This window comes from Arhodomonas sp. AD133 (assembly GCF_051195215.1).
Lineage (GTDB): Bacteria > Pseudomonadota > Gammaproteobacteria > Nitrococcales > Nitrococcaceae > Arhodomonas.
This window is the reverse complement of the sequence record NZ_JBNAZM010000039.1, coordinates 1-42,101: the sequence shown is the minus strand read 5'-3', so window position 1 is coordinate 42,101 and position 42,101 is coordinate 1. Positions and strand designations below refer to the sequence as shown.

Genomic DNA, 42,101 nt, shown 5'->3' with positions numbered 1-42,101 from the left:
GGCGGGGCGACATCGCCCGGGTCCGGCGGCAGGTCGCCGCCACCGTTGTCATCGTCGTCGTCATCATCCCCGCTGCCGGTGACGTCGGTGCCGTCACTGGCGTTGCCCGCCGGGTCGCTGACGACGACGTGGTAGGTGTCGGTGGCGCTGCCGCCGAGGGTGGCGGTGAACGCACCCTGGGCGTCGGCATCGACGGTGACGCGCTCGCCGGTGCGGGTGTTGGTCACGGTCACCCGCGCGCCGGCCTCGACGGCGCCGGCGGCGCCCGTGACGACGGCTTGGCCGCTGCCGTCACCGGTGACGCTCACCCGATCGCCGGCGACGGGCGCCGGGGCGACGGTGTCCAGGGTGACGTCGAGGGTCCGGGTCGCCTCGTTGCCCGCCTCGTCGGTGGCGACGAGCTCGATGGCGTTGCCGCCCTCGGTGAGGGTGAGCGCGTGCTCGAAGCCGTTGTTCGCATCGGGTTCGACGGTGGCGCCGTCGATGCGGAGCTCGGCCGGCTCGCTCAGGCTGCCCTGCACCGTGAGCGCGGCCTCGTTGGTGATGTGGCCGTCGCCCGGGTGGTCGACGAGGATGTCCGGGGCGATGGTGTCGAGGGTCACGCCGACCTGGGCCTCGGCGAGGTGGCCGGCCGGGTCGATGGCTTCGACCAGCAGCGTGTTCTCGCCCTCGTCGAGGGTCAGCGTGTGCTCGAAACGGTGATCCAGGTCCAGGAAGACGGCGGTGCCGTCGATCTCGACGTCGGCGGCCTCGTTCACCTGACCGCGCACGGTGGTCTCGGGCTCGTTGGTCAGGGTGCCGTCGCTGGGGGCGTCGACGGTGAGCGCCGGCGGGACGGTGTCCACTGTCAGCGCGAGCTTGGCCGGATCGGATTCGTTGCCCGCGGCATCGGCGATGGTCGCCGAGAGGTTCACCGGGCCTTCCGGCAGGTCGGCGGTGGGCACGCAGTCGGCGGTCTCGTTGCCGGGGGTGCAGTCCACCGGCAGCTCGCCACCGTCGGCGCGCAGCGCGAGGGTCTCCGCACGGGCGCCGGCATCGAACTCGAAGCCGAGCTCGGGGCGACGGGTGTCGACATGGTCGCCGTCGGCGGGCCGGGTGAACGCGAGCGCCGGGGGAATGACATCCGCGCCGGTGGTGATGGCGCGGATGAGCGCGAGGCGGCGCTCGGCGCGGTAGTCGAGCTCGGCGAGGGCTTCGCCGTCGGCGCTGAAGTGGGCGACGCCGCGCAGGCCGCTCACCCAGACGCTGGCGTCGGCGGGATCGGCGGCGAGGTGGAAGAGCACGCCGCGCAGGGCGCTGGCCCAGCGCGGGCGGAAGCTCACCGCCGCCGAGCCACTGGCGTCGATGCGGGTGAGCCGGCGCAGGCCGGCGGCCCAGACACCGCCCTGGCCGTCGGCGTCGAGGTGCAAGGCGCCGTCCACGGAGGCGGTGAGCCGCCGTTCGCCGGAGACGGCATGACGGACGACGGCGCGGGGCAGCGCGATCCAGACTGCGTCGTGTTGTGGCGCGTAAGCGAGCGCGAGGGCGCGTTCCAGGAAGCCCAGGTCGAGCGGCTCGCGCACATCGCCCGACGCCGAGACGGCGAGGACCCGGCCCCGCCAGTCGGTCAGCCACAGCGAGCCCTCGCTCGCCACGAAAGCGGCATCCCGGGCACGGGAACCCAGCGTCGCCTCGGCAAGGCGTTCGCCGTCGGCGCCATAGCGGTAGACCGATCGGCCGTCGACGAGCCAGACCTCGCCGGTGGTCTCGTCGACGGCGAGGTGCGTGCCGGCGGCGGTGCCGAAGGCCTGCCGTTGGGTGGTCGTGAGGCCGTCGACCGCCTCGTCGAGCACCGCGGGGACGTCGGCACGCGATTCGTCGCGCGCCTCGCGTTCCGTCGCCACCGAGCTGCGCCCGAGCAACGTGGCCTCGACGGGGAGGTTCCGCACGCGCCCGCCGGCGAGGTCGTAGGCCACGAGCCGCCCCGGGCGGTACGCCCAGACCAGGCCGCGGGCGGCATCGGCGGCGAGCGCCTTCACCCGGCGGGCGTCGGGGATCTCCAGCTCGATGGCGGCATCCGTGGCGGCGACCTTGAGCACGCCGCCGGTGTCCGCCACCCACAGGACGTCGCTATCGGGGCTCGGGGCCGCGTTGGCGGTGGCGAGGCAGGCGAGGCAGACGACGAGGAATGCAGCGACCCAACGGACCGCAACGTCCCTGACACGGTCGAGGCTGACCATGGAAATGCTCCCTTTCCGGTGGTTGCCGCCCGCTGGTGGGACGGAAACCGGCGCTCACTTGGCTTCCGTGTAAACGCGCTGATACACAGATTGTCTCGCGAAGAGCGCTAGAGCGTAAGACACCCTCATAGGGGGTTGTCAAATACACTTGTTCGCCCGCCCGCTTGGGTCTAGTGCCACGCAAACATGGGGCGCGGGCAGGAAAACCGCAGTCTTTCGAGCCTTCCATAGAGCCAGAACCGGACTGAGCTCGTCATCGATTGATCGTCCCGCGTGGACGACGCGGTAGCTGGCCGTGACCGCAAAGCAGCAACACCGCCCGCTCCGGGGACCATGTCACCCCGGACGGGTGAATTGCGTCCTCGGATAGGCAACCGTCCAGCCCGGGAGTCGAGCCCGGCCCATTTCGAAATTGGGCTACGCGGCCCTGAGGAGATGATGATGCGAACCTGGATGTCGGGTTCCTGAAACCGCCAGCGCCGTGACATAGGAAGGTTTCGTCAAAGGCCCCTCAGGCGAAAGAGCGCAGTGGCAAACGCCGAATTCCGACAGAGGATCATCGCATCGGTACTCGGAGTGTCCCAACGCTCAAGGCTTCGTCAACGGGCAGGGAACCTCCGGCCTGTTCCAGTAGATCCGTCCGGAACTGCACGCGTAGGCATTTCCGGCTCGGCATTGGGGGTTTCCGATGCACCCGCTGGCAGTCGAGTGCGATGGTTGGGTACACCACGGGCGCTTTCTTCACCGATTTCAGACGCGACCGGGGACGACATATGCCGCTGTTGCTCGAAGCTAGGCGGGTGTAGCGCTTCTACACTGCCAAGATTCTAAACAGCCGGGAGGCCGCAATCTAGGTGCGCTCCCAGCTTGTCGGGGCATTCGAGCTTGCCCGCTGGTGTTCTTAGTGCCCTGGGTGGTTAGTTGTCGTCCTCCACGATCCGATCAGCAGGCCTGGAGATTGGCGTAGGCGGCCACGAGCCACTTGGTGCCGGCGTCGTCGAAGTTGACCTGCACGCGCGCACCAGCGCCGCTGCCCTCGTACCCGAGCACGGTGCCTTCGCCGAACTTCTGATGGCTGACGCGCTGCCCCAGGGGAAACGCGCCGTCGCCCGCCGGCTCGGCCACACGTGTGCCGGCACCGACCGCCAGACTCGGACGGCTCACGGAGAACCGCGCGCGTACCTCGTCCACCAACTCGCCGGGGAGCTCGCTGACGAAACGCGACGCGATGCCGTATTCATCGCGCCCGTGGAGCCGGCGTCGCTCCGCGTGGGTCACGAACAGGCGCTCGCGGGCACGGGTGACCCCCACGTAGGCGAGCCGCCGCTCCTCTTCGAGGCGTCCGGGCTCGTCCACGGACATGCGATGGGGGAAAAGCCCTTCCTCGAGGCCGGCGAGGAAGACCACCGGAAACTCCAGACCCTTCGCCGAGTGCAGTGTCATGAGCTGGACGCAGTCATCCCAGGCGTCCCCCTGGCCTTCGCCGGCCTCGAGCGCGGCGTGGGCGAGAAAGGCGGTGAGCAAGTCCATGTCCTCGTCCTCGGGGCGCTCGCCTTCCTGCTCGTAGGTGCGCGCCGCGCTGACCAGCTCGTCCAGGTTCTCCAGTCGATCACGGGCGCGGTCCGAACCCTCCTGTTCCAGCGCGCCCCGCAGCCCGCTCGTGGCGAGCACGGTGTCCACCTGATCCGGCAGGGCCTGATCGTGGGTCTGGTCCGCGAGCGTTTCGATGAGCTCGAGAAACCCGCTCACGGCACGCGCCGCACGGCCGCTCAGCCCGCGGCCGTCGACCATTGCCCGGGCGGCATCCCACAGGCTGCGGCCCTGATCGCGGGCGGCGAGCCGGATGTTCTCAACGGTCTTGGCGCCGATTCCCCGCGCCGGGGTGTTGATCACGCGTTCGAGGGATGCGTCGTCATGGCGGTTGGTGAGCAGGCGCAGGTAAGCGAGGGCGTCCTTGATCTCGGCGCGCTCGAAGAACCGCAGCCCGCCGTAAACGCGGTAGGGCGTACCCCGGCCGATCAGCGCCTCCTCGAAGGTCCGTGACTGGGCATTGGAGCGGTAGAGAATGGCGAAATCGCGCCGGGCGTAGCCCTCGGACTCGCACATCTGCTTGATGCGCTCGACCACGAAACGCGCCTCGTCCTGCTCGTTGAACGCGGCGTACAGCGCAATGGGCTCGCCCTTGGCGCCGTCGGTCCACAGCTCCTTGCCGAGGCGGTCGGCGTTGTTGGCGATGAGCGCGTTGGCCGCCCCCAGGATCGTCTGTGTCGAGCGGTAGTTCCGCTCGAGCCGATAGACCACGGCGTCGGGGTAGTCGCGCTGGTAGTGTTTGAGGTTCTCCACCCTGGCGCCACGCCAGCCATAGATGGACTGGTCATCGTCGCCCACGACGAAGGTATCGGTCTCGTCGGTGGCGAGCAGGCGCAACCACTGGTACTGGATGCCGTTGGTGTCCTGGAACTCGTCGATGAGCACGTGCCGGAACCGGCGCCGGTAGTGGCCGAGCAGATCCGGATGCGCGCTCAGCATCTCGCAGCAGCGCAGCAGGAGCTCGGCGAAGTCCACCACGCCGGCGGCGCGGCTGGCCGCCTCGTAGGCCTCGTAGACCTCGACCATACGTCCGGCGTAAGGATCGCTGCGGTCCAAGGCATCCGGGCGCAGGCCTTCGTCCTTGCGGCCATTGATGAATCCCTGGAGCTGGCGCACCGGATACCGCTTGTCGTCGATCTGCAGATCGCGCATGACCCGCTTGACCAGGCGGCGCTGATCCTCGCTGTCGAGGATCTGGAAGCCGCGGGGCAACCCGGCCTCGTCGTGATGCAGCCGAAGCAGGCGATGGGCGATGCCGTGGAAAGTGCCCACCCACATGCCGCCACCGGCCACGCCGAGCAGCTCGCCGATGCGCCCGCGCATCTCCGCAGCGGCCTTGTTGGTGAAAGTCACCGCCAGGATGGACCAGGGCGAAGCATCGTGGACCCGCACCAGCCAGGCGGCCCGGTGAGTGAGCACGCGTGTCTTGCCGCTGCCCGCACCGGCGAGTACCAGGGCATGCCCCAGGGGCGCGCCCACGGCCTCGCGCTGGGCCTCGTTGAGGGGGTCGATGAGATCGGAGACATCCATGGCGCGGGATTGTAGCAAAGCGCGTGCGCCTGCTGGCGGGCGCGCTTTGCTACAAGTGAAAAGTGGAAAGTGGAAAGTGAAAAGTAAAAAGACAGCCCGCTGGCCACAGTAATGACATATGAGTCGAGAGTCTCAAGGCACAAGCAACGCATAGCGGTGCTCACTTTCAACTTTGAACTTTCAACTTGTCACTGGCGCGCCAGCCGCCTCCCCGGCAAGCGCTTTCACGGCATCGAGCTCGCGAATGACCTCCGCGACCGCGCGGATGGTCGGCTCGCGTGCTGAGCCCTTGCGCCAGTAAAGCGCCATCTCGCGAGTGGGTGTCGCGTCGCTGAAGCATCGCAGCTCCACCGAGTTGCTGTTGGGCAACCCGGCAGCCGCCTCTGCCGCGAGCGCGGGCAGCAGCGTGATACCGGCACCGGAGGCGACCATCTGGCGCAGCGTCTCCATGCTCGTGGCACGGAACTCGGCATCCTCGCGGGCGCCCACCATGCTGCAGACATCCAGCGCCTGATCCCGCAGACAGTGCCCCTCCTCCAGGAGCAGGATCTGCTCGCTGGTGAGGTCGCCGATCTCCACCGGCTGCTTGCGGGTGAGCGGGTGGCCCGACGGCAGGGCCAGGTAGAAGGGTTCGTGGAACAGACTCGCGTGCATCAACCCCTCGCCGGGCACCGGCACCGCCATTACCGCGGCGTCCAGCTCGCCACGACGCAGCCGCTCCAGCAGCCGCGCGGTCTGCTCCTCGTAGAGCAACGGTCGCAGACGCGGATAGGTCGCGCGCAACTCCGGAATCAGGTGCGGCAGCAGATACGGGCCGATGGTGGGGATCAGCCCCAGGCGCAGGTCCCCCATCATGGGGTCGCCGGCGGCGCGAGCGGTATCGACGATGTCCGCGACCTCGTTGAGCACGTGCCGCGCCCGCTCGGCGATCATCTTGCCGATAGGCGTCAACATCACCTGCTTGTTGGTGCGCTCGACGAGCTGCACGCCCAGGTACTGCTCCAGCTTCTTGATCTGGGTGCTGAGCGTGGGCTGGCTGACGTAGCACGCTGCTGCCGCCCGGCCGAAGTGGCGGTGGTCGGCGACGGCTACCAGATAGCGAAGGTCGCGGAAATTAATCTGGATCATCCCGTGTGTATCAATTGAAAACCACGATCCCATTGATGCGGATAATTATAGCCCCCATGCGATGACCGTGCCTAGGAGCCTGTCGGGATCGTACAGCGATGGCCGACGTCGCCGGCCACACGGAAGGCGCGCGAGAGACGAAGCCAGACGGCCTCCGCGCCGGTCGACTAGCGGTCGGAGGCCTGCGGCTCCTCGCGACTCGCCGACGCGAGGCGGTCATGATAATCCGGGTGTGCAAGCACGCGACGCACGAGCTGGGAGACGTTGTCCACACCCATCTTCTGCAGCACCCGGGCGCGATGGATTTCCACCGTCCGCGTGGAACAGTCCAGCTCGCGGGCCACGATCTTGTTGACCTTGCCTTCGATGAGCTTGTCCATGACTTCGTGCTCACGGGGGGTGAGCGTGGCGACACGGGCACAGACCTCGGCCTCGGCCTCGCGCTCGCTGCGCCGCTCGCGGTCAAGGGAGAGCGCCCGGTCGACGCAGTCGAGCACCGCCTGATCGCCGAACGGCTTTTCCAGGAAATCCAGCGCGCCCGCACGTACCGCACGCACCGCCATGGGGATATCACCGTGGCCGGAGATGAAGATCACCGGCAGGTCGATGCCGCGGCGGGCGAGCTCACTCTGCGCGGTCAGCCCGTTCATGCCCGGCAGCCGCACATCGAGGATCAGACAACCAGGGCGCCCGGGGTCATAGTCATCGAGGAAGCCATCCGCGCTCGCCCAGGCCTCGACCCGCCGCCCCATCGATTCGAGCAGCATGACGAGGGCGTCGCGGACGTCCGGGTCGTCATCGACGATGAATACGGTGGGGTCGTCGAGGTTACGTTCCATGATGCTCCCTCGGCATAGTAACCGGTAAAACGAAGCGGAAGATCGTGCCACCACCCGCACGCGGCGCCACGGTGAGCGTGCCGCCGTGGTGCTCGATGATGGAACGGCTTATCGACAGCCCGAGGCCAAGGCCTTCGTCGCGGGCGCTTACGAATGGCTCGAACAGGCTCTCGCGCAAGCCTTCGGGTACGCCGGGGCCGCTATCGGCAACAGAAACCGCCACGTTCTCATCGCCGTCGCGGGCAGTGGCGATCTCGAGGAAACGCTGCGTCGACGGGCGTTCCTGCAATGCCTCCACAGCATTGCGCACGAGGTTCACCAGCACCTGATGAATCTGCACCGGCGCGGCCGGCACCGTCGGCAGATCGGCGGCAAGCCGCGTCTGTACCGTGACCTCACCGTGACGCAGCGAGGGGGCGGTCAGCTCCAGGCTGTCACGTACCAGCTCGTTCACGTCCACCGGTTCGGTCTCCGGCGAACCGCGGCGCAGGAAACCGCGCATCTGCCGGATGATCGCACCGGCTCGCTGAGCGCTGTCGTCGAGGCGCGTCAGCGCACGGCTGAGCGCCGGCGCGCTGTCGTCGTTGACCATCCGCCGCGCCGCCTGGGCGTAGGTGGCGATGGCGCACAACGGCTGGTTGAGCTCGTGAGCGAGGCCCGCGGCCATCTCACCCATGGCGCTCAATCGCCCGGCGTGGGAGAGCTCATGCAGGTAGAGCCGTGCTTCGTCCTCCACCGCTCGGCGCCCGGCAATTGCCGCAGCTAGGAGTAACCCGGTGAGGCTGACCATGGCGAGATGGGCATGCAGCGAGAGCATCCCGTGGCGCAGGTCACCGATGGCGAACGGGCCGTGCCCGCCCGCTGTCAGCGCAACGGCGAGCGCAGCGTGACCCACCAGAACCCAGGCGGTCACCGAGGGCCCCGTGCGCATGGCCGCCCAGATAATGAGGGGAAAGATGGCATACGACAGCGGTCGCGCGAGCATGGCATCCGGCGGCAGCAAATCCCCGTAAATGACCGCCGAGCTCGCCGCCACTGTCAGCATCAGCGCTGCGATCTCGCCCACCTGGGTGCGGGTGAGACAACGCGGCAACGCCACCAGAATGGCCGGAGCGAGGAGCAGGATGCCCATCAGGTCCGCCACCCAGCACACCCACCACAGCGATCCGAAGCCGGACCAGCGGGCTATGCCCGCCAGCCACAATACCCCGGAGCCGACGAGCGAACTCACCACACTCGCCGGGATCGCGCCGATGAGCAGAAAGCGCAGCACGTCCACCGGGCGATCGAGGGCGAGACGTACGCCCACACGAGCGAGCAAGTGGGCACCGAACCACGCGGCCACCGCGGTACCGATCCCGACCGACGTGGCGACCGCCACACCGTGGTTCATCCCGAAATGCGTGACGAACGCACCCAACCCGGCGCCGATCGCCGCCGCCGGCCCCAGACGGCAGGCAAGCGCGAGCGCCACGCCGGCAGCGGGCCACAGCAGACTCACATTCGCCCGCTCGAACATGAACACCATACCGGCCTGACCCGCGAGCCAGTAAGCCACGGCAGCAAGCACCACGACGCCCCCGAAGCGCAGCAACAGGCTCGAATTCAAAGAGACGTCGATGGGTATGAGAGCGGTGCGCGTGTTCATTACCGTCGAGTGTAGCCGTAACGCCACCGCCCGCCGAATACGTAATCCCCGCAGGCAGTTACTAGTCAGCGAGGCTGTCGGGCGTTCTCGCAAGGCGCGAGGCGCGTGGTGTAGCAAGCGCTACATGAGCAACGAGCAACGCCGCGAGAGCGCCCGACAGCCTCGCCCGAAGGGAGCGTTTGTGCGATGCGGCTGCGGCGTTGCGCTCGCTTGACGTGAGCCCCGCCACGCCGGCGCGTACGCGCCTTGCCCCCGAACCGCTGTGGCGCTCTGACACATGACAATACCGCCGAGAAGATTAGTACGTGCTCCCCCCGATTCCTCTCCCATACCCGTATCGGTAGCTTTGGCGGGCAGGGTGAAACGAGACCGCGGCGTCGGCAATCGCGCCGGCGGCATAGCGTGATGTGGGGAGGGATGGCAATGACACGCGCCCAGGGCGTGCTTTACGCCGCGTTCGCAGGGGCCGTCGCGCTGGCGGCGACGGATGGCGGCACCGGTGCCGCCGAGGGCATCATGGAGAAGTGCTTCGGCGTAGCCGAGGCCGGCAGGAACGACTGTGCGACCGCCCGTAACGCCTGCGCCGGCACGGCGGAGCACGACGGCCTCGGTCACACCTTCGTCGTCGTCCCCAAAGGCACTTGCGAAAAACTGGTCGGTGGCAGCCTCCGCCCCCAGACCGACGAATCCTCTGAAGCCGGTCAGAACCCGTAGACGACGCCGGCGGAGAGGCGGGTATCCACAGCGGCGACGTCATCCGGCGGATCCGCCTCGTGGCGCACCCGGTAGGCGAAACGCAACGACAACCGGGACCACAGCTCGGTAGTGACGCTGGTGGTCGAGCGGCTCAGCGTGCTCTCGGTTCCCAGACTGGTCTCCAGCGTTTGCTGGAACTCGGTGTAAGGGTTGAGCTGCCAGAACAGCCGCATCACCCCGCGCATCGTTGCCTCGCCGCCGCTGTCGGCGTCGACGACGCCCGGGCGGGCACGCCGATATCGGAAACCGGGCCCCGTCTCCAGGGCGAGCCGGAAGGTATCGGTGTCGTAGAACCTGTAGCCGACACCGCCGGAACCGGCGAGGCTGTATTCGTATCCCGAGAAGCGGTCGTCCTCCCCGCTGGACTGTGCGTAGACGTAGGCACGGTCGTTGACGGAGTGATCGACCTGGCCCTCGACGAAGTAGCGCTCGGCGGTGGCCTCTCCCGCCTGGGATTCGTTGTAAGCCTCCAGGGCCAGATGCTCGCGCCAGCGAGTCTGCACCCAGTCGAACGAGGCGTTCAGGCCGAAGGTACGCGACTCCGTATTGCCCGTGGTGCGCGTGAAGTTGAACTCCGTCTCGCCACTGAACGGTTCGCCGTCGAACGAATCGGCTGCCGCCGGTACCGCGGCCACGGCGAGCAACACCGACAACGCGACGCAGAGGACGCGCATGGGCGTATTCCCTTGCATGGCTGGGTTGGCGGAATGCTATCCGCTGCACGCGCCACTGGCGAGCGCCTCCGGCAACACCCCGCCGGCTCGCCGGCGAGGCGCGGCGCGAATGGCCGGATTTCGACGGCCACCCACCGCGGCGACACCCGACCGAGGGGCTGTCGCCGACGGACAACGCCGGGGGCACCGCTCTGCGATTCGACGCGTCAGTCGCCGTTGCCGCGGAAAAGGTCGGCCACCGCCTGTGGCGCCGTTGGGAAATACGCGTGGAAGTAACTCGCCGTCAGCCCCCGGCTACGGTAGACGGCCTCGGCCGGGCTGCCTCCACGACGCCGCGTGTGTGTCGCCGGCTCCAGGGGCGTATCCAGCGCCGAGTGGTGGAACGTATGCCCCCGCAGCTCGCCGCCCGGCAGATCCAGCGCCTGAACGCCGAGCCCCTTGAGACGCCCGGCCATGGCCGCGGTGCCGGGCACCAGCGCACACATCTCATGCGCTTTGCCATCCGCATCCACCAGTTGCTCGGCGCAGTACATCAGACCACCGCATTCGGCGAGAATCGGCCGCCCCGCGGCGTGATGGGCCTGCACGGCCTCACGCATGGCCGTATTCGCCGCCAGCCGCGCGGCATGGAGCTCGGGATAGCCACCGGGCAGCCAAAGCGCATCGCACTCGGGCAGCGTGGTGTCGGTGAGTGGCGAGAACTCCCGCACCTCTGCGCCCATGGCCGCGAGCAGCTCCAGATTGGCGCGGTAGACGAAGGCGAAAGCGTCATCCCGCGCCAGGGCGATGCGCACGCCTTCGAGCCGTTGCGGCGGGGGCGCCGGCCTTTCCCCCTCGAGGGTGACCGTCGCCGGGAGCGTATCCAGCCCCGCTTCGCCGAGAACGCCGGCGATAGTATCCAGGCGTTCGTCGAGATCGACGATCTCCCCCGCCTGCACCAATCCGAGGTGACGGTCGGGAATGCTCAGCGCCTCGTGCCGCGGCACCGCGCCGATGAGGGGCATGCCCTCCGGCAGGCTCGCCGCGAGCATGCGGCCGTGCCCCGGGCTGCCGGTGCGGTTGGCGATGACGCCGGACAGGCGTACGTCCCCGCGATAGCGGTCCATCCCCAGCGCCAGCGCCCCGAAGGTCTGTGCCATGCCCGAGGCGTCGATCACCGGGACCGCCGGCAGATCCGTCATCGCCGCCAGCTCTGCGGTCGCCGGATCACCGTCGAACAGGCCCATCGCCCCCTCGACCAGGACCAGATCCGCCTCGGCGGCGGCCTCGGCGAGGCGCCAGCGGCACTCTGCCTCACCGGTCATCCAGGGGTGGAGCTGATAGACGGGGGCACCGGAGGCCTGCTCCAGCACCATGGGATCCAGATAGTCCGGACCGAACTTGAACACCCGCACCCGGCGGCCGGCGTTGCGGTGCAGTCGCGCCAGTCCCGCGGTGATCATGGATTTGCCCTGGCCCGAGCCCGGCGCGCTGATCAGCGCCGCCGGCGCCGAGCCGCGTACACTCATGCTCGACATCGTGTCGTCCTGCCGTTGAGCCCGCCGCCTGCAGTGGCGGGGATTGCCTTCGATGGGCGCGACATCCTACCCGTGCACCGGCGTCGATACGAGCGTCGTCGGTTTGACTTCGCCACCCCGGCGGGGGTAGCGTCCCTGCTCCAATCCGCTCTCGGGTGCCCTGTGGCGAATCCGCCGCGAGGGTGAAACGGGAACCCGGTGGGGCGCCGCCGCCGCGTGACGCGCCGAATCCGGGACTGCCCCCGCAACGGTGAGCGTGTGCCGGTGGACCATCCCGGCCACTGTGGCGTAACGCCATGGGAAGGCGGTCCACCCCGGGCGACGAGGCCCGCACGCGAGTCCGGAGACCGGCCCGGAGAGCCTGAATCGACCGGCTGCGCGGAGGGGCGCGCCGTCGAGGAATGCCATTGACCGGGCGCGCCAGTCGTCGTCGGGCCGGCGCGGACGCGGCGGCCATGCGCCGGTGCCCACCTGCATCCTCGCTGCCCCCAACGCGGCTTCGACGAATACCGCATCACCGGGTGAGGAGCACGCATGATGAACACCGAACCGCCCGCCGTCCTCGTGGTCGGCCACGGCTCCCGTGACGTCGAGGGCGTGGAGGAATTCCACACCCTCGCGAGCCATCTCCGCCACCAGTTCCCCGAACGCGACTGCGAGACCGGCTTCCTGGAATTCGCCACGCCGCTGATCAGCGATGGCGTCGACCGCCTGGTGCAACGCGGCGCCCGACGCATCACCGCGGTACCCGGCATGCTCATGGCCGCCGGCCACGCCAAGAACGACATCCCCAGCGAGCTCAACGCCCTGCAACAGCACCACCCGGAGGTGGAAATCCGCTACGGCACCGAGCTCGGCGTCCACGCCCGGATGATCAAGGCGGCCGGCGCCCGCATCGAAGAGGCGGAAGCCGACGCCGGAGCCGATTACGACCGGGCGGATACGGTCTTGCTGGTGGTCGGCCGCGGCGCCTCCGACTCGGACGCCAACAGCAACATCTCGAAAATCGCGCGCATGCTCTGGGAAGGCATGGGCTTCGGCTGGGCGGAAGTCTGCTACAGCGGCGTCACCCGCCCGAGCATTGCCGAAGGGCTCAAGCGCGCCAGCATGCTCGGCTTCCGCCGCGTGCTCGTCTTCCCCTACTTCCTGTTCACCGGGCGGCTGGTCAAGCGCATCTACGATACGGCGGACGAGTTCGCCAGCGAGAACCCCGGTATCGACGTGGTCAAAGCCCCCTACCTCCGTGACCACCCCGAGGTCATCGCCGCGTTCATCGACCGGCTCCATACCACCGAGCGCGGCGAGGGCCGGATGAACTGCCAGCTCTGCCAGTACCGCGAGCAGATTATCGGCTTCGAGGACCGCGTCGGCCAGCCCCAGGAGGGTCATCACCACCATGTGCGCGGTGCCGGCACCGACGCCGACCACAGCCATGGCCATCACCATCATCACCACCACACCCACCATCACGGGGGGTGACCGGTGACGCCGCTCGTGCCACCGTTCGACTACGTCACCGATCCCGGCGAGATCGAGCGCCGCTCATTTGCCGAGATCCGTGCATGCACGGATCTCGGCGGATTCGGCCCCCGCACCGCGGAGGTGGCCATGCGCCTGGTGCACGCGAGCGGCGACCCGCGGATCGTCGACGCTCTGGTAGCGGGCGAGGCGGCGGCCGCCGCCGGCGTCGCGGCGCTGACTGCCGGCGCACCGGTGCTCTGTGATGTGGAAATGGTCCGCCACGGCCTGACGCGGCGGTTCCTGCGCGGCGAGCCCGAGTGCTTCCTCCACGACCCCGATACCGTCGCCCGCGCCAAGGCGAACGGCATCACCCGGACCATGGCCGGCGTGGATGCCTGGCGCCCGCAGCTCGCCGGCGCGGTAGCCGTAATCGGCAACGCCCCCACGGCGCTCTTTCGCCTGCTGGAGATGCTCCACGCCGGTGCTCCGTGGCCCGCTCTGGTAGTGGGTATGCCCTGCGGCTTCGTGGGCGCAGCGGAATCCAAAGCCGCGCTGGCCCACCTCGTCGAGACCGAGGGGTTGCCGGCAATCCTCGTGCACGGACGTGCCGGGGGCAGCGCACTCGCGGCCGCCTGCATCAACGCCCTGGCCCGCATGGCGTGTTCCGAGGCGGAAAGCGGTGTCTGACGCGATGATGGCGACGCACGGCCCGGTCATCGATGTCGTCGGCCTCGGCATCGCCGACACCGCACCGGCACACCCGGCAGCGCAGGCGGCGCTGGCCGAGGCCGAGGTCATCTTCGGCAGCCCCCGCCAACTCCGCGCCGTCCCTGACAACGGCGCTACACGCGAGCCTTATCCCAGCCCCTTCTCGGCGCTAATCCGGCGCCTCGCCGCCCACGAGGGCAAGCGTATCTGCCTGCTCGCCTCCGGCGACCCGCTCTTCCACGGCGTGGGCGCCTGGGCGGCCAGACGGCTGCCAGCCGAACGCCTGCGCTTTCACAGCGCGCCCTCCAGCGTGCAGACGGCTTGCGCCCGAGTGGGCCTGCCCACCGCTGAGTGCGAGACGGTGAGCCTCCACGGCCGCCCCCTGACACGGCTACGTGCCCGCCTCCACGGCAACCGGCTCTACGCCCTGCTCGGTGACGCCGAGGCCACGCCGCCCGCCATCGCCCGGGAGCTCGTCGCCGCCGGCTTCCCCGACTCGCTCATGTGGATCGCCGAACGCCTCGGCGCGGCCCAGGAGCGGATCACCACCACCGATGCCCGCACACTCGCCCACGACGGCGGCGAGTTCGACCCGCTGCAGGTCACCCTGGTGCGCACCCGCGGCCCGGGGGGCGTGCTGCCCGAGTTCCCCGGCCTGCCGGATACCGCCTTCGATACCGGCGCGGCGCCGGGACGAGGGCTCATCACCAAGCGCGAAGTGCGCCTCGCCGTGCTCTCGGCCCTCGCACCCCGCGCCGGCGACGTGGGCTGGGACATCGGCGCCGGCTGCGGCGGCGTAGCGGTGGAGTGGGCGCGCTGGAACCCGCGCGTGCACGTCTACGCCATCGAGCGCGAGGCCGGCCGCCTGGCGCACCTGTACACAAACCGCGACCGCTACGGCGTCGACGCCAACCTCACCGGCGTGCACGGCGAGGCCCCGGCAGCCCTCGCCGACCTCCCGGACCCGGACGCGGTGTTCATCGGCGGCCACGGCGGGGTATTACCCGAGCTGCTGCGCCTCGCCCGCGAGCGCCTGCGTCCCGATGGACGACTGGTAGCCACCGCCGTCACCGAGCCCGCCCGCCGGGCGCTCATCGACTTCGCGGACGCCACCGGCAGCGAGAGCAAGCTCACCGAGCTCTCAGTCGCCCGCGGCGATCGACTTAACGGCGAGCTCCTTCTGCGCCCCCAGCTGCCGGTGCTCATCCTCGCCTGGTCGAAGAGGGACGATACCGATGGCGTCTGACACCCACCGCGCTCTAACGGCACCCTTCGTCAACCCCGCCGACGCCGCGGACACGCCCCGTCACCTACCCGGGGCGGCAGCGCATACGGGGGCGGGAGCGTCTGCCGCCAGGGATGGCGGCAGTCGAGCCTACAGGGACGTATTCACGGCGTCTCCCGCCCCCGTATGCGCCGTCGCCCCACCCCGCACGGTCAACGCGCGTGCCAGGACCGCGGACGCCACACCACGAACAGTGCTGGACCCAGTTCCGCGCCAGCAAGGAGGCCAACCATGACCGGCACCGTCTGGGGCATCGGCGTCGGCCCCGGCGCCCCCGATCTGCTCACCCTGCGCGCGGCCAACCGCCTGGCCGCCGCCACCACGGTGTGCTACATCGCCGCGCCCAACCGGCCGTCACGGGCGCGCGCCATCGCCGCGCCCCACCTCCGCGAGGGTGTCGACGAGCTGCCGGTGACCATCCCCATGAGCAAGGATCGCAGCGCCGCACAGTCTGCTTACACGGAGGCCGCCGGGACACTCGCTGCCCGCACCGCCGCCGGTGAAGACGTCGCCGTGCTCTGCGAGGGCGACCCACTGCTCTACGCCAGCTTCGGCTACCTGCGCGAACACCTGAACGACGACGTTCCCGTGGAAGTCGTGCCGGGCATCTCCTCAGTGGGCGCCGCCTCGGCGCGGATCGGTCGCGCCCTCACCCGCCAGGACGAAGATCTGGTCGTGCTCACCACCCGCAGCAGCGACGGGGCGATCCGCGCCGCCCTGCGGGACCATGCCGCAATCGCCATCCTCAAGGCGGGCCCGCAACGCCAGCGCCTCGCCGGACTCATCCGCGAGAGCGGCCGCGCCGCCGATGCCGTGTACCTGGAGCAGGTGGGCGGCCCGGAGGAAACACTCCACGCCGGCCTAGAGGACCTGCCCTCAGGTCGTGGGCCCTATTTCGCCATCTTCCTGGTCTTCCCCGAGGCGTCGGCGTGAGCACACCGGTCATCGTCAGCCTCACCGAAGCGGGAAAGGCGTTCGGCGAACGCCTCGTCCCGCTCTGCGCGGGGGCCGAGCACCATCACCGCCCCTCGCCTTTCGGCGAGCGCGTGCGCGCCTGGTTCATCGAAGGCCGGCCGTTGGTACTGATCACCGCCACCGGCATCGCGGTACGCACGCTCGCGGCAGTGATCGGCGACAAACGCCAGGACCCGCCGGTGCTGGTGCTCGACCAGCACGGCCGGTTCGTGGTGCCCCTGCTCGGCGGCCACGACGCCGGCGCCAACGACTGGGCCCGGCGCCTCGCCGAGCACCTCGGCGCTCAGGCGGTGCTCACCACCGCCTCGGCTTACACGCACCCCATCTGGGTCGCCGGCCTCGGCTGTGACCGCGGCTGCCCCCGCGAAGACATCCAGGCCGTGCTCACGGATGTGCTCACCGCCGCCGGGCTCGACGCCAACGCGCTGGCGGGCCTGGCGAGCGTCGACCTCAAGGCGGACGAAGCCGGCATGCTCGCGCTCGCCGGGGACCTGGACCGCCCCTTCACCACCTATCCTGCGCAGGCGCTACGCGCTCATGAGGACGCGCTGTCCGAGCGCTCCGAGCACGTCTTCGCCGCCGTCGGCTGCTACGGCGTCGCCGAGGCCGCCGCGCTCGCCCGGGCCACCGAGCTCGGTAACGGCCACGCGGAGCTGGTCGTCACCAAGCGCAAGAACCGGCGCGCCACCGCAGCACTTGCGCGCAGCTACCCGGAGATCACCCATGGCTGATACCGCACCCGAGACCGATGCCCCCTGCCTGTGGGTCGTGGGCACCGGCCCCGGCGACACCGCCCACCTGACGCCGGCCGCGGCCAACGCCGTGCGTGCCAGCACCGACGTGGTGGGCTATGGTCTCTACCTGGACCTGCTCGGCGACCTCATGGACGGTCGCGAGCGCCACGAAGCCCCGCTGGGCGAAGAGACAACGCGCGCCGAGATGGCGCTGGACCTCGCCGCCGACGGGCGGACCACAACCCTCGTCTCCAGCGGGGACGCCGGCGTCTACGCCATGGCCAGCCTGCTGTTCGAGCGGCTGGCACAACGGTCCGCCAGCGAGCGTGAACGCGTTCGCATCGAAGTGCTACCCGGCATCTCCGCGATGCAGACCGCCGCGGCAAGGGTGGGTGCCCCGCTGGGCCACGACTTCTGCGCCATCTCCCTGTCGGACCTGCTGACGCCGTGGCCCGTGATCGAGCGCCGCGTACGCGCCGCCGCGGACGGCGACTTCGTGGTCGCCTTCTACAACCCGGCCTCCCGGCGTCGCGACTGGCAGCTTCCCGCCGCGCTGGAGATCCTGCGCGCCGCCCGGCCGGCCGACACGCCGGTGGTGGTGGCGCGTAACCTCACCCGCGAGACGGAAGCGATCACCCGCACCACCCTGTCGGCGCTGGACCCGGCGCAAGTGGACATGCTCTGCGTGGTGCTGGTAGGCAATGCCCAGACCCGGGTGATCGATGACTGGGTGTATACGCCCCGCGGCTATGCAGCCAAAGCCTGACAATGACGAGGCCTGGAGAAGTGGTCGGGGCCGAGGCGCGGACACCGCCGTCGGGGATCGGCCGGCTGCCGGTCGTGACCCGGCGTGCCATCCCCCGGCCCCAAACGTTCGCTGACAGCAGCAGGCCCTGAAGGAGGACAACCCGTGAAAGTCTATTTCATCGGCGCCGGCCCCGGCGACCCGGAGCTCATCACGGTGAAGGCGCAGCGGCGCATTCGCGAGTGCGGCCTGGTGCTCTACGCCGGCTCCCTGGTGCCGCCGCCCGTGCTCGAGGACGTCGCCCCCGACGCGGAGGTGATCAACACCGCCACGCTCTCCCAGGAACCCATTATCGAGCACATGCGCCGCGCTCACGAGCAAGGCATCGACGTGGCGCGGGTGCACTCCGGCGACCCCTCCATCTACGGCGCCGTCGGCGAACAGATCCGGCGTCTGCGCGAGCTCGGCATCGACTACGAAATCATTCCCGGCGTTACCGCCGCGAGCGCCGCCGCCGCGGAGATCGGCTGCGAGCTCACGCTGCCGGACGTCGCGCAGACGGTGATCATGACCCGCTACGCCGGCAAGACCTCCATGCCCGACGGCGAGGCGTTGAGCGACCTCGCCCGCCACGGCGCGACGCTGGTCATCCACCTGGGCGTCACGCGGCTGCACCACATCGTCGAGGATCTGCGCCCGCACTACGGTGGCGACTGCCCGGTGGCCGTGCTCTGCCGTGTGGGCTGGGAGGACGGCGACCGCGTCGAGGGCACGCTGGACACCATTGTCGAGCGGGTACGGGCGAAGGGCTTCACCCGCACCACCATCATCCTGGTGGGGCGCGTGCTCGCCATGGACGGATTCTCCGACTCGTTCCTCTACCGCGCCGACAAAGCCCACTACTACCGCCCCCGCGGGCGCACCGGCGCCGCCCGCGGCGCGGCGCGACTGCCGGGCAACGAATGACCATGGGCACCCTGGCACTGTTCGTCGAGCTCGAAGGTCGCGACTGCCTGGTGGTGGGCGGCGGCGAGACCGCCCGCCGGCGGGTGGCCGCCCTGCGCGGCGCCGGCGCACGAGTGACCGTGGTCGCCCCGCGGGTCGCGCCCGGTCTGGCCGAATCGGCCGCGGATGGTGACGTCATTCATCACCCGCGCCGTTTCGAGCCAGCGGACCTCGGTGGTATCTGGCTCGCCGTGGCCACCACCGGCCACGCCGAGGTGGACGGCGCCGTCGCCAGGGCGGCAGCCGAGCGGGGCATACCCTGCGAAGCGGCGGCCTCACCGACCGGTTCCTGCCGTTTGCCCGCCACCATCGATCGCGGCCCCGTGCACATCGCGGCCGCCCCCATCGCGGAGACAAAGACACCGGCCGGGCAGGTGGACCTGGTGGGTGCCGGCCCCGGGGACCCGGGCCTTTTGACGCTGGACGCCCTCGCCGCCCTACAGTGCGCCGACGTCGTACTCCATGACCGGCTGGTGGCGGACGAAGTGCTCGCACTCGCCCCGCCCGAGGCCGAGCGGCACTACGTGGGCAAGGCTCGGGCTCGGCATAGCTACGAGCAAGGCAGCCTCAACGAGCTCATGGTCGAGCTCGCGCAAGACGGCCGCCACGTCGTACGGCTCAAGGGCGGCGATCCGTTCGTCTTCGGCCGCGGCGGCGAAGAAGCCGCCTCGATCGCGGCGGCAGGCATTCCCGTACGGGTCATCCCGGGCATCACCGCGGCCGGCGGCTGCGCCGCCTATGCGGGTATTCCCCTGACCCACCGCGACTATGCCCATAGCTGCCAGTTCATCACCGCCCGGCGGCGCCACGGCGCCATCGAGCTGGACCGCGACGGCCTCGCCCGGCCGCGGCAGACGCTGGCGATCTACATGGGCCTCTCCGCCCTGGGCGAGGTGTGCGACGAGCTCACGGATGCAGGCCTCGCGCCGGCGACCCCCGCGGCGCTGGTCGAGCGCGGCACCCTCCCCGATCAGCGGGTGCTCACCGGCACCCTCGCGAATCTACCGGATCGCGCCCGGCCGCTGGCGCTGCGCTCGCCCACGCTGCTCATCGTCGGCGACGTGGTGCGCCTGCACGCGGCGCTTCACGGTGAGCGTGACGCCAGCCCGCCCGTTCCGGCCCTGGAGTGATCGCGGTTCCCGCCATGAGCGCCGAGCGCACCGCCAACGGCCCGTCCATGCGCCCGGAAACGCCCGAGCGCCGCGGCCCGCTACGCACCGGCTTCACCACCGGCGTGTGCGCCACCGCCGCCGCCGTTGCCGCCGCACGCCTCACGCTCACCGGCTTCCGTCTGGGATCTGTCCACGTCACGCTGCCGAGAGGCCGCAGCGCCGACATGGCCATCCACGACCTAAGCGCCACCAACGACGGCGCCGAGGCCGGCGTGATCAAGGATGGCGGCGATGACCCCGACGCCACCCACGGTGCCCGTGTCTGGGCCCGGGTGATTCCCGAGCCCGAAGAAGACGTGCGCTTCCGCGCCGGCGCCGGCGTGGGCACCGTCACCCGCAGCGGGCTGACCGTGCCGGTGGGGGAGCCGGCCATCAACCCGGTGCCACGGCGAATGATCCGTGAGCACCTGCTGGCGCTCGCCGACGAACACGGTCATGCCGGTGGCTTCAGCGTCACCGTGGGCGTCGATGACGGCGAGCGCATCGCCCAGCGCACCATGAACGCCCGGCTCGGCATCCTGGGCGGTCTATCGATTCTGGGAACCACGGGCATCGTCCGCCCGTTCTCCTGCGCCGCCTACATCGCCTCCATCCATCAGTCCGTCGACGTGGCCCGCGCCAACGGCCTGGAGCGCATCGCCGGCTGCACCGGTTCCACCAGTGAGGCCTTCGTCCGCACCCGCTACGGCCTCGGCGACATGGCGCTGGTTGAGATGGGGGATCTGGTGGGCGCGCTCTTGAAACACGTCCGTCGCCATCCCGTGCCAGCCGTGATCCTCGCCGGCGGGTTCGGCAAACTCAGCAAGTTCGCCGCCGGGCACCTGGATACTCACAGCCGCAAGGCGCCGGTGGACTTCGACTTCCTCGCCGCCCAGGCCGGCGAAGCAGGCGCGGAAACGGCGCTGCGAGCCGAGATAGCGTCGAGCAATACCAGCATGGCCGCCCTCACCGCCTGCCAGGCCGCCGGTATCCCCCTCGGCCAGCGCATCTGTGCACTGGCGGCGGCACAGGCTCGTGGTTATCTCCCGGCTGGCACCGCGCTCACGGTCTGCGCCGTGGACCGCCAGGGCGAACCGGTGGGCATCGCGGAGGCCCCGTGAGACTGCTGCTGCTCGGCGGCACCGGCGACGGCCGCTCGCTCGCCGCCCGCCTACACGCCGACGGCCACGAGACCATCTACTCGGTCGCGGACCCACAGGCCCGGCCCCACGTCCCCTGCCCGGTGCACCGCGGCGGCTTCGGCGGCGTCGACGGGCTCGTCGACTACCTGCAAACACACCGCATCGAGCGCCTGCTGGACGCCACCCACCCCTATGCCGCAACCATCAGCGCCAACGCCCGCGCCGCCGCCAGTCGCGCGGGGATCGCACTGTGGGCGCTCCACCGCCCGCCGTGGCGCCCCGGCCCCGACGACCGCTGGCACTACCTCGCCGACATCCATGCGCTACCGGCCGCGCTCGAACGTTACCGGCGACCGCTTTTCACCATCGGCCCCGGTGCGCTGGATCTCGCCCCCGTGCCGCCGCACCAGCACTGGAACGTGCGCTGTCTGCCGGACCACGGACGCACGGTACCGACGCGCTGCACCACGATCGAGGCGCGGGGCCCTTTCGCGCTGGACGACGAGCGCGAGCTGATGGACCGCCTGGAGACGGATGTTGTGGTCACCAAGAACAGCGGAGGCAACGCCGTCGCCGCCAAGCTGGTAGCCGCCCGCGAACGCGGCATTCCGGTGCTGCTACTGCGTCGACCACGCCTGCCACCGCCGGACCGCAGCTTCGCGAGCGCCGCGGTACTTCGCACGGCTTTGCGAGCGGAAGAGGCAGGCAGCGAGTAAATAGTTGAAAGTCTCAAGTCGAAAGCGACAACGGCGCCGCGGTCGATGGCGGATTGCGCTACGCTCCATCCACCCTACGAGAGGCGCCGCTCACGCCATCAACGGAGTCGTCGCGTAGGGTGGACGGAGCGCAGCGCAGTCCACCACCACAAATGAGCGAAAGCGGCGTAGGCCGGCTCCAGGCGAGCGTCAGCGAGCTCGAAGCCGGCATGAGTGATCACGGCCGAAGGCCGTTCCTCAGTTACAGGTTCAACGCTGCAAGTTCCAGGTCGCGAGCGGCACCGGCACCGCGGCTGCCAACTCGCCACTTTCAACTTGAATCTTGGAACTTTCCACTTACTAATCTTCTCAGAAGTATTGTCATGCGTCAGCCGGTCTGTGCGCCGATGGGGCAAGGCGCGAGGCGCGCCGTGTAGCCGGGCTACATAAGCGGTGAGCAACGCAGATCCCATCGGCGCACAGACCGGCCCAAAGGGAGCGCCACAGCGACCCGGTGGCGGCGTTGCGCTCGCTTGACGTGACCCAGCCACGCCGGCGCGAACGCGCCTTGCCCCCGGGCCGCTGTGGCGCTCTGACGTATGACAATACTTCTGAGAAGATTAGTAAGGTCCGGCTTCGCCGCCTTCACGCCCATGCCGGCATCCGATGCGCTACCACGCACGGGTGCCGGCCTACGTCTGCTTGAAACTTGCAACTCCCGACACACCGCCGGTTTGACCCGCACGCGCCCCGCCGCCTACCATTCGTCGCTCAAGGTGCTCCCTGTCGGGAGAGAATCGGGAAAGTGGTGCGCGCATCGTGGTTGCGCAATTCCACTGCTGCCCCCGCAACGGTGATCGAGAGAGATGCCTGCACGAGCCACTGTCGTCGGACGGGAAGGCGCGGGCGTCGCGGAAACGCCCCTCTCGTAAGCCCGGAGACCGGCCTTGACGCCATCAACCCATGGACAGCGCACGGGTGAGTGCGTGAGGAATGGATATGCAACAACACACCTCCGCTATCGCGGTCGACGCATCCCCCGGAACCCTGGTTCAGCTGGCCGCTGCCGCGGCGCTCGGTATCGTGGTGCTGTTCGCCGTGGGCTTCGCCCCGATGAGCGAATTGCACAACGCCGCTCACGACACGCGGCACTCGGTCGTCTTCCCCTGCCACTGACGGGCACCGCGCACCAGCGCGCCGCCATTCGGCGGCGGGCGCGCCGCAACCACTCCGGCTAGCCCCACGCTAGCCCGCTCCCCCCGTCCCCGACGGGGAGGCTGTGTCAATCGATTTCGTTATCCAGGGGGATGAATGCTCTTTCGACGCATCCTGACCGCCGCGCTCGCGGTAAGCATCGTCACGGGGCTCGCGTTCGCGCTGGGCCAGCACTTCCAGGTCAGCCAGCTCATCTACGCTGCCGAGGCCTTCGAGGGCGGTGGCGCCGCGGAAGCCACCCACCACCAAGACGGCGCAGGCCATGATGCCGAACACGGCCATCACCACGGCGAGACCGCCGCGGACCACGGCCACGCTCATGGCCACAGCGGCGAAGTCTGGACGCCCGCCGATGGCGGCGAACGCATTTTCTATACCGCGCTCTCGGATATCTTCGTCGCGCTGGCCTTCAGCGTTCTCATGCTGGTGGCCATGTCGGCGACCCATCTCTATCGCGGCACCACGGTCGGCCCCGCCCGGGGGCTTGCCTGGGGCGTCGCCGGCTTCGCCGTGTTCTTCGCCGCGCCCTCGCTCGGCCTGCCCCCGGAGCTCCCGGGCATGCAGGCGGCGGGCCTGCAGGCACGCCAGCTCTGGTGGATCGCCACGGTGGCCTGCACGGCAGCGGCCCTCGGGCTGTTCGTCTTCGCCCGTGGATGGAAGAAGGCCCCCGGCGTCGTGCTCCTCGCGATTCCCCATCTGGTGGGCGCGCCCCATCCCCACGGTGGCGCCTTTGCCGGCATGGAGCCGGACACCGTGGCGGCCATGAGCGAGCTGCACCAGCAGTTCATTGCCGCCACCGCGGTGACCAATGCCGCCTTCTGGCTGCTGCTCGGCCTCGCCTGTGGCTGGGCCATCCAGAACTGGGTACTCCGCGATGACCGCAACGCCGCATAGCCCCGTCTTTCCGTTCACCGCGATCGTCGGCCAGGAGCAGCTCAAGACGGCGCTGATCCTGGCGACCATCGCCCCGCGTCTCGGGGGCGTACTCATCAGCGGCCCCCGCGGCTGTGCGAAGTCCACGCTCGCCCGGGGCCTCGCCGACCTGGACCCGGAAACGGCCGAGCGGTTCGTCACCCTGCCGCTGGGCGCAACGGAAGAGCAGCTCATCGGCAGTCTGGACCTGCAGCAGGCCCTCGACGACCAGCGCGTCGCCTTCAACCCGGGCCTGCTCGCCAGGGCCCACGGCGGTGTGCTCTACATCGACGAGGTCAACCTGCTGCCCGACCCGCTGGTGGACTCCCTCCTCGACGTCGCCGCCTCCGGCGTCAACCACGTCGAGCGTGACGGCATCAGCCACCGCCACGCCGCGGAATTCCTGCTCGTGGGGACCATGAACCCCGACGAGGGGGAGCTGCGCCCACAGCTCACCGACCGCTTCGGCCTGGCGGTGGCGTTGGACAACTCGAGCGACGTCGCCGAGCGCACCGCCATTGTCCGCCGCCGCCTCGCCTTCGAGCGTGACCCGGAAGGCTTCCTCGCCGAGCATGCCACCGCTCAGCAGGCGCTGCGCGACAGCATTCGCGCCGCCCGGGAACGGCTCGACGGCGTCGCCTGCCCCGAAGCGCTGGAGGAGACCATCGCCGAGCGCTGCATCCGCGCGGGCGTGGAAGGCGTCCGTGCCGACCTCACCTGGCGACAGGCGGCCGCCGCCCACGCCGCGTGGGAGCGTCGCGACTCCGTAACCGAGGCGGACGTGGACGCGGTCGCCGAGCTGGTGCTCCACCACCGCCGGCGCCACGACGACGATGCTCCCGGCACGCCGCCGGCGAGCGGTGGTGACAACGGCAACGGCGGGCAGGGCAACTCCGGGGCCAATGATAGCGACGGTGGCGACGCCGGCCACGGCGACTGGGGCGGCATGCCGCCGCAGGCGGTGAGCCCCCAGGGCCGACGCCATCTGCCGCGGGAGACGGCGCCGGCCGAGCCACCTCCGCGAACCGCTGCAAAGCCGCCGGCGGCACCGAGCGCCGAGCAGGGCGCCGGCCCCGCACAGGGTCGTCGGCACACGAACACCGCGGCCCCCGACGCAAACCGGGTCGACTGGTTCCGCACCCTGGCCGCACCGGAAAACCACCGTGGCGAGGGTCTGCGAACCCTGCGCTACCGCCCGCCCCGGCAGGCGCCGACGACCCTCAACTGCGTGCTTCTGGACACCTCGGCCTCCACACTGAGCCATCGCGCCCTCGCCCAGGCCCAGGCGGTGGTGCTCGGCATCGCCGAGCGCGCCTATCGCGCCCGCGAGCAGCTCGCCATCCTCGCCTTCGGCAACGAACGCGCGGACTGGGTGCTGCCGCCGCGGCGTGCACCCAAGGACTGCGCGATCCACCTGGAGCACCTCCCAGCCGGTGGCGGCACACCCCTGCGCGAGGCCCTGCTCACGGCGCGACAACGCATCGACCGACTGATGCGCCGCCATCCCGGGCTCGCGTGCCGCACCTACCTGCTCACCGACGGCCGCAGCCGCGACGCGGTGGACGACATCGCACTGCCGCCGCGGGTGTGGGTGATCGACACCGAGCAGGCCCGCGTACCGCTGGGCCGCTGCCGGGTGCTGGCGCGCCAGCTACAGGCCGAATACCTGCCGCTAGCGGCAACCGTTCCCGTTCAATAGGAGCGAGACGAACATGCAACTCGACAAGATCCACGCCACCGTCGTCACCGGCTTTCTCGGCAGCGGCAAGACGACGCTCCTTTCCAACCTGCTCAAGCAAGCCAACGGCAAGCGCATCGCCGTGATCGTCAACGAGTTCGGCGAAATGGATATGGACGCCGAGCTCCTGCGCGGCTGCCCGCTGGACTGCGACGACGAGGCGGAAACCGACCGCGGCGACGGCATCTTCGAGCTCGCCAATGGCTGCATCTGCTGCACCGTGGAGGAGGAGTTCGTGCCGGTGATGCGCAAGCTCATCGAAGAGCGCCACCGCATCGATCACATCCTCATCGAGACCTCCGGGCTCGCCCTGCCCAAGCCGCTGGTCCAGGCATTCAACTGGCCGGAAGTGCGCGAGCACTGCACCGTGGATTCGGTGATCGCCGTGGTGGACGGCCCCGCCGTGGCCGCCGGCCGCTACGCCAGCGACCCGGAGCGGGTGGAGCGCCAGCGCCTCGCCGACGACAGCCTCGACCACGACCCCACCCTGCGCGAGCTGCTGGAAGACCAGCTCGGCGCGGCAGACCTGGTGATCGCGAGCAAGGCCGACCAACTCACCGACACCGATCGCGAAACGATCACCGCCCGCATCCGCGAGCACGTGCCGGAGGCCGTGAAGGTGCTCTTCGTGGAAAACGGCGAGGTGGACAACGAGCTGCTCATGGGCCTGGACGCCGCCACCGAGGAGCGCATCGAGTCCGTGGAGACCCATCACGACCGCCACCACGCCGAGGGCGAGGAACACGGCCACGCCCACGACCACTTCGACAACTGCGTCATCCGCCTGGGCACCGTGGACCCGGACCGCCTGCTCGAAGGCATCCGCAGCCTCATCGCCGAACACGCCATCTACCGGGTGAAAGGCTTCGCCGCGAGCGACAAACCCATGCGCCAGGTGATCCAGGCGGTGGGCGAGCGCATCGCCCACTACTTCGACCGCCCGTGGGAGGTCGACGAGCCGCGGGAGACCCGGCTGGTGTTCATCGGCCGCGACCTCGACCGCGACCGGTTGCAGCAGGCGTTGCAGGCGGCGGAGTCGTGAGATAGCGGCAAGCGGCAAGTTGAAAGTGGAAAGGGCGGTTCGGCTCTCGCCGTGCCAACCACAAAAGGCGCTAAGGGACTCGAAGGATCACACGGCAGACGTTGAGTCGTCATCGGAGGTCGGCCAGCGCGAAGCGCTGGCCGACGTGCCGACGCGGAGATGTCGGCTGCCGAGTGCAGCCGACCTACATGCCTGCGCTTCCCCGGAGCCCGACCTACGAGTCCGAATCCGGCGCCTCGGTTGCCGATGCGGAACCAGCGTCGCGGATGAACCCCGGACCCAGCCAGGGTCGTTGGGGCGGGCCGGGGCGGGAGCGTCTGCCGCCAGGGATGGCGGCAGTCGAGCCTACAGGGACGTATTCATGGCGTCTCCCGCCCCGGCCCGCCCCAACGACCCGTTCCCCCCAACCCTCACCGGCCAGTCAAACATCGCGGAACCGGCCCCACGCGACGAGCAACCAGGCCTCCCACGCGATCGGACGATGGGTAAAGAGGACGCACGACGATGCACATGCTCTCGGCACAACCCGGCGGCTTCAATGACGACGAGGGGATCATCGATCTCGAGCAAAGCCCCGGCGAGCTCGTCATCCTCGCCGCCGCCGACGGCACCCTGGGGCTGCTCGCCGACGCCGCCGAGGGCCTGCCCCCCGACTACCCGAGCCTGCGGCTCGCCAACTGGCTGCACCTCACCAAGCCCGCCGCCCTCGACCTCTACCGCGACCGCGTGATCGACCACGCCAGGGTCGTGGTGGTCTCGCTCCTCGGTGGCAACGCCTACTGGCCCTACGGCCTGGAGCAACTTCAGGAGTGGGCGGCGACGGACGACAGCCGCACCCTCATCGTCGTCCCCGGCGACGACGGCGAGGACGACGAGCTCCTGCGCGCCGGCACCGTCCCTCGCGCGACCGCCCACCAGGTGTGGCGGTATCTCCGCGAGGGCGGGCGCAGCAATGCCGACCAGCTCTACCGCTACCTGGGCGCCGAATGCCTCGGCCGCGACGACGACTGGCTGCCGCCGGAAGCCCTGCCCCGGGCACTGCTGTACCACCCGAACCACGCCCGAGCAACCCCGGACGACTGGCGCGCCGACTGGCAGCCCGGCCGACCGGTTGCGCTGCTGCTGTTCTACCGCAGCCACCTCCAGGCGGCGAACATGGCGATGTTCGACGACCTCATCCGGGTGCTCGCCGAGGAGGGGCTGAATCCGCTGCCGCTCGCCGTGGCCTCGCTCAAGGAAGCGGAATGCCTGGCCGCCGTGGACCGGCTCTGCGACGAGGCCGGCGCGGCGGTGGTGCTCAACACCACCGGCTTTGCCCTGCAGGCCGCCGACAACGCCGCGCTGTCCTCCCAGCCCGGGGCGAAGCCCTCGCCGCTGGGCCGCGACGTGCCCATCCTCCAGCTCATTCTCTCCAGCGCCACCGAAGCGGACTGGGCGGAACACACCCAGGGCCTGCGCGCCCGGGACATCGCCATGCACATCGCGCTGCCGGAGCTCGACGGGCGCATCATCACCCGCGCGGTGAGCTTCAAGAGCGCGAGCCGCTACAGTGAGCGCTGCCAGCTCGACGTGGTGCGCTACGAGCTCGCCGAAGAGCGCGCCCGCTTCGTCGCCACCCTCGCCCGGCGCTGGGCACGGCTGCAGATCCGATCCAATTCGACCAAGCGCATCGCCCTGGTGCTCGCCAACTACCCCACGCGCGACGGGCGCATCGGCAACGGCGTGGGCCTGGACACACCCCGCTCCACGCTCAACCTGTTACGGGCCATGGAAGCAGCGGGCTACCCGGTCCAGGACGTCCCCGACGACCCCACCGCGCTCATCGAGGCATTGCAGACCGGGATCACCAACAACCCGGACACCCTCGCGGCACAGCCCTGCTACCAGAGCCTGGACCTCGCCACCTACCGCGAGTGGTTCGCGACCCTCCCCGAGGAGTGCCAGGCGGCGGTGCGCAACCGCTGGGGCGAGCCCGAGACCGACCCCAAGCACCGCGCCGGGCGCCTGATGATCGCCGGCATCCGCCTGGGCGAGACCTTCGTGGGCATCCAGCCCGCGCGCGGCTTCAACATCGACCTCACCGCCAACTACCACGACCCGGACCTGGTGCCGCCCCACAGCTACCTCGCCTTCTACTGCTGGCTGCGCGAGGTCTACGCCGTGGACGCCGTGATCCACGTGGGCAAGCACGGCAACCTGGAGTGGCTGCCGGGCAAGGGCACGGCACTCTCCCAACGCTGCTGGCCGGACATCGCCCTGGGCGCCATGCCCCAGCTCTACCCGTTCATCGTCAACGATCCGGGCGAGGGCGCCCAGGCCAAGCGCCGCACCCAGGCGGTGATCATCGACCACATGACCCCGCCGCTCTCGCGGGCGGAGACCTACGGCGATCTCGCCGAGCTGGAGCGCCTGGTGGACGAGTACTACCAGGCCATGGGGCTCGACCAGCGCCGGGAGGACCACCTGCGCCAGGCGATCCTCAAGCAGGCCCGCGAGAGCCACCTCGTCGAGGAGCTGCCGCCGGCGGACGCCGGGGCCATCGACGACCCGGACACCGCCCTGCTCCAACAGCTCGACGCCTACCTCTGCGACCTCAAGGAGGCACAGATCCGCGACGGCCTGCACTGCCTGGGCGAGCTGCCGCCCACCGAGCAGCTCCGGGATACGCTCGTCGCGCTCATGCGCCTGCCCCGGGGGGAGGCGGACGAGGACGCCGGCCTGCTCCACGCCCTCGCCGCCGACCTGGGCCTCGGCGACGACTTCGACCCGCTCCAGGCGAAAGCCACCGAATGGTCCGGGCCGCGCCCCCCCATGCTCGCGGACGTGAGCGAGGCCGCCTGGCGCAGCGAGTACGACACCCGCGAGCGCCTGGAACTCCTGGCTCGGGAGCTGGTGGCGCGTTTCGTGGTGGACGCCGCGCCGCTCGCCGAGCTGCCCGACGGCATGCCACGCACTGCGACACTCATCGAGGCCCTGCGCGAGCGGGTACTGCCCGCCCTGGACCAGGGCGTCAGCGACGAGCTCCACAACAGCCTCGCCGGGCTCGACGGCCGCTTCGTCCCGCCCGGCCCCAGCGGCGCGCCCACCCGCGGGCGCCTCGACACCCTGCCCACGGGGCGAAATTTCTACGCCGTGGACAGCCGCGCCATCCCCACACCCACCGCCTGGGAGCTGGGTCAGGCCTCGGCGGAGGCGCTGGTACGCCGCCACCTCCAGGAGCACGGCGATTTCCCGCGCCAGATCGGCCTCTCGGTCTGGGGCACCGCCACCATGCGCACCGGCGGCGACGACGTCGCCCAGGCCTTCGCCCTGATGGGCGTGCGACCCATCTGGGCGGCGGGCTCCCACCGGGTGGTGGATTTCGAGATCATGCCCGGCTTTCAGCTCGACCGCCCGCGCATCGACGTCACCCTGCGGGTGTCCGGCTTCTTCCGCGACGCCTTCCCCAACGTGATACGGCTGTTCGACGCGGCGGTGCAGAAGCTCGCGGACATGCAGGAGCCCGGCGACAGCAACACCGTACGCGCCCACGTGGAGGCCCGGTGCGAGGCACTGGAAGCCGACGGCCTGTCCCCCGAGGACGCACGCCGGCAGGCGGGTTTCCGGGTGTTCGGCTCCAAGCCCGGCGCCTACGGCGCGGGCCTGCAGGGGCTCATCGACGAGCGCTGCTGGGACAACGGCGCCGACCTCGCCCGCGCCTACATCGAGTGGGGCGGCTACGCCTACGGCCAGCACGAGCACGGCGAGGCGGCCTTCGACACCTTCGCCCACCGCCTCGGCGAGCTGGACACGGTGATCCACAACCAGGACAACCGCGAGCACGACATCCTGGACTCTGACGACTACTACCAGTTCCAGGGCGGGATGACCAACGCGGTGCGCGAGATGCGCGGCGACGCGCCGGCGGTCTATCACAACGACCACAGCAACCCGGCCGCGCCCACCGTGCGCACCTTGAACGAGGAGTTGAACCGCGTGGTGCGCAGTCGCGTCACCAACCCCAAGTGGATCGCCGCCATGCAGCGTCACGGCTACAAGGGTGCCTTCGAGATGGCGGCGAGCGTGGACTACCTCTTCGCCTACGACGCCACCACCGGCGTGGTGGACGACTACCAGTACGCCAACGTGAGCGAGGCGCTGGTGTTCGACGCCGACAACCAGGATTTCCTGCGCAAGCACAACCCGGAAGCCCTGCGGGAAATGGCCGAGCGCCTGGTGGAAGCCATGCAGCGCGGCCTGTGGAGCGAGCCGGGCGACTACCGTGAGCGCATGGAATCGCTACTGCTGGAGCTCGACGAGGCGCGGGAGCGCGGCGGGAGCTGACAGACACCGCTAGGCGCCGGGCATCCCTGGCGCTGGCCGCGTCGCCGGCCGCCGACGGCGCAGAGAGAGAACCCGAGGCGAAACCCCGCGTCCGGTGCTCCCGGGTAACCGCCTCTGACCCGAACGCCTTCCCTCCCACCGGTCAAGACGGCCGGGTATGTGCGCTCAGCCACTACCTGCGTTCGTACCCTAGCAGGTTTGTGACAGTGGAATTCCACCGGCCGGTATCCGGCCCTCCCGTTCTCGGTGCCGGAGAAGGGATTGGCTTGTGGCTGCTCACACACTGCTAGCGCTTCAGCACCGACCGATGCCCCGGGGAGCGCTCACAAGTGGCACTGTGCAACGGCTAGAAAAGCGGCCTCGTGGGAACCCTGTCGTCCCCGGCACAGCACCGGAGTGACCGCACCGAACTTGAGTTGAGTTCGGAAGAGCCGCCCCCTCAGCAATCAGCGCTCACGATCCTCATCGTACCCGTCCGATCGCCCGTGCTCTCGGGTCCGCAGGTCCGGCAGTGAGCGACCGTGCTCGAGCTCATCAACCGCGTGCTTTATAGTGCGTGCAACGAATGCGGATTGGCTCTGTTCGTCCAAGCCTTGGTCCGCCGCTGCCTTGCGACCGGTCTCCACGATCACTGAAGCCTTGTTCATTTCGTCGGCCAACGCCGGGTAGTCCTTCGCGGCTTGAACCGGATCCTTCCTCCAGGCCTCAGCCGCGGCCGCATGGGGACCATGCTCAGCCGTGCGATCGATGGTTACCGTTGCCCGTTCTTCGCCCTCCGCGCTGTAAGCGATTGTGGCGCGCTCACCAACCTTGGGCGTGTGCGATAGGTGCGATTCGAAGTGCGCGACGGTGAAACGTTCCCCAACCTGTTGGACCACGTGCTCCTCCGTTTGACCGAGGACCCCGCCTGAGTAGGTCCCCCCAGGTCGCGCAATGTAGGTTTGCGCGGTCTCCCCGAGGCTCCTTTGGGTCAACGCGTGCGCCGCTTCGAAGCTGGCGACGGCACGATTGGCGCGCTGGGGTGCATATTGGGCCAACTCCTCGGCATAGAGCTCCCGAGTCCACTTCGGCACGGACTCGTCCACCCAGACCGCCCGCCCCTCGCGCAGCTCGATGGCGCGGTGAGGTAGCTCATTGCGCCGGGAGTTATCGAAGACATGGGTGTGATCAGCAATTCCGGACGCCTGGTGTATCAGCGCCTGGTTGCGCTGGTAACGCTCTCGGATCTTGTCCTCGGGCACCGGATGGCCACCACTATCGACCCGCGACGCGACGCGGTAGACCGAGAGGTCGGGACTGCTCACATTCACGTGGTAGAGAACCACGCGGTAGTCGGCGGCCTTCGCTTCGCGCAGCAGGTCCACCTTCGACGGATGCGAGAACGTGGACTCGGCGACCAGGCTCTTGCCTTCGGCCATCAGCTGGCGCCGCCGCTCTTCGGCCAGGCGCTGCCCGGTCTGCGACTCCTCGAGCGTCTGCGCAGAGTGCCCATAATGGCGCTGCGCCAGCTCATCGGCATTGACGAACTCCGCCGAGGTATCGAGCGGCTGGATCTCGGTGCGATAAAGAGTTGATTTGCCAGCCCCGTTTGGGCCGGCAATCATGTGCATCGTGGGGCGGTCGTCCTTGGCCATGTGGCGACAGTTACTCCTCTAGGACCTCGACGCCGCCATCGGGAAGCGTACGCACCAGGCGCCCGCGCTCGTCGTAACCCACCGTGCCAGTTCTCTGGCGGAGCTCGGCGAGGAAGTCATCCTTGGCCTTGCTCGGCGCATCCATTGCCGCCCCTCGCAGATCCTCGAAAATCTCCCGCTCGGCCGCCGTCAGATCATCCGGATCGAAGCGCTGCTCGAACGCGGCACGCACCCGATCCAGCGTGAACCCGGGCGTGGTTTCAACAGTGCGTCCGAGCTTCACCCAGTGCTCGATCTGGCCACTGACTGTGCGGTTATACACTCGCGCCTCCTTGCGCGCCTCTTCCACCAGCTCGTTCGGCAAGCGTACCGAGGTACTACTCATGCCTCCCTCCAGGTGAGTTGCAGATTAACCACAAAATACCACAAACTTACCAGCACGAAGGACTGTCACCCGGAAGGCCGAGATCCGGCGTTAGTCGGAACTCGGTCGCACGCAGCACGATATGGCCCAGTCCCAAAGGGACGCGCCCTTCACACGCGCCGGCGTACTGAAAATGGAAGCGGCGGCGGGACTTGAACCCGCGACCTTCTCGCCCGTACGTTAAGCAGACTGGTGACCTGCACGTACTGTCGACAGCGAGACGCTCTATCCTTCTGAGCTACGCCGCGTTAACCGGTGCCTGCCTCCACGTCGCGTAACCGCCTGACGGTTCTTTTCATTCTCCCGCGCAACCGCCTCAAATTCGGGGGCCCAGTTTCTTTAGCTTCTTCACCAACCCAGACAGGTCGTACGCGTTCGAGAGGCGACCCTTGTCCTCCTTATAACGTGCCTCCCAATCCACCAGCCCCGCCGCGCGAAGGCGATTCAAGATGCGGCGGACCTGGCGCGGCTGGATATTCATGCGCTGCGCAAGCGTCGCCTGACTCGGCCACGGCCTGCTGTCGGCCCGCCACCAGTGGTCCATGAGGTGAAGCATCACGTTCAGCTCCTGAGCACTCAGACCGAGCCGTAGCTGCGCTTTCAGCAGCAGCGAGGGAACCATGCAGAACCCGCGCTCGGCGACCTTTGGCCCCCACTTCTTCTTGAACTCGGTTCCGGCATCGTCGCCCTCACCCCTTATTGGTACGACGGTGCTTGATGTTCCCTTGGCTGCCTTCGTCATGCCGGCTCACCTCTGTCGCGTCGAGATTGAGCATAAGGGGCCTAGTGGCGGGAGACAACGGCCTATACGCGGTCTTCAATGACCATGCCCCCATGGTCATTGAAGACCGCTCTCCCACGGACGCTCATGACCGACTAATCAGGAACCCCTTAACCAAAAACGAAAAACGCATACGAAACTGAGTAAGCCGTAAGGGGCGGTCATTTTCGCCCGCAGGGCGACAGCAAATCGTGGCTGTCGTGCATGCTCAAGACGACGGAAGGCAGGCTATGCCGAAAGGTTGCTGCCCGGGTGCAGCCCCGGGCAGCGCCGCCTCACTAGCCTTGAGTGAGCGGGTTCGTTGCCGGCCCTTTACCGGTTTCGATGCCCAACAGCGTGTCGTTGGAGTCGAAGCGGAATCGGGTGGACTGATTGATGTTGGAACCGAAATGCCGAATCTCGGAGTAGTCGTAGACGAGGTGTGTCTCATCACCGACCTGCTTGACGCGCTGCGCCGCCCCCAGCTCCGCGACGACATCCGCCCGCGTGGTCTCGCCTGGCTCGAATGCCTGGCGTTGCGCGGCCGTAACCTGGGTGCCGCTCTTATAGGCGCCCAGAGAGGCCACATTGCAGCCACTTAGCGCCAACACCGCTGTCAGCGCCACAACGGCAGCGCTTCCTGTACGCTTCATGGAGCGTTCCTCCTTGTCGCAAGGGTTGTACCCCCGGATCGATCCCCACGATACGCCCGCCTCACAAGGCAACGTTCTCGCGAATCAATCACCGGGGAAGAGAGAAGGACGACAGACACCGCCGGCAGCCTGTGCGCGGCCATGCCCAAGCTCGTCCATGGAGAGGGCCATCACACCCTATTCATCGGGGGCCGCGGCACGCCGGCGCGGACGGTAATACACCTTGGGCCCAGCAGCTGACGCGTTCGCCGGCTCGAGCACCGTCGTTCGCCTCGCCGTCGAACGCTGATCCGGCGATAGCAACTCTTCGCGCATCACCGGCAATGACCGCGGCGCATCCACTCGGACCTTGACCGTCTCCGCACCCTGAGCCGGACGAATTTCGATGCGAATATCATCCCCAATGAGCAGGGCTTCACCATATCTGCGCGTCAAAGAAAGCATATTCCCTTATCCTGTCGTCCAATCCGTGGAGGCGCCCATAACGCGCCCAAATCGTGCAATCCCGTGCGCTCGCGCGCCGTGAACGAGGCCTCATCGACGGCGTACAGCGCGCGAACGCCCCACTCAGCCGCCATCACCCCCGGTCACCATCAACGCACTGCGACGACGCTTCTCACGCACCTCCGCCACCGCCGCGGCCCCACGGTCGCCAGGCATCGTATCCGCCGGTGGGGGAAGCTCGCCGACGTCGACGTGATAGTCGCTGATGATCTGTGACGCCCGCGACTCGGCCCCGACGCCCCGCAGAATCTCGCCCAAGCGTGCCTTCACCTTCGCCGTGTACACGCGATAGTGCTCAAGCTTGCGCGCGTGACGCTCCGGAGCCTGTGCCTTGTTGGGCAGCGCGCCGGCGTAATACGCCCCGACGGCGTACCAAGTGGCGCCATAGCGCTCGATCTCCTGGGCGAGGATCCAGGCGCCGGCGTGAATATTGGTGCAGGCCTCCCACAGGTCCTCCTTGTCGATGCCGCGCTCCTCGAGCGCGGGGAACCACTGAGAGTTCACCTGCATGATGCCCACCGAGTGCGTATCGCCGGCATCAGCGACCGCATGCACCCGCCCGTCGCTCTCCACCTCGGAGATCGCATAGAGCAGATACGGATCAACGCCATGCTTCTCACCGGCATCGATCCAGCAATTACCCGAGGACGCGAGCGTGGGCGCACTCACAAGCGCCAGGATCGCCGCGAGGAGCATCCCCCCCCGCCGCATTACCGGTCCACCTCCACGTCCTCAGTCCCACGCGTCGCTTCTGCGCCCCGACTGGCCTCAGCTTCGCGTGTCGGCACCTCCGGCAACTCCTCGCCCTTGGCCATCGCCGTTAGCCCCCGGTCCGTGACCGCTTCAACGAAGCGCTCGCGGTCCTCGGCCGATCTGTGCTGCGACGCTTGTTCGGCGGCTTCACGGATGCGCATCAACGCCGGGATCTGCGGGTCTTTTTCTGCAGCCGTCTTCGGATCATCCGCCTGGAGGGCCTGGGATAGTTCGTCCTTGCGCGCCTGTTGCTCGGGACTCAGGATCGTCCCACGCTCCTCGGCCGCCCGTGATTCCGGCGACGGCTGCGCTTTCTCCTTGTCCGAACCGGTGGCTAGCGCCGCCGTCGAGCGCTCGACGTTGGATTCACGCTGTTGGTTCTTCTCCAGGCGCCGTTCGAGCTCCATGCGATCCTGCTCAGTGGGCTTGTAGCCACGCACGTCCATACCGCGCGAAGCCGCCTCCAGCCACGCCTGACGGCGGAATTCCTTGGACCCGGTGACGTTCACCGATTCCCAACCACGGCTGTCAGCCACGTCGAGCATGCCTTTGACGGCCAGGGCCGAATCGGACTTCGTGGACATCTTGCCGGCGCGCTCGGTAAAGGCGACTTCATCCGGTCGATCTTTCCAGTAGTGCTTCGTGCCCGTGAGCCGCCGTTCGCTGAGGAAATACTCATCAAGATAAGCCCTGGAGCGTGCACGCGAGGGATTCACCGGCCCATCCGCGCGAACAGCGCTGATCTCGCTGTCCACATCGCTACCGCGCTCGCGCTCGTCGCCTTCGAGTTCCTGCTGAGCCGCCACCTCCTCCGACTCGATGGCCTGTAACCGGTCTGCAGCGTTCTCGGGAGACTGCTCGGCATACACCGCCTCACGCGTTGCCGCCAAGTGCTCGGTCAGCGTACGCAGGCGCTTGGCATCCTCCGGGCTGTCCTGCTCGATACGCCCGGCGTCGAATGCGTCCAGGCGAATCGAGCCATCACGTAGGGGCTCAGGCGCTCCGGGCCGGTCAGCGAATTCCGCGGCCAGTTGCTGGCTCGCGCGGTAGGCATGGCGATACCCCGCGAGCGCGCCATCCTCCCGCTGCGGGGCGGCCTCCGGGGCCTGATCGCTACCCACTTCATACTCGGTTGGTTTCGCCTGCGAAACCGATTCCTGCTCGTGCTCTGCCATCGTCGAACCTCCTTGTTACGCCTGCGCCGGCAGCATGTTCCAGAACGCCTCGGCGGCCGCCTCGACCTCCTCATCGGTCATCGCACGTTCCTCATCGGGGAAGGGGATCGCATCAAAGTCCAAATCCACCTCCGGTTCCGCGCGTCCACGAATCTCGTTGGTGACCGGCGCGATCTCAGGGAGCGACATCGCCGGCCGCCGGCGCGTGGTGAACGCCTCCTCCTTGAACCACACGATCTTGGTGGCCTTGATCGGACGGCAGTCCCGGGCGAGCACAATGGCCTTGTCCCGGCCGAGCAGCCGTAGCTCCTGGGGTAGCATGAACGCCCGCTTGGTCTGCGAGATATTGCGGCTTGTGCTGCCCTTCGAGTGCGTGCGCGAGACCTGCTTGACCGTGGTATCCCCCAATTCCTCGGAGAGATCCTTGGCATCGTCCTTGTCCCGGGGCGGGAAGACGACACGCACGGCCATGTTGTCCACGATGTTCTTGGCGGGATCGGCACCGTAGGTGTCGCGCAACTGGGCTTCGCTCTGATAGATCGGCAGCAGCCGAAGGTTATAACCGGCCAGGAACGCCACACCCTTGGCGATCACACCGAGATAGCCCACCGCCGGGAACTCGTCCATGAGCAGTAGCACCTGATGCTTCAGGGTCTCGTCATGTTCCGGCAGCACGCGGGTATTCAGATCGACCACCTGCTGGAAGAACAAATTCACGATCGGCGCCATGCGCTCCAGATTGTCCGGGGTCACCCCCACATAGATCGTCATGCGCTTGCGCCGCAGATCGCGGAGATCAAAGTCATTGCCCGACGTCGCCGCATCGATCATCGGGTTCATCCAGAGACTGAGCGCCGAGGTCACCGACGACTTCACGCCGCTTTGCTCCTTGGGCGCCTTGCCGGCGAAATTCGACAGCGCCATCACACACACGGGGTCAAGGCGGTCGCCATGCGCCTGCACGATCTCGGCGAAGTGATCACCGGTGGGTTTCTCGGTTTTGAACTGCCGCAGCACCTCGCCCATCGTCACCGGCAGCTCCGGGGTATCGAGCAGGTAGAGCACAACACCGAGGAAAATATCGCGGGCTTCCGAGGTCCACATGGGGTTCTCCCCCGGCGGCTCCTGGAAAATCAGCCCGGCGATCTTCTGGATATCGTTGATCCGCCTTGGCCCTTCGGCGATATAGGCCAGCGGATTCCAACGGTGGCCATAGCCGCTTTCGGCGACCGGATCGAACAGATAGCACGCCTGCCCGCAGGCCGCGCGAAACCCGGAGGTGAGCTCGAAATTCTCGTGCTTGATATCGAGCACCACCGCCGAGTCATCGAAATTGAGCAGGTTGGGAATGACCACGCTCACGCCCTTGCCGGAGCGTGTTGGCGCACGCACGCCCACGAACTCCTGCCCCTCCAGGCAGAGCGTGCGCGCGCCAACGCGGCCGAAGATGATCCCCCGCTTGCCAAACAGACCGGCCTTGGCGATCTCACCGGCCCGCGCCCAACGAGCATCCCCCCAGACCTTCTTCTTGCCGGGCATGAACATCGCCACCAACGCGGCCACCACGGCCGCCGCCCCGGCCATTAGCCCCTCCTGGAGCAGCTTCATCGTGTGGGGATCGTCGGGATAGGCCTGGTAGTAGGTCCACAGTGTCCATGGGCGGGCACTGTTCGTCTCCAGCCCGGCCCGCCAGAGAAACCACACCGCCCCCACATAGCCGATGCCGAGCACACCGGCGACGAGGCCGGCAGCGCCCATCCCTAGCCACTTACCCCAGCTTCCGTTCTGGGTCATAGAACACCTCCGTGACCACGCGCCGGCCGCCAACGCGCTTCAACTGCACAATCACATCGATCACCGCGTAGATATCCGCGACGATCTCCTCACGCTTCATCACCGTGCCCGCCTTCATGATCTCGCGAGCGAGACGCGAGACCGCCTCCTGGGGACTGTCAGCGTGCACCGTGGTGATACTGCCGGGGTGGCCGGAGCCCACCGCCTCGAGGAAATCCAGCGCCTCGGTGCTGCGCACCTCGGAGAGCAGAATGCGGTCCGGACGCAGCCGCAGGCAGGCGACAATCAGATCCGCTGGCGTAAGCTGGGCGGTGCCCTGATCGCCCTTGCTATAGAGCAGGTGCACGCGATTGGGATTGGCGATGCGCACCTCGCGGGCATCCTCGATAGTGATCAGCCGCTCGTCCGCCGGAATCTCCTTGAGCAGCGCATTGGTGAACGTCGTCTTACCCGTCGACGTGCCCCCGGAGACGACGATGTTCTTGCGTAGCTGCACGGCACGGCGGATGAAGGCCGAATAGTCGCCGCCGTTGAGGCAATCCAACAGCTCCCGATCCGCCTCGGGAAGTCCCTGGTTGCGCACCTCCACCGACTCGAAGGCGCCCTCGGCCTCGTAGTCGTCGAGCGTGCGATCGAGCACCGAGGGTTTACGAATCGCCAGCACCACAGTGCCCGGCTCGACGGCCGGCGGCATCACGACCTGCACACGCTCGCCATCCGGCAACGTGCCCGAGAGCAGCGGTTGCGTCTCATCGATGCGCTGATCGTTGAAGCTCGCGATAAGCCGCGCCAGCCCTTCCAGATGCTCCAGCGTGAGCTCGGGTACCTCATGCCGGGTGATAGCACCGTGACGCTCCACGAACACCACCCCCGGCTCGTTCACGCACACCTCGTTGGTGTCCTCGTAGGCGAGGAAATCGAGCAAGGGCGCGAGAAAGTGCCGGACGGGGCCAGCCGGCCCCGCCGCGGCCGCACTCGACACAGAGGTATCGACAGCTTGCTCAGACATTGCGGAAATCCACGTCCTTGCTCACGAAGATCTTGATACGGTCGCCCTGATGCTTGTAGAGCGTCGGCGGGATATCGATCTGGACCTCCAGGGCCTTCTCCGCGGCATCGTTGAACGACTCCACCGCCGACAGCGCGGCCTCGCCATCGCCCTCGACATACTTCGCCCCCTCGATGCCGATGACCGAGAGCAACAAAGACGCCCCGAAACGCTCGAAGAAGTGCGTATCGCGGTAGCCCTCATGGCCACTGGCCCCCAACGGCCCGGTGCCCGGCGAATCCAGCATGGCCAGCACGCCATCGGGCCGTCGCAGCCGGTTCCAGGAGACGAAGATCCGCACGCGCCCGCGCGCCATCCCCGCGCGGTACTGGCCGGTAATGGTCGACCCTCGGGGGACGAGCACCCGACTGCCGTCAGCGCTGTAGATATCCCGCGAGACCTGGCACTTCGTCTTACCGGCCACCTCGGAGATGATGCGGGTCTCCAGGGTGCAGTCGATCATCGTGCCCTCGGCGAGCAGATGGGACAGTGGCGGGCCCTGATACGCACGGGTGCTCCCTTTTGAGCCGCGCTGGAGCGTGCCCTCGAGCGTGTCCTCACCGCCGCCCATGCCACCCATGCCACCCAGGCCACCGAAACCGCCGCCACCGCTGCCGCTATAGACACGGCCGCCGGACGAGCCGCCTGGTGCGGAGTCCCCATCGACGGAGACACCGGCATTGCGTGCCATCTCCATTGCCCGCTCCTGCTGCTCACGTATCGCCTGCATGCGCGGGGATTCGGCGGAACCGCCGGCGCTGGCGAGCAGGCTCCCGTCACCGGTGCGTTGTGCGGCACCCGATCCGCTCGACTGCTGGTCGCCGTTACGTGACGAGGCGATCAGCAATGGCGAGCGGCGTCGCGCGTCCGCCCGGCGTTCCGCCGCCCGGTCACGCTGATTGCCGGCAGGTGCCTGCGGCCGTTGTACCTGCGGCTGCGGCGGTTGGCTGGGTTCCGGCTCGGGTTCCGTTTCAGGCGGCGGTTCGGGCTCGGGCTCCCTGGGGATGTCCGGCACCTCGATCGCACTGACGTTGCGATATTCCTCCTTGGCTTTCTCGGTTTTCTGAACGGGCTCGCTCTGAACCTCGCTCCAGAAGGAGTAAACAGCGAGAAAGCCGACCATGCAGAAGGCGATCCCGCCGACGATGATCGGTGCGAGTTTGCTCTTCTTGTCGGTGATCTGCGGGATGCCGGACTGTTCCACCTCGTCCCTGGTGTTCGTGTCCTTTGGTTCAGCCATGGCCTACTCCTTCGTCGTCGCCGCGACAGGGACCGCATCGGACGGGGTCTTACGGGCTGCATAGCTGTTGTTGAAAATACAGGTCACCGAATTGCCCTGGCGCAACGTGAACTGCGCGGCCGTGCGCTGGACCACGATGTACTGCCCCCGGACGTGGTGGTTGACCAGCGCCTCGCTACCGTCCTCAGCGACCTGGAAAATGGCCGGCACGTCGGCCTCATCGGGAAAACGGAAATACGTGAACTCGCCGTCGTCGAACACCCGCACCGGGGCATGCGTGTCCGAGCCCTTCATCGAGTAGTCCCAATTCAGCGCCGTGGGATCGACACGACGGTCCGGCACGACCACCTGCTCATCCTTCTCGCGTTCGGCGATCTCCTTGGCGAGCTGTCGCTTCAGCGCTTCCTGCGGATAGTAGAACCGCATCTCGAAAGTCAGATCCTCATCGCTGACGTTATTGGCCTTGGCCCCACGAAGCTCGAAGTTGTAGGTGCGCTTGTTGGTAAGCACCGTCATGTTGGTGTCGGGGTCGCCCTCGATGGGCTTCAAGAACAGGTGGTTTTGCTTGTTCACCACCATCCAGGCGAGCGAATCCCCGATGGAAATGTGCTGGATGGTCTCGTTGTCGCCGAAGACGATGTGCGAGGAAGTGCGATAATGCGCGTTCACCCGCACCACATCCGTTGGCTTGTAGGTCACCGTCTTCACCCGCGGATCAGAGCGACCAGGGCGCGCGGTCTCCACCGCCTGCGACTGCGTTGCCACGATCGCCAGCGCGGCCGCGGCGATCACCAGCTTCCAGTTACTCACTGTCTTGAGCCTCAACTTCCTGTGCGTGTGCGTCCTGCGGTACCGGCGACGCCTCTGCCTCCGGATCGCGCCGGTAGTCCGTTACCTCGAAACCAAGCGGGTTGACCAGTCGATCCTGCTCACTGGCCGGGTTCGACACATACCTAAACGTCAGCGTCGATAGCTGTCGGGTCCCCGACGATTGCATAGACCCGTCTCGATATGCATTATGGATGGGTCGCGAGGTGATGCATGCGTTGATTGAAGGCGTCGGGGGAGAAGCCGGGTGAACATT

The 42,101-nt window shown here is 68.4% G+C and carries 35 protein-coding genes, 1 tRNA gene, 1 pseudogene and 2 riboswitches; of the genes and pseudogenes, 17 read left to right on the top strand and 20 right to left on the bottom strand.

The features are described 5' to 3' along the window. The 5 genes from ACPEES_RS17820 to ACPEES_RS17800 all read right to left on the bottom strand — a co-directional run. Positions 1–2,219: hypothetical protein (locus ACPEES_RS17820; RefSeq protein WP_435104925.1), on the bottom strand; the 2,219-nt coding region annotated here is incomplete at its 3' end. 942 nt (positions 2,220–3,161) lie between these two features. Beyond that, the gene (gene uvrD / locus ACPEES_RS17815; protein ID WP_435104930.1) at positions 3,162–5,339 is read right to left on the bottom strand and encodes a DNA helicase II; all 2,178 of its coding nucleotides are present in this window, start codon (positions 5,337–5,339) and stop codon (positions 3,162–3,164) included. A gap of 180 nt (positions 5,340–5,519) precedes the next feature. Beyond that, positions 5,520–6,467 carry a LysR substrate-binding domain-containing protein gene (locus ACPEES_RS17810; protein WP_435104924.1) on the bottom strand — a complete coding sequence of 316 codons (948 nt, stop codon included), beginning with the start codon at positions 6,465–6,467 and terminating at the stop codon, positions 5,520–5,522. 167 nt (positions 6,468–6,634) lie between these two features. Next, positions 6,635–7,306 carry a response regulator transcription factor gene (locus tag ACPEES_RS17805; protein WP_435104923.1) on the bottom strand — a complete coding sequence of 224 codons (672 nt, stop codon included), beginning with the start codon at positions 7,304–7,306 and terminating at the stop codon, positions 6,635–6,637. After that, positions 7,296–8,954: an ATP-binding protein gene (locus ACPEES_RS17800; RefSeq protein WP_435104922.1), complete on the bottom strand. Its 1,659-nt coding sequence runs from the start codon at positions 8,952–8,954 to the stop codon at positions 7,296–7,298. The genes ACPEES_RS17805 and ACPEES_RS17800 overlap by 11 nt, the downstream gene beginning before the upstream one ends. Positions 8,955–9,377: 423 nt before the next feature. On the opposite strand from ACPEES_RS17800, the gene ACPEES_RS17795 reads away from it, so the two are divergent. Further along, positions 9,378–9,668, top strand: a complete 291-nt coding sequence (locus ACPEES_RS17795; RefSeq protein WP_435104921.1) for a BufA1 family periplasmic bufferin-type metallophore — start codon at positions 9,378–9,380, stop codon at positions 9,666–9,668. Here ACPEES_RS17795 and ACPEES_RS17790 read toward each other — a convergent pair. Together ACPEES_RS17790 and ACPEES_RS17785 are read right to left on the bottom strand one after the other, a co-directional pair. Continuing rightward, a complete protein-coding gene (locus ACPEES_RS17790; protein ID WP_435104920.1) occupies positions 9,656–10,384 on the bottom strand; it encodes a DUF481 domain-containing protein in 729 nt (242 codons plus the stop codon). The two genes, ACPEES_RS17795 and ACPEES_RS17790, sit on opposite strands and share 13 nt — an antisense overlap. 206 nt (positions 10,385–10,590) lie before the next feature. After that, entirely contained in the window at positions 10,591–11,892 is a 1,302-nt protein-coding gene (locus ACPEES_RS17785) for a cobyrinate a,c-diamide synthase (protein ID WP_435104929.1), read from the bottom strand. Positions 11,893–12,036: 144 nt separating this feature from the next. Next, a riboswitch (cobalamin riboswitch) is annotated at positions 12,037–12,271 on the top strand. A gap of 164 nt (positions 12,272–12,435) precedes the next feature. Here ACPEES_RS17785 and ACPEES_RS17780 point away from each other — a divergent pair. From ACPEES_RS17780 to cobN, 16 genes and pseudogenes are all read left to right on the top strand, one after another. Then, positions 12,436–13,380 (top strand): sirohydrochlorin chelatase, encoded by a 945-nt coding sequence (locus tag ACPEES_RS17780; protein WP_435104919.1) that lies wholly within the window; start codon positions 12,436–12,438, stop codon positions 13,378–13,380. A gap of 3 nt (positions 13,381–13,383) precedes the next feature. Further along, entirely contained in the window at positions 13,384–14,049 is a 666-nt protein-coding gene (locus ACPEES_RS17775; protein WP_435104918.1) for a precorrin-8X methylmutase, read from the top strand. Continuing rightward, the gene (gene cbiE, locus ACPEES_RS17770; RefSeq protein ID WP_435104917.1) at positions 14,042–15,316 is read left to right on the top strand and encodes a precorrin-6y C5,15-methyltransferase (decarboxylating) subunit CbiE; all 1,275 of its coding nucleotides are present in this window, start codon (positions 14,042–14,044) and stop codon (positions 15,314–15,316) included. Before ACPEES_RS17775 ends, cbiE begins: the two co-directional genes overlap by 8 nt. A 270-nt stretch (positions 15,317–15,586) precedes the next feature. After that, positions 15,587–16,288 (top strand): precorrin-2 C(20)-methyltransferase, encoded by a 702-nt coding sequence (cobI, locus tag ACPEES_RS17765; RefSeq protein WP_435104916.1) that lies wholly within the window; start codon positions 15,587–15,589, stop codon positions 16,286–16,288. Beyond that, positions 16,285–17,061 (top strand): cobalamin biosynthesis protein, encoded by a 777-nt coding sequence (locus tag ACPEES_RS17760; RefSeq protein ID WP_435104915.1) that lies wholly within the window; start codon positions 16,285–16,287, stop codon positions 17,059–17,061. Before cobI ends, ACPEES_RS17760 begins: the two co-directional genes overlap by 4 nt. Next, a complete protein-coding gene (cobJ, locus tag ACPEES_RS17755; protein WP_435104914.1) occupies positions 17,054–17,830 on the top strand; it encodes a precorrin-3B C(17)-methyltransferase in 777 nt (258 codons plus the stop codon). Before ACPEES_RS17760 ends, cobJ begins: the two co-directional genes overlap by 8 nt. A gap of 144 nt (positions 17,831–17,974) precedes the next feature. After that, a complete protein-coding gene (cobM, locus tag ACPEES_RS17750; protein ID WP_435104913.1) occupies positions 17,975–18,775 on the top strand; it encodes a precorrin-4 C(11)-methyltransferase in 801 nt (266 codons plus the stop codon). Next, a pseudogene (locus ACPEES_RS17745) lies at positions 18,772–19,140 on the top strand (precorrin-2 dehydrogenase/sirohydrochlorin ferrochelatase family protein); the annotation flags it as partial. The gene cobM and the pseudogene ACPEES_RS17745, both read left to right, overlap by 4 nt. Positions 19,141–19,188: 48 nt before the next feature. Continuing rightward, positions 19,189–19,944, top strand: coding sequence for a uroporphyrinogen-III C-methyltransferase (gene cobA / locus ACPEES_RS17740; protein ID WP_435104928.1), 756 nt, complete (start codon positions 19,189–19,191; stop codon positions 19,942–19,944). Between the two features lie 47 nt (positions 19,945–19,991). Beyond that, positions 19,992–21,086, top strand: coding sequence for a cobalt-precorrin-5B (C(1))-methyltransferase (locus tag ACPEES_RS17735; protein WP_435104927.1), 1,095 nt, complete (start codon positions 19,992–19,994; stop codon positions 21,084–21,086). Continuing rightward, entirely contained in the window at positions 21,083–21,823 is a 741-nt protein-coding gene (locus ACPEES_RS17730) for a precorrin-6A/cobalt-precorrin-6A reductase (protein WP_435104912.1), read from the top strand. The genes ACPEES_RS17735 and ACPEES_RS17730 overlap by 4 nt, the downstream gene beginning before the upstream one ends. A gap of 737 nt (positions 21,824–22,560) precedes the next feature. Next, a riboswitch (cobalamin riboswitch) is annotated at positions 22,561–22,766 on the top strand. A gap of 35 nt (positions 22,767–22,801) precedes the next feature. Beyond that, the gene (locus tag ACPEES_RS17725) at positions 22,802–22,978 is read left to right on the top strand and encodes a CbtB domain-containing protein (RefSeq protein WP_435104911.1); all 177 of its coding nucleotides are present in this window, start codon (positions 22,802–22,804) and stop codon (positions 22,976–22,978) included. A gap of 135 nt (positions 22,979–23,113) precedes the next feature. Further along, on the top strand, positions 23,114–23,911 hold the full coding sequence (locus tag ACPEES_RS17720) for a CbtA family protein (RefSeq protein ID WP_435104910.1): 798 nt from the start codon (positions 23,114–23,116) through the stop codon (positions 23,909–23,911). Continuing rightward, entirely contained in the window at positions 23,892–25,628 is a 1,737-nt protein-coding gene (locus ACPEES_RS17715) for an AAA family ATPase (protein ID WP_435104909.1), read from the top strand. Before ACPEES_RS17720 ends, ACPEES_RS17715 begins: the two co-directional genes overlap by 20 nt. A gap of 13 nt (positions 25,629–25,641) precedes the next feature. Next, positions 25,642–26,709, top strand: a complete 1,068-nt coding sequence (gene cobW / locus ACPEES_RS17710) for a cobalamin biosynthesis protein CobW (RefSeq protein WP_435104908.1) — start codon at positions 25,642–25,644, stop codon at positions 26,707–26,709. A 504-nt stretch (positions 26,710–27,213) separates the two neighbouring features. Beyond that, entirely contained in the window at positions 27,214–31,032 is a 3,819-nt protein-coding gene (cobN, locus tag ACPEES_RS17705; RefSeq protein ID WP_435104907.1) for a cobaltochelatase subunit CobN, read from the top strand. A 446-nt stretch (positions 31,033–31,478) separates the two neighbouring features. Here cobN and ACPEES_RS17700 read toward each other — a convergent pair whose 3' ends face one another. From ACPEES_RS17700 to ACPEES_RS17640, 13 genes are all read right to left on the bottom strand, one after another. Beyond that, entirely contained in the window at positions 31,479–32,666 is a 1,188-nt protein-coding gene (locus ACPEES_RS17700; RefSeq protein ID WP_435104906.1) for a zeta toxin family protein, read from the bottom strand. 10 nt (positions 32,667–32,676) lie between these two features. Then, entirely contained in the window at positions 32,677–33,051 is a 375-nt protein-coding gene (locus ACPEES_RS17695) for a TA system antitoxin ParD family protein (RefSeq protein WP_435104905.1), read from the bottom strand. A 173-nt stretch (positions 33,052–33,224) separates the two neighbouring features. Continuing rightward, positions 33,225–33,338: transfer RNA gene (locus ACPEES_RS17690), tRNA-OTHER, on the bottom strand. A 68-nt stretch (positions 33,339–33,406) separates the two neighbouring features. Beyond that, positions 33,407–33,832 (bottom strand): helix-turn-helix domain-containing protein, encoded by a 426-nt coding sequence (locus ACPEES_RS17685; RefSeq protein WP_435104904.1) that lies wholly within the window; start codon positions 33,830–33,832, stop codon positions 33,407–33,409. Between the two features lie 317 nt (positions 33,833–34,149). Further along, the gene (locus ACPEES_RS17680; RefSeq protein ID WP_435104903.1) at positions 34,150–34,503 is read right to left on the bottom strand and encodes a hypothetical protein; all 354 of its coding nucleotides are present in this window, start codon (positions 34,501–34,503) and stop codon (positions 34,150–34,152) included. 177 nt (positions 34,504–34,680) lie between these two features. After that, positions 34,681–34,947, bottom strand: coding sequence for a carbon storage regulator (locus ACPEES_RS17675; protein WP_435104902.1), 267 nt, complete (start codon positions 34,945–34,947; stop codon positions 34,681–34,683). A gap of 123 nt (positions 34,948–35,070) precedes the next feature. After that, on the bottom strand, positions 35,071–35,718 hold the full coding sequence (locus ACPEES_RS17670; protein WP_435104901.1) for a transglycosylase SLT domain-containing protein: 648 nt from the start codon (positions 35,716–35,718) through the stop codon (positions 35,071–35,073). Then, complete coding sequence (locus ACPEES_RS17665; protein ID WP_435104900.1) at positions 35,718–36,935, bottom strand: LPD7 domain-containing protein; 1,218 nt, start codon at positions 36,933–36,935, stop codon at positions 35,718–35,720. Before ACPEES_RS17665 ends, ACPEES_RS17670 begins: the two co-directional genes overlap by 1 nt. 15 nt (positions 36,936–36,950) lie before the next feature. Further along, positions 36,951–38,729, bottom strand: a complete 1,779-nt coding sequence (locus ACPEES_RS17660) for a type IV secretory system conjugative DNA transfer family protein (RefSeq protein WP_435104899.1) — start codon at positions 38,727–38,729, stop codon at positions 36,951–36,953. Further along, entirely contained in the window at positions 38,704–39,738 is a 1,035-nt protein-coding gene (gene virB11 / locus ACPEES_RS17655; protein WP_435104898.1) for a P-type DNA transfer ATPase VirB11, read from the bottom strand. Before virB11 ends, ACPEES_RS17660 begins: the two co-directional genes overlap by 26 nt. After that, positions 39,731–41,017, bottom strand: coding sequence for a TrbI/VirB10 family protein (locus ACPEES_RS17650; protein WP_435104897.1), 1,287 nt, complete (start codon positions 41,015–41,017; stop codon positions 39,731–39,733). The genes virB11 and ACPEES_RS17650 overlap by 8 nt, the downstream gene beginning before the upstream one ends. Positions 41,018–41,020: 3 nt before the next feature. Next, entirely contained in the window at positions 41,021–41,809 is a 789-nt protein-coding gene (gene virB9, locus ACPEES_RS17645) for a P-type conjugative transfer protein VirB9 (RefSeq protein WP_435104896.1), read from the bottom strand. A 10-nt stretch (positions 41,810–41,819) separates the two neighbouring features. Continuing rightward, on the bottom strand, positions 41,820–42,014 hold the full coding sequence (locus ACPEES_RS17640; RefSeq protein WP_435104926.1) for a VirB8/TrbF family protein: 195 nt from the start codon (positions 42,012–42,014) through the stop codon (positions 41,820–41,822). Positions 42,015–42,101: the final 87 nt, after the last annotated feature.

Coding starts and splice junctions, on each gene's coding strand:
- uvrD (WP_435104930.1), bottom strand. CDS start 5,339: ATGGATGTCTCCGATCTCATCGACCCCCTCAACGAGGCCCAGCGCGAG.
- ACPEES_RS17810 (WP_435104924.1), bottom strand. CDS start 6,467: ATGATCCAGATTAATTTCCGCGACCTTCGCTATCTGGTAGCCGTCGCC.
- ACPEES_RS17805 (WP_435104923.1), bottom strand. CDS start 7,306: ATGGAACGTAACCTCGACGACCCCACCGTATTCATCGTCGATGACGAC.
- ACPEES_RS17800 (WP_435104922.1), bottom strand. CDS start 8,954: ATGAACACGCGCACCGCTCTCATACCCATCGACGTCTCTTTGAATTCG.
- ACPEES_RS17795 (WP_435104921.1), top strand. CDS start 9,378: ATGACACGCGCCCAGGGCGTGCTTTACGCCGCGTTCGCAGGGGCCGTC.
- ACPEES_RS17790 (WP_435104920.1), bottom strand. CDS start 10,384: ATGCGCGTCCTCTGCGTCGCGTTGTCGGTGTTGCTCGCCGTGGCCGCG.
- ACPEES_RS17785 (WP_435104929.1), bottom strand. CDS start 11,892: ATGAGTGTACGCGGCTCGGCGCCGGCGGCGCTGATCAGCGCGCCGGGC.
- ACPEES_RS17780 (WP_435104919.1), top strand. CDS start 12,436: ATGATGAACACCGAACCGCCCGCCGTCCTCGTGGTCGGCCACGGCTCC.
- cobI (WP_435104916.1), top strand. CDS start 15,587: ATGACCGGCACCGTCTGGGGCATCGGCGTCGGCCCCGGCGCCCCCGAT.
- cobJ (WP_435104914.1), top strand. CDS start 17,054: ATGGCTGATACCGCACCCGAGACCGATGCCCCCTGCCTGTGGGTCGTG.
- ACPEES_RS17735 (WP_435104927.1), top strand. CDS start 19,992: ATGCGCCCGGAAACGCCCGAGCGCCGCGGCCCGCTACGCACCGGCTTC.
- ACPEES_RS17725 (WP_435104911.1), top strand. CDS start 22,802: ATGCAACAACACACCTCCGCTATCGCGGTCGACGCATCCCCCGGAACC.
- ACPEES_RS17720 (WP_435104910.1), top strand. CDS start 23,114: ATGCTCTTTCGACGCATCCTGACCGCCGCGCTCGCGGTAAGCATCGTC.
- ACPEES_RS17715 (WP_435104909.1), top strand. CDS start 23,892: ATGACCGCAACGCCGCATAGCCCCGTCTTTCCGTTCACCGCGATCGTC.
- cobW (WP_435104908.1), top strand. CDS start 25,642: ATGCAACTCGACAAGATCCACGCCACCGTCGTCACCGGCTTTCTCGGC.
- cobN (WP_435104907.1), top strand. CDS start 27,214: ATGCACATGCTCTCGGCACAACCCGGCGGCTTCAATGACGACGAGGGG.
- ACPEES_RS17700 (WP_435104906.1), bottom strand. CDS start 32,666: ATGGCCAAGGACGACCGCCCCACGATGCACATGATTGCCGGCCCAAAC.
- ACPEES_RS17695 (WP_435104905.1), bottom strand. CDS start 33,051: ATGAGTAGTACCTCGGTACGCTTGCCGAACGAGCTGGTGGAAGAGGCG.
- ACPEES_RS17685 (WP_435104904.1), bottom strand. CDS start 33,832: ATGACGAAGGCAGCCAAGGGAACATCAAGCACCGTCGTACCAATAAGG.
- ACPEES_RS17680 (WP_435104903.1), bottom strand. CDS start 34,503: ATGAAGCGTACAGGAAGCGCTGCCGTTGTGGCGCTGACAGCGGTGTTG.
- ACPEES_RS17675 (WP_435104902.1), bottom strand. CDS start 34,947: ATGCTTTCTTTGACGCGCAGATATGGTGAAGCCCTGCTCATTGGGGAT.
- ACPEES_RS17670 (WP_435104901.1), bottom strand. CDS start 35,718: ATGCGGCGGGGGGGGATGCTCCTCGCGGCGATCCTGGCGCTTGTGAGT.
- ACPEES_RS17665 (WP_435104900.1), bottom strand. CDS start 36,935: ATGGCAGAGCACGAGCAGGAATCGGTTTCGCAGGCGAAACCAACCGAG.
- ACPEES_RS17660 (WP_435104899.1), bottom strand. CDS start 38,729: ATGACCCAGAACGGAAGCTGGGGTAAGTGGCTAGGGATGGGCGCTGCC.
- virB11 (WP_435104898.1), bottom strand. CDS start 39,738: ATGTCTGAGCAAGCTGTCGATACCTCTGTGTCGAGTGCGGCCGCGGCG.
- ACPEES_RS17650 (WP_435104897.1), bottom strand. CDS start 41,017: ATGGCTGAACCAAAGGACACGAACACCAGGGACGAGGTGGAACAGTCC.
- ACPEES_RS17640 (WP_435104926.1), bottom strand. CDS start 42,014: ATGCAATCGTCGGGGACCCGACAGCTATCGACGCTGACGTTTAGGTAT.